At 72.1% G+C, this 57,671-nt stretch carries 32 protein-coding genes and 2 riboswitches (1 of these 34 running past the window's edge); of the genes, 17 read left to right on the top strand and 15 right to left on the bottom strand.

The window, feature by feature from the left end; translation table 11 throughout:
- The 5 genes from BMZ82_RS31385 to BMZ82_RS31365 all read right to left on the bottom strand — a co-directional run.
- On the bottom strand, positions 1-531 hold the start of the coding sequence (locus BMZ82_RS31385; protein ID WP_093780793.1) for a lanthionine synthetase LanC family protein. Its footprint begins 795 nt before the window's first position; 531 of the gene's 1,326 nt are visible here — the first part of the coding sequence; it begins with the start codon at positions 529-531; its stop codon lies beyond the left edge, outside the window.
- Positions 532-568: 37 nt separating this feature from the next.
- A complete protein-coding gene (locus tag BMZ82_RS31380) occupies positions 569-1,009 on the bottom strand; it encodes an SRPBCC family protein (protein ID WP_093780804.1) in 441 nt (146 codons plus the stop codon).
- Positions 1,010-1,066: 57 nt separating this feature from the next.
- Entirely contained in the window at positions 1,067-1,879 is an 813-nt protein-coding gene (locus BMZ82_RS31375) for a polysaccharide deacetylase family protein (protein ID WP_093780792.1), read from the bottom strand.
- Between the two features lie 65 nt (positions 1,880-1,944).
- Positions 1,945-3,393 carry a family 43 glycosylhydrolase gene (locus BMZ82_RS31370; RefSeq protein WP_093780791.1) on the bottom strand — a complete coding sequence of 483 codons (1,449 nt, stop codon included), beginning with the start codon at positions 3,391-3,393 and terminating at the stop codon, positions 1,945-1,947.
- Positions 3,394-3,466: 73 nt separating this feature from the next.
- Entirely contained in the window at positions 3,467-4,957 is a 1,491-nt protein-coding gene (locus tag BMZ82_RS31365) for a family 43 glycosylhydrolase (protein ID WP_093780790.1), read from the bottom strand.
- Positions 4,958-5,488: 531 nt separating this feature from the next.
- On the opposite strand from BMZ82_RS31365, the gene BMZ82_RS31360 reads away from it, so the two are divergent.
- The 9 genes from BMZ82_RS31360 (at position 5,489) to BMZ82_RS31325 (ending at position 37,249) form a co-directional block, all read left to right on the top strand.
- Positions 5,489-5,863 (top strand): DUF5132 domain-containing protein, encoded by a 375-nt coding sequence (locus tag BMZ82_RS31360; RefSeq protein ID WP_093780789.1) that lies wholly within the window; start codon positions 5,489-5,491, stop codon positions 5,861-5,863.
- A gap of 161 nt (positions 5,864-6,024) precedes the next feature.
- Positions 6,025-8,325 carry an ABC transporter ATP-binding protein gene (locus BMZ82_RS31355; protein WP_256252215.1) on the top strand — a complete coding sequence of 767 codons (2,301 nt, stop codon included), beginning with the start codon at positions 6,025-6,027 and terminating at the stop codon, positions 8,323-8,325.
- Positions 8,326-8,614: 289 nt separating this feature from the next.
- Positions 8,615-32,698 (top strand): non-ribosomal peptide synthetase, encoded by a 24,084-nt coding sequence (locus BMZ82_RS31350; RefSeq protein ID WP_093780787.1) that lies wholly within the window; start codon positions 8,615-8,617, stop codon positions 32,696-32,698.
- Complete coding sequence (locus BMZ82_RS31345; protein WP_093780786.1) at positions 32,695-32,922, top strand: MbtH family protein; 228 nt, start codon at positions 32,695-32,697, stop codon at positions 32,920-32,922. The genes BMZ82_RS31350 and BMZ82_RS31345 overlap by 4 nt, the downstream gene beginning before the upstream one ends.
- Complete coding sequence (locus tag BMZ82_RS31340) at positions 32,919-34,172, top strand: cytochrome P450 family protein (protein WP_256252214.1); 1,254 nt, start codon at positions 32,919-32,921, stop codon at positions 34,170-34,172. Before BMZ82_RS31345 ends, BMZ82_RS31340 begins: the two co-directional genes overlap by 4 nt.
- A 5-nt stretch (positions 34,173-34,177) precedes the next feature.
- The gene (locus tag BMZ82_RS31335; protein ID WP_093780785.1) at positions 34,178-34,918 is read left to right on the top strand and encodes an SRPBCC family protein; all 741 of its coding nucleotides are present in this window, start codon (positions 34,178-34,180) and stop codon (positions 34,916-34,918) included.
- Entirely contained in the window at positions 34,918-35,094 is a 177-nt protein-coding gene (locus tag BMZ82_RS40995) for a hypothetical protein (RefSeq protein ID WP_177244747.1), read from the top strand. The genes BMZ82_RS31335 and BMZ82_RS40995 overlap by 1 nt, the downstream gene beginning before the upstream one ends.
- 21 nt (positions 35,095-35,115) lie before the next feature.
- Positions 35,116-35,910, top strand: a complete 795-nt coding sequence (locus BMZ82_RS31330) for a thioesterase II family protein (RefSeq protein ID WP_093780784.1) — start codon at positions 35,116-35,118, stop codon at positions 35,908-35,910.
- Between the two features lie 64 nt (positions 35,911-35,974).
- On the top strand, positions 35,975-37,249 hold the full coding sequence (locus BMZ82_RS31325) for a cytochrome P450 family protein (RefSeq protein ID WP_256252213.1): 1,275 nt from the start codon (positions 35,975-35,977) through the stop codon (positions 37,247-37,249).
- A gap of 113 nt (positions 37,250-37,362) precedes the next feature.
- On the opposite strand, the gene katG is transcribed toward BMZ82_RS31325, so the two are convergent.
- The 3 genes from katG to BMZ82_RS31310 form a co-directional block, all read right to left on the bottom strand.
- Entirely contained in the window at positions 37,363-39,573 is a 2,211-nt protein-coding gene (katG, locus tag BMZ82_RS31320; protein WP_093780783.1) for a catalase/peroxidase HPI, read from the bottom strand.
- Between the two features lie 118 nt (positions 39,574-39,691).
- Positions 39,692-40,129, bottom strand: a complete 438-nt coding sequence (locus tag BMZ82_RS31315; RefSeq protein ID WP_093780782.1) for a Fur family transcriptional regulator — start codon at positions 40,127-40,129, stop codon at positions 39,692-39,694.
- A gap of 86 nt (positions 40,130-40,215) precedes the next feature.
- Positions 40,216-41,439: a cysteine desulfurase-like protein gene (locus tag BMZ82_RS31310; RefSeq protein WP_093780781.1), complete on the bottom strand. Its 1,224-nt coding sequence runs from the start codon at positions 41,437-41,439 to the stop codon at positions 40,216-40,218.
- Between the two features lie 144 nt (positions 41,440-41,583).
- Between BMZ82_RS31310 and BMZ82_RS31305 the strand changes: the two genes are divergently transcribed.
- From BMZ82_RS31305 to BMZ82_RS31285, 5 genes are all read left to right on the top strand, one after another.
- The gene (locus BMZ82_RS31305; protein ID WP_093780780.1) at positions 41,584-43,284 is read left to right on the top strand and encodes a bifunctional 3-(3-hydroxy-phenyl)propionate/3-hydroxycinnamic acid hydroxylase; all 1,701 of its coding nucleotides are present in this window, start codon (positions 41,584-41,586) and stop codon (positions 43,282-43,284) included.
- Between the two features lie 81 nt (positions 43,285-43,365).
- Positions 43,366-44,211, top strand: coding sequence for a VOC family protein (locus BMZ82_RS31300; RefSeq protein WP_093780779.1), 846 nt, complete (start codon positions 43,366-43,368; stop codon positions 44,209-44,211).
- A gap of 175 nt (positions 44,212-44,386) precedes the next feature.
- Complete coding sequence (locus tag BMZ82_RS31295; RefSeq protein ID WP_093780778.1) at positions 44,387-46,021, top strand: MFS transporter; 1,635 nt, start codon at positions 44,387-44,389, stop codon at positions 46,019-46,021.
- Positions 46,022-46,149: 128 nt separating this feature from the next.
- Positions 46,150-46,229: riboswitch (cobalamin riboswitch) on the top strand.
- Between the two features lie 61 nt (positions 46,230-46,290).
- Positions 46,291-46,512, top strand: a complete 222-nt coding sequence (locus tag BMZ82_RS31290) for a CbtB domain-containing protein (RefSeq protein ID WP_093780777.1) — start codon at positions 46,291-46,293, stop codon at positions 46,510-46,512.
- Between the two features lie 22 nt (positions 46,513-46,534).
- Entirely contained in the window at positions 46,535-47,293 is a 759-nt protein-coding gene (locus tag BMZ82_RS31285; protein WP_093780776.1) for a CbtA family protein, read from the top strand.
- A gap of 117 nt (positions 47,294-47,410) precedes the next feature.
- Here BMZ82_RS31285 and BMZ82_RS31280 read toward each other — a convergent pair whose 3' ends face one another.
- From BMZ82_RS31280 to BMZ82_RS31265, 4 genes are read right to left on the bottom strand one after another with little or no spacing between them, the layout of a single operon-like run.
- Positions 47,411-48,013 carry a histidine phosphatase family protein gene (locus tag BMZ82_RS31280; RefSeq protein ID WP_093780775.1) on the bottom strand — a complete coding sequence of 201 codons (603 nt, stop codon included), beginning with the start codon at positions 48,011-48,013 and terminating at the stop codon, positions 47,411-47,413.
- Between the two features lie 33 nt (positions 48,014-48,046).
- Entirely contained in the window at positions 48,047-48,853 is an 807-nt protein-coding gene (locus BMZ82_RS31275; RefSeq protein WP_093780774.1) for an ABC transporter ATP-binding protein, read from the bottom strand.
- The gene (locus BMZ82_RS31270) at positions 48,850-49,917 is read right to left on the bottom strand and encodes a FecCD family ABC transporter permease (protein WP_093780773.1); all 1,068 of its coding nucleotides are present in this window, start codon (positions 49,915-49,917) and stop codon (positions 48,850-48,852) included. Before BMZ82_RS31270 ends, BMZ82_RS31275 begins: the two co-directional genes overlap by 4 nt.
- On the bottom strand, positions 49,914-51,011 hold the full coding sequence (locus BMZ82_RS31265; protein WP_093780772.1) for an ABC transporter substrate-binding protein: 1,098 nt from the start codon (positions 51,009-51,011) through the stop codon (positions 49,914-49,916). Before BMZ82_RS31265 ends, BMZ82_RS31270 begins: the two co-directional genes overlap by 4 nt.
- Positions 51,012-51,079: 68 nt before the next feature.
- A riboswitch (cobalamin riboswitch) is annotated at positions 51,080-51,269 on the bottom strand.
- Between the two features lie 146 nt (positions 51,270-51,415).
- Here BMZ82_RS31265 and BMZ82_RS31260 point away from each other — a divergent pair.
- Positions 51,416-51,652 carry a hypothetical protein gene (locus BMZ82_RS31260; RefSeq protein WP_093780771.1) on the top strand — a complete coding sequence of 79 codons (237 nt, stop codon included), beginning with the start codon at positions 51,416-51,418 and terminating at the stop codon, positions 51,650-51,652.
- Between the two features lie 110 nt (positions 51,653-51,762).
- Here BMZ82_RS31260 and BMZ82_RS31255 read toward each other — a convergent pair whose 3' ends face one another.
- Positions 51,763-52,956 carry an LLM class flavin-dependent oxidoreductase gene (locus tag BMZ82_RS31255; RefSeq protein ID WP_093780770.1) on the bottom strand — a complete coding sequence of 398 codons (1,194 nt, stop codon included), beginning with the start codon at positions 52,954-52,956 and terminating at the stop codon, positions 51,763-51,765.
- A 300-nt stretch (positions 52,957-53,256) separates the two neighbouring features.
- Here BMZ82_RS31255 and BMZ82_RS31250 point away from each other — a divergent pair, with 300 nt between their 5' ends.
- Both BMZ82_RS31250 and BMZ82_RS31245 read left to right on the top strand, forming a co-directional pair.
- Positions 53,257-54,435 (top strand): N(5)-(carboxyethyl)ornithine synthase, encoded by a 1,179-nt coding sequence (locus tag BMZ82_RS31250; RefSeq protein ID WP_093780769.1) that lies wholly within the window; start codon positions 53,257-53,259, stop codon positions 54,433-54,435.
- A 253-nt stretch (positions 54,436-54,688) separates the two neighbouring features.
- Positions 54,689-55,123, top strand: coding sequence for a hypothetical protein (locus tag BMZ82_RS31245; RefSeq protein ID WP_093780768.1), 435 nt, complete (start codon positions 54,689-54,691; stop codon positions 55,121-55,123).
- 108 nt (positions 55,124-55,231) lie between these two features.
- Here BMZ82_RS31245 and BMZ82_RS31240 read toward each other — a convergent pair whose 3' ends face one another.
- Together BMZ82_RS31240 and BMZ82_RS31235 are read right to left on the bottom strand one after the other, a co-directional pair.
- Positions 55,232-55,438, bottom strand: a complete 207-nt coding sequence (locus BMZ82_RS31240; protein ID WP_093780767.1) for a hypothetical protein — start codon at positions 55,436-55,438, stop codon at positions 55,232-55,234.
- 70 nt (positions 55,439-55,508) lie between these two features.
- Positions 55,509-57,671, bottom strand: a 2,163-nt coding sequence (locus tag BMZ82_RS31235; RefSeq protein ID WP_093780766.1) for a helix-turn-helix transcriptional regulator, incomplete at its 5' end; no start/stop codon positions are given.

The raw sequence follows: 57,671 nt of genomic DNA, 5'->3' as shown, positions 1-57,671 counted from the left end.
CGCGGTCGGCTCGGCCGTCCGCACGTACGGCTCCAGCGCGGCGAGCGCCGACTCGGTGTCGCCGCACCGCAACATCCCCAGCCCGATGCCCGCGTTGCCGCCCATCAGCTCGAACAGGTCGCCCCAGCGCGTCCCGTCGAACCGGGACCGCACCCGTGCCAGGGCCCGGTCCGCGGCGGCGTCGGCCGCGCTGTCACCGAGCTCGCGGTGGACGGCGCGCAGCACGAGGGCGATGCCGGTGAGGCCGAAATACAGGGAGTCGTCGGGGTGTTCGTCGGCGGCGTCCGCGAGACTGCGGGCGGCGCGCAGCGCGGTGTCGGCGTACGCGTCGTCCCCGAAGTGCCGCCAGGCCTCCAGGAGTACGGGGACGATCCCGGCCGTCCCGTTGTAGAGCATCGGGTCGACATCGTCGTCCGACGGCCGGACCGGCCAGCCGAGCCCACCGCCCCCGGTGTCCCGCGCCGCGCCCCGCAGCCACCGCAGCCCGTCCACCGCCAGCGCCTCGACCTCGTCCACTCCCGTTCCCCTCACGCACTCACCCTGACATGCGGCGGAGTTCCTCGAACACTCAGGGCCTGCGCAGCAGTTGGTTGACGGTCCGCCCGAACACCCGGCGGGCGGTGGCCCCGAGGAGCGGATCGAAGAGCGACGGCAGGAAACGCAGTCGCAGTTCCTCCCGCCAGATCACCCGGGTCCGCCCGCCAGGACCCGGCCACACCTCGATCTCGGCCCAGCCCAGGACGACCCGGCCGCGCTTCTCCAGCCGGCACCGGCCCGGCTCGTCGAGGGCCGGCGGCCGCCAGACGGTCACCTCCATCCGGTCGTCGAAGGCGAACGGGCCGAGACCCGAACGCGCGACGATGACCGTGCCGTCACCGGTCGGCGGGGGAGTGAGCACGGCGACCCGGGTGAGCGGCACCGCGTCGCCGTGCCGGGACCACTCCGTCAGCCGACGCCAGGCGTCGGCCAGGGAGAGCGGTGCCGTGCGTTCGAGCTGGAAGATGACCACGCAGCGATCGTAGAGCCGCGGCGCGGTGCGCTGCGGCACGCCATGCGAGGGCCGGGTTCAGCGGTAGACCCGCCCCGGCTGGGCCGCTCCCGGCGCCAGTAACTGAGGAACCGTCACGAAGACGTAGCCGCGCGCTTTCAACGCGTCGATGATCCCGGGCACCGCCGGCACGGTCCCGTCGTAGATGTCGTGCAGCAGGATGATGCCGTCCCGGTCGGCCTGCGCGAGGACCCGGCGCCGGATCAGCGCGGAGTCGGTCGTCTCGTAGTCCTTGGCGGTCACCGTCCACAGCACCTCGGCGAGGCCCAGCTCGCGGGATATCTCGTGCACGGTCTCGTTCGTACGGCCCTGCGGTGGGCGCATCAGGGTGGGGCGACGGCCGGTGAGGCGCTCTATCTCGGCGTTGGGGCGCCGGAGTTCCTCGCGTATCTCGTCCGGCGCGATCCGCGTGAGGATCCTGTGGTCCCAGGTGTGGCTGGCGACCTCGTGCCCCTCGGCGGCCATCCGTCTGACCAGCTCCGGGTACTTCTCGATGTGCCGCGCACCCAGCAGGAAGAAGGTCGCCGGGACCTGTTTCTCCTTGAGGATGTCCAGCAGCCGGGCGGAGTTCTCGCTCGGCCCCGCGTCGAAGGTGAGGGCGATGCACTTCACCTCCCGGCAGTCGACGGTGCCGAAGCGGGCGGCTGGGGCGGCCCGGGTGGTGGACGTGGTCGCCGGGTGCGCGCGGGCGGCGCTCGGCTGTGTGGTGTCGGCGCCGCCGCAACCGGTCAGCGTGACCGCGAGGCAGGCGGCCGCCGCGGCGAGGGCGACGGCGCGCAACCCGGCCCCCGTGTTCTTCGTCTTCCTGTTCGGACTGCTCGAAGAAGGCATGCCGCGACTATACATAGCGTGTATACACTCTATGTATAGTCGCGGCGTCATGCTCTCTCACGCCCTCACTGGGCGTAGAACGTCGCGTCCCCCTTGTCCGTCGCCGTGTTCGGCGTCTGCACGTACAGCAGGAAGTCGTAGTGGCGGAGGTAGCGGCCGGCGAAGTTGTACGACTCGTACGAGATCCCCGCCGAGTCGGCGAGTCCGGCGCGCTGGTAGAAGCTCGCGTCGGACGCGAACGTCGACGTGCCGTCGTTCTTCTCCACCCACGCCTCGAAGTTCTTGTGCCGCAGGTAGTAGCCGGGGAAGTCCGCCGACTCCAGCGAGACCGTGCCGCTGCCGGCCAGTCCGGTCACCACGCGGAACTGCGAGTCCGCGAGCGGGCTGACGTTCGCCTCGATACGGGCCCGGAACTCCCAGTGCCGGATGAAACGGTCCGGGTAGTTGTACGAGGAGAACCGCTGCGGGGTGACGCCGTCGGCCACCGGGATGCCGAAGTCGGGCGTGCCGTCGGCCTTCCAGTACACCTTCTGCACACGGGTACGGCGGTTGGGGTCGTTCAGCGGATCGCCGGTGATGTCCTTGTAGCTGCGGTCGTGGTAGACGAGGATGTCGGACTTGCCGTCCTCGGAGACCGTGAACGAGTTGTGGCCCGGCCCGTACTGCGAGGTCGAGGCGTTCGACGTGAAGACGGGCTGCGTCCCCTTCGTCCAGACCGCCGCGTCGGTCAGGTCGGCCGTCGCGGACGCGGTCAGCATGCCGAGGCAGTAGTTGGAGTCGGTCGCGCTCGCCGAGTAGGTCAGGAAGACCTTGCCGCCGTGCTGGATCAGCGCGGGCCCTTCATTGACCTTGTAGCCGATCGTCTCCCAGGACAGCGTCGGCTGCGAGATCTCCGTCGGAGTGCCCTGGATCGTCCAGGGGTTGGCCAGCTTCGCGATGAACAGGCTGGTGTTGTTGTTCTCGGCCGGGTTGCGCTGCGCCCACGCGAGATAGCGGACCCCGTTGACGACGAACGTCGTGGAGTCCAGCGAGAAGCTCTCCCACGTCGTCTTGATCTGGCCCTTCTCGGCCCAGGTCGCGGTCAGCGGATTGGCGCCGGTGCCTTCGAGGACGTACATCCGGATCGCCCACACGTCGGACGTGGACCCGGCCGCGAAGTACACGTACCACTTGCCGTCGATGAAGTGGATCTCCGGCGCCCAGATGTGGGCGCCCATGACCCCGCTGCTGTGCTTGGTCCAGATGGTGACCTCCTGGGCCGTCGACAGGCCCTGGATGGTCGTCGCCCGGCGCAGCACGATGCGGTCGTACTCGGGGACGGTGGCGGTGAAGTAGTAGAAGCCGTCCGTGTGTTTGAAGATCTGCGGGTCGGCGCGCTTCTCGGCGATCGGGTTGGTGTACGTCACGGCGGGGGAGTCTGGCACGGCGGCCTGGGCTGGGGCGCCCAGGCCGGTGAAGGCGGCCGCGAGGGCGACGAGGACGGCCAAAAACAGCCGAACGGCGTTGCGACTCAAGGGAGTTCTCCTGATGAGAGGGGAGAGGAGCGGAGAAGGTGCAGAGGGAGTTGGGGGGGGGAGAGCGGGTGGCTCAGGTGGTCGGTACCAGGCGCCACTGCTGGCAGTTGTTGTTCAGCCAGGTCCACTGCCGTACGTCGGCGCCGTTCGCGGTGCCGCAGTTCGCGACGTCGGCGACCTTGCCGCTGTTCTCGCCCACCAGCCGGACGTAGTCGCCGGTCGCGGTGAACACCAGCCGGAAACGCTGGCACTTGTTGTTCAGCCACGACCACTGGCGCAGATCGGCGCCGTCGGCGCTGGAGCAGTCGGCGGTGTCGAGCACCCCGCCGGTGGCCACGTTCACCAGGCGGCTGGTGTCGTCGGCCTGGTCCTCGATCCGCCACTTCTGGTTGGCCCCGCCGGTGCAGGCCCACTGGAAGACGTTCGTGCCGTTGGCTGTCGAACCGCCTTCCACATCAAGGCACTTGCCGCTGTTGCGGTTCACGAGGGTGTACGACGTCGGGGTCGCCGCCGTCTCGCCGGACGGGCCGGGGAGCGTCGTACCGAGCGCGACCGGGGTGCCGAAGTTCGGCGTGCCGTCGGCGTTCCAGGTGAACTTCTGGGCGCGGGTCGTCCGGCCGTTGCCGCAGCCGCCGTTCGCGGCGGAGTTGGCGTGGTAGACGATCCAGTTCTCGGTGCCGTCGGGCGAGGTGAAGAAGCCGTTGTGGCCCGGACCGTAGACGCCGTTCGCGTCACTGCGCTGGAAGACGGGCGTCTGCTTCTTGGTCCAGGACGCCGGGCTCAGCGGGTCGCTGCCGGTCAGCTCGAGCTGGCCCAGCTTGTAGTCGGCGGTCTGGCAGGAGCTCGCCGAGTAGGTGAGGAAGGTGCGGCCGTCGTGGTACAGCGGCTCGGGCCCCTCGTTCACGGGTGACCCGGAGGTCTCCCAGCTCAGCGTCGGGCTGGAGATCACCGTGAAGGTGTTGCTGGCGAGCGTGTACGGGTTGCTCAGCGGCGCGATGACCAGGCTCTGGGTGCTGCCGTTCACGAAGCCGCTGCCGACGAGGTACAGGTTCCCGTTCGCCTGGAGGACGCTGGCGTCGATCAGCCAGCCGCCCGGCGTGAGGTTGGAGCCGGTGAGGGAGCCCTTGTAGGTATAGGGGCCCAGCGGGTCGGTGCCGGCGCTCTCCAGGACGTGCGTGCGCTGGGAGTCGCAGCAGGCGGTGCCGCCCTGGCCCGCCGAGTAGTACAGGTACCAGTGGCCGTTGAACTGGTGGATCTCCGGCGCCCAGATGTTGTTGTTGCGGGTCGACGTGGTGTCCGACCACACCTGCACGGAGGGCGCGGTGGCGAGCCCCGCCAGGGTCGGCGCCTTGCGCATGGCGAGGACGCCGGTGAACGTCGTGGTGACCAGGTAGTAGTTGCCGTCGTAGAACTCCAGCCAGGGGTCGGCGCCCTTGGCCGACTTGAGCGGGTTGGTGTACGGGCGACCGTCGGCGGCGGCCACCGGCTGGGTCGCCGCCACCAGGGCGACGAGGAGTGCCATCACGCAGACGAGCAGAGATCTGCTGCGGTACATCCGAGGCATGCAGGACCGTCCCTTGTCCGTAAAAGCTGCCCTGTTCGTTATTTCGAACATGGTTCGTAACTTCGGGCAGAAGATATGGGGCACTCATGTCCGCGTCAATGGTTTGGACAGACTGAAGGTGTGGCATGGGGCGACCCGGGCCGCCGGACCGCATCTGCATTTACTGGCCACCTTTCTTCCGCACGCTCCGTGAAATTAATGGGGAAAGGTGGGTGGCTCGCCCCTTGATTCGGCCATTACCGCTTGGCCGGGGCCCTGCTGGATCCAGCCCGGATCCAGCCCGGATCCAGCCCGGATCCAGCCCGGATCCAGCCCGGATCTCTCTCTGATCCGGCTCGAATCTGGCCTGGATCCAGCCTGGATCGAGCCCGGGTCTGGCTGGAACCGGTCGGTTTTCGAGGCCCGCATTACTCTTCCGGGTGACGGGGCAGGTCTCGGCTTGGTTTCTGCCCGCTGGGCTCCATAGGCTGATGCAGGTTCGCAAATGCCGGGGGCAATCAGTTCGGTCCCCGAAAAGAAGGGGTACGACTCATGCCGCCCGTAGTTCCCCCGTTTCTGATCGGTCTCCTCGCCGCGCCGCTGGCCAAGCGGGTCGTCAAACCGCTGATGCGTGGACTGGTGAAAACGTCGGTGGGCCTGGTGCTCGAAGTGAAACGCGCGGCGCAGGAGGCCGGCGAAGGACTGCAGGATCTCGCCGCCGAGGTCACCGCCGAAGTCGTCGCGGCGCAGATGGCGGGCGGTGGCCAGTTGGAACCGCAGCCGTCGACGCACCCGCAGTCGCAGCCGCAATCGAAGCCGCAGTCACAGGAGCGCCCGGCGGATCGGGAAACACCCGTTGTCGACGCCCAGCCCAAGGCACCCGCCAAGGGGCGCACGCCCGCAGTCGGCACCGGCAAGGCGCACTGACCGCTCACGCTCCAAAGAGAAAACAGCTCGGGGATCTGCTGAACATGACATTGCTGGTGGGGGCTGCGGCCGTACAGGGGCCTGCCCGGGAGAACACGGAAACGTACTCACTGAGAATGTGCTCGGCGATTCCCGGACGGCAACGCTGGAAGATCCCCGAAATGGCGGGCAGAAAGCGTTTCGCGGAAGTCCTGGAAATCGTTCTGGGGAAATCTCCCGGCGTACGCGCGGCGCGGGTGAGCGGTGTTACGGGAAGTATTCTCGTCCTCCACGATCCACGCCTGGAAACCGTCGAGATCGGCGGAATCATCCGGGCTTCCCTGGCGGCCGTCTTCCGCGCCGGGGAAGCCCGGCCCGCCTCGCCGCCGAGCCGACGCGGCCCCGGCACCGCCCAGGCGCCCGCCTCCGCCACCGCCTCGGCCGCCCCTCGCACCCCGGTCGCAGCCCCCGCCCCCGCCCTGGTGCTCGCCGGCGGTGCGACGGTCGCCGCGCTCGCCCTCGGCCCCGGCAAGCTCCTGCGCAAACCGCTCGCGGTGCTCGGCGCCGTCGTCACCGCCACCGTCGTCGTCGTACGCCGAGCCGTGCGCGCGGCAGCCGACGGCGGCACGCACACCGCACCACCCGGCACCGCCCCCGGCTCTGCCGCCGGTTCCACTGCCGGTTCCACTGCCGACGAGGCGTCACCACCCCGCCCGACATCCTCCCTGCGCGCCCTGCTCGACATCGTCGGCCCGCACAGACCCCGGCTCTGTCTCGCCGCCGGGCTCTCCGCCGCATGCCAGTTGACCGAGGTGGCGCTCGGCCTGTTCCTCGGCTGGATCGCGCTCGTCCTCATCAAGGGCGAGGCCGCACCCCTCCTCACCCTCGGACTGACCAGCGCCTCGGCCCAGTTGTGGTTCCTCGCCGGAGCAGCCGCCGTGGCCTGCGCCGCCGTCGCCGGCCTCTCCTACGCGGCGAGCGTGGAGTGGCGCGGCCTCGGCCAGGCCGTCGAGCACGACTGGCGCAACGCCACCTACGCCCAGGTGCAGAAGCTCGAACTGCGCCATCTGGAGGGCGAGCGCACCACGCGTATCGCCGGCGTCCTCACCGACGAGGTCTCCCAACTCGGCGCGTTCTTCGCGACGGCGGCCGGTGACGTCGTCCAACTCGCCTCCAGCTTCCTGGTGTTGGTACCCGCCTTCCTCCTGCTGGCCCCCGAGATCGCGTGGATCGCCTTCCTGCCGATGCCGATCGTGGCCTGGCTGTCCTTCCACTACCACGACCGGGTCGCCGCCGACTACGCCGTCTCCAGCGAGCACAAGGCCCAACTGCACAGCCAGTTGGTCAACAGCCTGGAGGCCGGCGCCACCGTCAAGAGCTTCTGTACCGAGGAGTACGAGGCCGCCCGCGTCGACGACCTCAGCGAGGTCTGCCGCGACAGCACCCACCGCACGGACCGCTCCACCGTCCGGCACGCCGAGACGATCCGCGCCGTCACCACCGCCTCCATGACCGGCACCCTCCTGCTCGGCGGCCGCTCCGTCCTCAACGGAACCCTGCCGTTCGAGGTGTTCAGCCCCCTCATCGGCCTGCCCCAGCAGGTCCTGCTGCGGCTCACCCGGCTCGGCTCCATCGTCGACCAGTACCAGCGCACCCTCGCCGCCCACGACCGCGTCCTGCACCTGCACGCCCTGCCCACCGAACCCGTCGGCCCCGAACACCGGGTGGACGCCGACGACGTCAAGGGCGCGGTCACCCTGGACCGGGTCACCTTCGCCTACCCGGGCCGCCCGCCCGTCCTCAAGGATCTCTCCCTGCGTATCGCGCCGGGCCGGGTCACCGGCATCGTCGGCCCCACCGGCTCCGGGAAGACCACCATCGCCAAACTGCTCATGCGGTTCCAGGACACCGACTCCGGCCGGGTCCTGCTCGACGGCCGGGACGTGCGCGACCTGTCCCGGCAGGGGCTGCGCGGCGCCGTCGGATTCGTCGCCCAGGACCCCTTCCTCTTCGACGGCACCATCGCCGACAACATCCGCTACGGCAGCTTCGACGCCCCCGACGAACTCCTGCTCGCCGCCGCCCGCATGGCCGAGGCCCACCCCTTCATCGAGGCCCTGCCGAGCGGCTACGACACGATGATCGGGGAGCGCGGCGCGGCCCTGTCCGGCGGCCAGCGACAACGCCTCGCCCTCGCCCGCGCCATCCTCAAGGACCCACCCGTCGTCGTCCTCGACGAGGCCACCTCCGCCGTCGACAACGAGACCGAGGCCGCCATCCAGCGCACCCTGCGCACCTTCGCCGAGAACCGCACCCTGATCATCATCGCCCACCGCCTCTCGACGATCCGCAACGCCGACTGGATCCACGTCCTCGACAAGGGCGGCCTCGTCGCCGAACAGGGCACCCACACCGAACTCCTCGCCCGCGACGGCCTCTACGCCTCGCTGTGGCACCTCCAGGCAGGCGAACAGGCGGCGTGAGCCGCCACCGCCCGGTACCGGGGGCCACCGCCCGACCAGGGTGACCCCGGCACCGCCCGCCCGACCCCTGACTGCTCCCCGCCCGCCCCCCGACTGCCCGCTCGCCCGGTCGTCCCTCCCCCTCGACGACTTCTTCCGCAGCCTGCGCCCGTCCGCGCGTCTGCACCCGCGTCTGCACCCGCGCCTGCGCCCGCGCCCGCGTCCCCGGGCGGCCAGGTGGCCGTCTTCCCGTCCCCGCGACTCGCTCCCGGCGGCCCCGGCTCCACACAGCACCTCTGGAGGTACCCCCATGTCTGCTCGCGATGACGTCGCCCTGCCCCTGACGGCGGCTCAGCGCGAACTCTGGCTCGCCGAACAGCGCACGGACGGGGTGATCCCCACCTACCGCATCGGTGAGTACGTGGACCTCCCCGGCCCCGTCGACACCGACCTGTTCACCACCGCACTGCGCCAGGTCGTCGCCGAGAACGAGGCCCTGCACGTCACCTTCACCCATGGTGCCGGCGACGACGACGGACCACGGCAGATCATGCGGGGCGAGCCCGGGGACTGGAGCCCCCGCCACCTCGACCTGAGCACGCACGACGACCCGCGCGCCGCCGCCCTGGAATGGATGGCCGCCGACCGCCTGCGCCCCCTCGACCTCACCCGCGACCGCCTCTTCAGCCAGGCCCTGATCAAGCTGTCGGACGACCACCACCTCTGGTACCACAGCTACCACCACCTCCTCTCCGACGGCCTCGGATACGCCCTGATCGCCCGCCGGGTCGCGGCCGTCCACACCGCGCTCGCCGAGGGACGTACGCCGGAGCCGACCCCGTTCCCGCCGCTGCGCGCCGTCGTGGACAGCGACGCCGGCTACCGTGCCTCCGACCGCTTCACCGCCGACCGCGCGTACTGGGACGAGCGCCTCACCGCGCTCCCCGAGCCCGTCCGCATCGGCCGCTCCGCAGGCCGCCTCACCGCAGGCCCGAGGCACACCCCGCTGCCCGACGGGCCCGTCCGCCACGCCCTGAACACGCTGGCCGCGCGCGCCGGAGTGCGCTGGTCGCGCGTCCTGATCGCGGCCACCGCCCTGTACGTGCACCGCCGCACCGGCGCGTACGACGTCCTCCTCGGCCTCCCCGTCACCGGCCGCGACCACGGCGACCCGGTCCTCGGGGCGACCCCGGGCGTGGTGTCCAACATGGTGCCGCTGCGGCTGACCGTACGGCCCGGCATGTCCTGGTCCGCGCTGCTCGGGCAGGTCGACGCCGAGGTCCGGGCCGCGGTACGGCACCAGCGCTACCGCGGCGAGGACATGCACCGCGACCTGGGCCTGCCCGGCGACCCGGGCTCGGCCTACGCCGCGGTCGTCAACATCATGTCCTTCGACAGCGACCTCAGCTTCGCGGGCCTGACGGCGACCGCGCACAGCCTCGCCGAGGGCCCCGCCACCGAACTCGCCGTATGGGCGCTGGACCGCCACGACGGCACCGGCCCGCACCTCAAACTCCAGGCCGCCGCCGACGCCTGGGACGACGACGAACGCCGCGCCCACCAACACGGCCTGACCAGCCTCCTGGTAAGCCTCGCCGACACGACCGACGACGAACGCCCCGTCGGTCGCCTCCAGTTGCCGATGCCAGCGTCGGCACCGTCGTCCAACCCGGCGGCACCCGCCCACCTCGCCGACCTCTTCGAGCAGCAGGTCGGCCGGACGCCGGACGCCGTCGCCGTCGTGGCCTCCGACGCGACCCTCACCTACGCCGAACTCGACGCCCGCGCCAACCGGTTGGCCCACCTCCTCACCGCGCACGGCGCCGGTCCGGAGCGCCTGGTCGCGCTCGCGCTGCCCCGCTCCGCCGAGCTGGTCGCGGCCGTCCTGGCGGTCCTGAAGACCGGCGCGGCCTACGTCCCCCTCGACCCGGACCATCCCGCCGCCCGCCTCGCCGACCTCCTCGACGACACCCGCCCGACCGTCCTGGTGACCGACGGCGACACCCGGCCGCGGCTGCCGCACCACGCGACCGCCGACGTCGTCGTCCTGGACGCCCCCGACACGGCCGCGCGCCTCACCGCCGCACCGCGCACCGCCCCGCACGGTGCCCGCGACCCGCGTCACCCCGCCTACGTCATCCACACCTCGGGCTCCACCGGACGCCCCAAGGGCGTCATGGCCACCCACGCGGCGGTGACCAACCTGGTACTCCACCAACTCGGCGCGCTGTACCCGTTCTTGGACGATTCCTCGGACGGCTTCGTGGCCGACCGGATGCGGGTGGCGCTGACCACCTCCCTCTCCTTCGACGCCTCCTGGGACCAGCTCGGCTGCCTGTTCGCCGGGCACGAACTGCACGTCCTCGACCGCGACACCTGGGCCGACCCGCAGGCCTTCCTCGCCCAACTCACCCGCCACCGCCTCGACTTCGTCAACGCCACCCCGTCGTACCTACGGGTCCTTCTCGACCACGGCCTCCTGGACGGGGAGCGGGAAGGCGGGGCGCGGTGGCGGCCGTCCGTGATCGTCGCCGGCGGCGAGGCCGTACCGGACAGCCTCTGGCAGGAGTTGCGCGCCGCCGACGGCGTCCGCGTCCACAACTTCTACGGCCCCACCGAATGCACCGTCGACGCCGTCACCGCGTCCCTCGACACCACCGCCCGGCCCGCGATCGGAACCCCGGTGACCGGTTGCCGCGCCCACGTCCTCGACAGCGCCCTGCAACCCGTCCCCGACGGAGCGTCCGGCGAGCTGTACATCGCGGGCGCCGGCCTGGCCCGGGGCTACCTGAACCGGCCCGGACTCACCGGCGAGCGTTTCGTCCCCGACCCCTACGGCCCGCCCGGCACCCGCATGTACCGCACCGGCGACCTCGTCCGGCGCACCTCGCAGGGCGTGCTCGAATATCTGGGCCGCGCCGACGACCAGGTCAAGGTCCGCGGCTTCCGCGTCGAACCCGCCGAGATCGAGGCGCAGTTGAGCGCCCACCCGGCCGTGGCCCACACGTCGGTCGTGGCCCGCCAGGACGGTGACACCTCTCGGCTGGTCGCGTACGTCGTCGGCGAGCCCGGCAGTACCCCGCCGCACCCGGACGAACTCCGCGCCCACCTGCGCGAACGCCTCCCCGACCACATGGTCCCGGCCGCGTTCGTCACGCTCGACGCGCTGCCGCTGACCCCCACCGGAAAGCTCGACCGGCAGGCCCTGCCCGCCCCCGCCGCCCCGGACACCCGGGAGAGCCGCGCCCCGCGCACCGCCCGCGAGGAACTGCTGTGCGGACTGTTCGCCGACGTCCTCGGCGTCCCGCACGTCGGCGTCGACGACGACTTCTTCGCCCTCGGCGGCCACTCGCTGCTCGCCATGCGCCTGTTGGCGCGGATCCGCACCGCCCTCGACACCGATCTGCGGCTCGGCGACCTCTTCGACGCCCCGACCCCCGCGTCCCTCGACTCCGTCCTGGACACCAGGGACAGCACGGCCACCACCGGTCCCACCCGCCCCGCGCTGCGCCCCTACGAGCGGCCGGACGCCGTGCCGCTGTCCTCCGCGCAGCGCCGCCTGTGGTTCCTCCAGCGCATCGAAGGCACCGGCGTCACCTACCACATCCCGCTCGCCCTGCGCCTGTCCGGCAGTCTCGACCGGGCCGCCCTCGCAGCGGCCCTGCGCGATGTCGTCGCCCGGCACGAGAGCCTGCGCACCGTCTTCCCCGACGAACGCGGGGTGCCCTGCCAGCGCGTCCTGGACGTCGACCGGGCCGCGCCCCGCCCGACCGTCACCCCCGTCACCGAGGCCGACCTCCCCGACCTGCTCACCGCCGCCGCGCGCCGCCCCTTCGACCTGGCGTCCGAACCGCCCGTCCACACCGAGCTGTTCGCGCTCGCACCCGACGAGCATGTGCTCCTCCTCGTCGTCCACCACATCGTCGGCGACGGCTGGTCCCTGTCCGCCCTGGCCGACGACGTCACCCGCGCCTACGCGGCCCGCTGCCGGGGCGAGCAGCCCGACTGGGCTCCGCTGCCCGTGCAGTACGCCGACTACACCCTCTGGCAGCGCGACCTCCTCGGCGACGCCACCGACCCCGACAGCCTCTCGGCCCGCCAACTCGCTTTCTGGTCCGCCAACTTGGCCGACCTGCCCGAGCGGCTAGAGCTGCCCTTCGACCGGCCCCGCCCGGCCGCGACGACCTACCGTGGCGAGCAACTGCCCCTGAGCCTGGACGCCGAACTCCACCGCAGGCTCCGGGAACTCGCCGGCGCCCACGGCGCGACCCTGTTCATGGTCCTCCAGGCAGGCCTTTCCGCTCTGCTCGGCAAGCTCGGTGCGGGCACCGACATTCCGCTCGGCGCGCCCGTCGCCGGCCGCACCGACGAGGCCGCCGACGACCTGGTCGGCTTCTTCGTCAACACGCTCGTCCTGCGCACCGACCTCTCCGGCGACCCCACCTTCACCGAGCTCCTCGACCGGGTCCGCCGCAATGCCCTGGCCGCCTACGCCCACCAGGACCTGCCGTTCGAGCACCTGGTGGAGGAGCTCAACCCGACGCGTTCCCTGGCCCACCACCCGCTGTTCCAGACGATGCTGGCCCTGCAGAACGGTCCGCTCGGCGAGTTCGACCTGCCCGGCCTGCACGTGCGGACGAGCCTGGTCTCCACCCGCACCGCCAAGTGCGACCTCACCTTCAACCTGGCCGAACGCACCCACCCCGACGGCACCCCGGCCGGCCTCGTCGGCACAGTGGAGTACAGCACCGACCTGTTCGACCGGGAGACAGTCGAGACGATCACCGCCCGCTGGGCACACCTGCTGAACACGCTGACCGCCCAACCGGCCCAACGCCTCAGCCGGTTCGACGTCCTGACGGACGCGGAACGCGAACTGCTGCTGCCCGCGCCCAGCAGCATCGAAGCGCCGTCCGTCGTGGACGGCGGTGGCAGCCTGGTGGGGTTGTTCGAGGCGCGGGTGCGGGAGACACCGGACGCGGTGGCGGTCGTCGCCCCGGGCGAAGTGTCCCTCTCCTATGGGGAGTTGAACCAGCGGGCCAACAGGGTCGCTCATGCGCTGATCGGGCGTGGGGTCAGCGTCGAGGACGTCGTCGCTCTGGCGTTGCCGCGTTCGGCGGAGTTGGTGGTCGCGGTTCTGGGTGTGCTGAAGGCAGGGGCCGCCTATCTGCCGGTGGATCCGGACTATCCGGCGGCGCGGCGCGAGTTCATGCTTGAGGACGCCCAACCAGTGCTGGTCCTGGACGACTTGGCGGCAATGGAGTCGGAGGGCTTGCCGGACACCGACCCCGTCGTGGCGCTGGACTCCCAGGACCCGGCCTACGTGATCTATACGTCGGGTTCGACGGGGCGTCCGAAGGGTGTGGTGGTTCCGCACGGGAATGTGGCGCGGTTGTTCGCGGCGACGCGGGAGTGGTTCGAGTTCGGCCCGGACGACGTGTGGACGCTCTTCCACTCCTATGCGTTCGACTTCTCGGTGTGGGAGTTGTGGGGTCCGCTGCTGCACGGCGGTCGGTTGGTGGTGGTGCCGTTCGAGACGTCGCGGTCGCCGGAGGCGTTCCTGCGGCTGCTGGCGGAGGAGCGGGTGACGGTTCTGAACCAGACGCCGTCGGCCTTCTATCAGTTGATGCAGGCCGACCGGGAGAACCCGGGTACTGAACTCGCCTTGCGCACGGTCGTGTTCGGCGGTGAGGCACTGGAACCGGCCCGGCTGTCCGACTGGTACGCCCGGCACGCGGACGATGCTCCCGTACTGGTCAACATGTACGGCATCACCGAGACCACCGTCCATGTCACCCACACCGCCCTCACCCGGGACAGTGCCGTCGCAGGCACCGCGAGTGTGATCGGGGCGGCGATCCCCGACCTGCTCGTCCACGTGCTCGACGACCACCTGCGTCCCGTACCGCCGGGCGTGGCAGGGGAGTTGTACGTCGCCGGGGCAGGGCTCGCCCGTGGGTATCTCAACCGGCCCGCGCTGTCCGCCTCCCGCTTCGTCGCCGACCCCTACGGACCTGCCGGCACGCGGATGTACCGCTCCGGTGACGTCGTGCGCCGCACCGCCCGTGGCGTGCTGGAGTTCGTCGGACGCGCCGACGACCAGGTCAAGGTGCGCGGCTTCCGCATCGAACTCGGCGAGATCGAGGCCGCGTTGGCGGCCCATCCCGAGGTGGGCGACGTGACCGTCGTGGCCCGCCAGGACCGTGCCGACGACACCCGGCTCGTCGCCTACGTCGTCCCCGCACCCGGCGGCACGGCGCACCCCGCCACGCTCCGCGAGCACCTCCGTGAACGCCTCCCGGAGTACATGATCCCGGCCGCGTTCGTCGCGCTGGAGGCGCTGCCGCTCACCGTCAACGGCAAACTGGACCGGCGGGCACTGCCCGAACCGCAGTTCGGCGGCGGTCTGGGCGCGGGCCGGGCACCGCGCACCCCGCAGGAGCAGATCCTGTGCGAGCTGTTCGCCGAGATCCTCGGAGTCGCCGAGACCGGTGTGGACGACGGCTTCTTCGACCTTGGCGGTCACTCCCTGCTCGCCACCCGGCTGGTCGCCCGCGTCCGGGCCACCCTGGGCGTGGAGTTGGAGCTGCGCACCCTGTTCGAGGCCCCGACGCCGGCCGGGCTGGCCGCGAGCCTGGCGGGTGCCGGACAGGCCCGGCTCGCCCTCACCCCGTACGCGGAGCGGCCCGAACTGGTCCCGCTGTCGTTCGCCCAGCGCCGCCTGTGGTTCCTGCACCAGTTGGAGGGCGCGACCGCCAACTACAACATTCCGCTCGCCTGGCGGCTCACCGGTTCGCTCGACCGGCCCGCCCTGGAACAGGCACTCGCCGACGTCCTGGGCCGCCACGAGAGCCTGCGCACGCTGTACCCGCAGATCGACGGCACCCCGTATCAGAGGATCCTCACGCAGTCCGCGGCGCAGGACCGGCTGCGGCTGACGGAGCTGGAGACCACCGAGGCGGACCTCGACGCCGTGCTGGCGGAGGCACTGCGCCGCCCCTTCGACCTGGCCGTCGATCTGTCCCTGTACGCCGAGCTGTTCGCGCTCGGCCCGGACGAGCACGTGCTGCTGCTGGTCATCCACCACATCGCGGGCGACGGCTGGTCCCTCGGACCGCTGGCGCACAACCTCGCCGACGCCTACGCCGCCCGCTGCCGGGGCGCGGAGCCCGACTGGTCGCCGCTGCCCGTGCAGTACGCCGACTACACCCTCTGGCAGCACCAACTGCTGGGCGACGCCACCGATCCCGACAGCCTGTTCGCCCGCCAGGCCGCCCACTGGACGAGCACGCTGCGCGGACTTCCCGAGCAGATCCAACTCCCCACCGACCGGCCCCGCCCGGCCGTCGCCTCCCACGAGGGAGGCTTCGTCCGGGTCCGGCTGGACGCCGAACTGCACGAGAACCTGCGGGAGTTGGCCCGCGAGCAGGGCACCAGTCTGTTCATGGTGCTCCAGGCCGGACTCGCCGCGCTGCTGAACAAGCTCGGGGCCGGGGACGACATCCCGGTCGGCAGCCTCATCGCCGGCCGCACCGACCAGGCCCTCGACGACCTGATCGGCTACTTCGTCAACACCCTCGTCTTCCGCAGCGACACCTCGGGCGACCCGACCTTCACCGAACTCCTCGGCCGCGTACGGGACGTGGCCCTGGCCGCCTACGCCCACCAGGACCTGCCCTTCGAGTACCTCGTCGAGGCCCTCAACCCGGCGCGCTCTCTGGCCCATCACCCGCTCTTCCAGGTGATGCTCGTCCTACAGAACGCCCCCGGCGTCGACTTCGCCCCGCCCGGCCTGTCCACCAGCAGCGTCCAGCTCACCACCACCACGTCCAAGCTCGACCTGATCTTCTCCATGTCCGAACGGCACACGGACGACGGAGCCCCGCAGGGCATCGACGGCTTCGTCGAGTACGCGGGTGACCTGTACGACGCCGACACGGTCCAGGCCATGTGCGACCGCTGGGTACGTCTGCTGCGCACGGCGGTCACCGAACCGGGCCGTCGGCTCAGCCGGTTCGACGTCCTGACGGAGGCAGAACGGCGACGGTCGCTGCCCACCGCCGAGTCGTTCGCCGCGGAAGACAGCCTGGTGGGGTTGTTCGAGGCGCGGGTGCGGGAGACGCCGGACGCGGTGGCGGTCGTCGCGCCGGGTGAAGTGGCCTTGTCGTATAGGGAGTTGAACCGGCGGGCCAACAGGGTCGCGCATGCGTTGATCCGGCGCGGGGTAAGTGCCGAGGACATTGTCGCCTTGGCGCTGCCGCGCTCGGCGGAGTTGGTCGTAGCGGTTCTGGGCGTGCTGAAGGCGGGGGCCGCCTATCTGCCTCTCGACCCCGACTACCCGTCCGCCCGACGAGAGTTGATGCTTGAGGACGCCCGTCCGGTGCTGGTCATCGACGACCTGAGCGGGGTGGAGACGGAAGACCTCCCCGACAACGACACCGACACCGACACTGACACCGATCCTGACGTGTCGGTGCGTTCGCAGCACCCGGCCTACGTGATCTATACGTCGGGTTCGACGGGGCGTCCGAAGGGTGTGGTGGTTCCGCACGGGAATGTGGTGCGGTTGTTCGCGGCGACGCGGGCGTGGTTCGAGTTCGGGCCGGAGGACGTGTGGACGCTCTTCCACTCTTACGCGTTCGACTTCTCGGTGTGGGAGTTGTGGGGCCCGCTGCTGCACGGCGGTCGGTTGGTGGTGGTGCCGTTCGAGACGTCGCGGTCGCCGGAGGCGTTCCTGCGGTTGTTGGCGGCGGAGCGGGTGACGGTCCTGAGCCAGACGCCGTCGGCTTTCTACCAGTTGATGCAGGCCGACCGGGAGAACCCGGGTACTGAACTCGCCCTGCGCACGGTCGTGTTCGGCGGTGAGGCACTGGAACCGGCCCGGCTGTCCGACTGGTACGCCCGGCACGCGGACGATGCTCCCGTGCTGGTGAACATGTACGGCATCACCGAGACCACCGTCCACGTCACCCACACCGCCCTCGACGCCCGGTCGGCCAACGGCGACGGCTCCAGCGTGATCGGCTCGCGCATCCCGGACCTGCGGACGTATGTGCTCGACCGATGGCTGTGCCCCGTACCGGCAGGTGTGGTGGGGGAGTTGTACGTCGCCGGGGCCGGGCTCGCCCGTGGGTATCTCAACCGGCCCGCGCTGACCGCCGAGCGCTTCGTCGCCGACCCCTACGGACCGGCCGGCACCCGTATGTACCGCACGGGTGACCTGGTGCGCCTGCGGGCCGACGGCACGCTGGAGTACGCTGGACGCGCCGACGACCAGGTCAAGGTGCGCGGCTTCCGCATCGAACTCGGCGAGATCGAGGCCGCGTTGGCGACCCATCCTGGCGTCGGTGACGTGGCCGTGGTGGCGCGGCAGGACCGTGCTGACGACACCCGGCTCGTCGCGTACGTCGTCCCGGTCGGCGCGGGGGACGTCGAACCGGACGTCCTGCGGGGGTATCTGCGGGACCGGCTGCCGGAGTTCATGGTCCCGGCGACGTTCGTCGCGATGGAGGCGCTGCCGCTGACCGTCAACGGCAAGCTGGACCGGAAGGCCCTGCCCGAACCGGAGTTCACGCCCGACGCGGCCGGACGCGCGCCGCGTACTCCGCAGGAGCAGGTGCTCGCCGAACTGTTCGCGGAAGTGCTCGGAGTCGAACGCGTCGGCGTGGACGACGACTTCTTCGGCCTGGGCGGTCACTCCCTGCTCGCCACCCGGCTCGTCGCCCGCGTCCGCGCCGCCCTGGGGGCCGAACTCGAACTGCGCGCCCTCTTCGAGACGCCGACCGTGGCCGGTCTCGCGGAAGGGCTGGGCGGTGCCGGTGAGGCGCGGCCCGCGCTGGTGCCGGTTTCGCGGCCGGAGCGGATGCCGCTGTCGTCCGCGCAGCACCGCCTGTGGTTCCTGCACCAACTCGACGGGAACAGCGCCGCCTACCACATCCCGCTCGCCTGGCGGCTGAACGGCCCCCTCGACCGTCAGGCCCTCGGCCAGGCCCTCGCCGACGTGGTGGCCCGGCACGAGATCCTGCGCACCCTCTACCCGACGGCCGCCGACGGAGTGCCCTACCAGCTCGTCCTGAACGCCGATGCCGAACAGGCCCGCCCGGACCTGCCCCTCACCGAGATCGATGCGACCGGCGAGGCCGACGAGGCCGAGCTGCTCGCGCTGCTCGACCGTGCCGTACGGCGGACCTTCGACCTCGCCGCCGAACCGCCCCTGCGCGCCGAGCTGTTCACCACCGGGGCAAACCGGCACGTCCTACTCGTCGTCGTGCACCACATCGCGGGCGACGGCTGGTCGCTGGGCCCGCTGTCCAGGGACCTGGCGACCGCGTACGCGGCGCGCAGCGCGGGACAGCGGCCCAACTGGGCTCCGCTGCCGGTGCAGTACGCCGACTACACCCTCTGGCAGCGTGCGCTGCTCGGCGAACCGGCCGACCCCGGCAGCCTGTTCACCCGGCAGGCCGCCCACTGGACGAGCACGCTGAGCGGGCTTCCCGAGCAGATCCAGTTGCCCACCGACCGGCCGCGCCCGGCGACGCCGTCCTTCCAGGGCCGGCATCTGCCCGTCACCCTCGACGCCGAACTGCACGCCGGACTCCTCGGTCTGGCCCGGCAGCACGGTGCCAGCCTGTTCATGGTGCTCCAAGCCGCACTCGCCGCGCTGCTGAAGAAACTGGGCGCGGGAGACGACATCCCCGTCGGCAGCCTCATCGCCGGGCGTACCGACGAGGCTCTGGACGACCTCGTCGGGTTCTTCGTCAACACGCTCGTGCTGCGCACGGACACCTCGGGAGACCCGAGCTTCTCCGAACTCCTGGGCCGCGTACGCGAGTCGGCCCTCGGGGCCTACGCCCACCAGGAACTGCCCTTCGACCACCTGGTCGAGGCGCTCAACCCGGCCCGGTCGCTGTCCCGCCAGCCGCTGTTCCAAGTACTTCTCGCGCTGCAGAACGTGCCGCGCGGCACCTTCGACCTGCCGGGCCTGCACGCCGAGATCCTGCCCGTGCACCACGCCACGGCCATGTTCGACCTGTCCTTCCACCTGCTGGAGCGCGGCACCGGGGAAGCGGCCGGCCTGCACGGCTACGTCGAGTACGCCACCGACCTGTTCGACGACGCCACGGTCGAGCGGCTCCTCGCCCGCTGGACGCGCCTGCTGCACGAGGCGGTCGCCCACCCGGACCGGCCCATCGGCCGCTTCGACGTCCTCCTCGACGACGAACACGACCGGCTCCTCGGGGGGACGCCGGACGGGGCGACGGCAGACGGGTGGGTGGCAGAGGGGGCGGCACCGGCTGCCGTAAGCCTGCCCGAGCTGTTCCAGGCCCAGGTGCGGGCCACCCCGGACACCCCCGCGGTCGTCACCGAGGCCACCGTCCTCACGTATGCGCAGCTCAACGCCCGTGCGAACCGGCTGGCGCACGCGCTCATCGGGCGGGGCGTCGGACCGGAGACGGTCGTCGCGCTCGTCCTGCCCCGCTCGGCCGAACTGGTCGTCGCGATCCTGGCGGTCCTCAAGACCGGCGCCGCCTACCTGCCCGTGGACCCGGAGTATCCGGCCTCGCGCCGCACGTTCATGCTGGACGACGCCCGTCCGATCCTCGTCCTGGACGACCCGGCCACCGTGGACGCACACGTCGGTCACCCCGACACCGACCCTGACGTCGCGATCGACGGCCGTCATCCGGCGTACGTCATCTACACCTCGGGTTCCACCGGACGGCCCAAGGCCGTCGTGATGCCGTCGGCCGCGCTCGCCAACCTGCTGCACTGGCACCACCGCGGTGTCGGCGGCGGCACCGGCACCCGGACCGCGCAGTTCACCGCGGTGAGCTTCGACGTGTCGGTGCAGGAGACCCTGTCCGCGCTGCTGTACGGCAAGACGCTCGTGATCCCCACCGAGGAGCAACGGCGCAGCGCCGAACTCCTCGCCGGGTGGCTGGAGTCGCACCGCGTCGAGGAGCTGTTCGCGCCGGCCCTGGTGCTGGAGGCGCTCGCGGAGGCCGCCGAGGAACACGGCCGGGACCTGCCGCACCTGCGGACCATCGCCCAGGCCGGCGAGGCGATGCGGCTCGGTGACGCGCTGCGCCGCTTCCACGCCCGCCGCCCGGACCGACGCCTGCACAACCACTACGGCCCGGCGGAGACCCACGTCGTGACCGGGTACACCCTCCCCGCCGACCTAGGCGACTGCCCGCTGCCGGTGCCCATCGGCCGCCCCGTCGACCACACCCGCGCGTACGTCCTCGACGCCGCGCTGCGCCCCGTACCGACCGGCGTGCCCGGCGAGCTGTACATCGCCGGGGCCTGCCTGGCCCGGGGGTACCAGAACCGGCCCGCCCTGACCGCCGAACGCTTCGTCGCCGACCCCTACGGGCCGGCCGGGGCCCGCATGTACCGCACCGGCGACCTCGCACGCTGGCGTACGGACGGCGAGCTGGAGTTCCTCGGCCGTGCCGACCACCAGGTGAAGGTACGCGGCTTCCGCGTCGAACCCGGCGAGGTCGAGGCCGCGCTCACCGCCCACCCGACGCTCGCGCGGGCCGTCGTCGTCCCCCGCGAGGACCGGCTCGTCGCCTACGTCGTCCCGGCCGCCGGGGCGAGCGTCGTACCCGTCGTACTGCTGGACCACCTGCGCGACCGCCTCCCCGACTACATGGTTCCGTCGCACGTGGTCGCCCTGGACGCCATCCCGCTCACCCCGAACGGCAAACTCGACCGGGCCGCCCTGCCCGACCCCGCCCCGGACACCCGCAGCAGCCGGGCACCGCGCACCCCGCAGGAGCAGATCCTGTGCGACCTGTTCGCCGAGGTGCTGGGTCTCGAACGCGCCGGTCTCGACGACGACTTCTTCGACCTGGGCGGCCACTCCCTGCTGGCCACCCGGCTGGTGTCCCGCATCCGCGCCACCCTCGGTGTCGAACTGCCCCTGCGCCACCTCTTCGAGGCCCCCACCCCGGCCGGACTCGCCACCCGCCTCGACGAAGCCGCCGTGGCCCGCCCGGTCCTCACCCCCGCCCCGCGCACCGGGCAACTGCCGCCGCTGCCACTGTCGTTCGCCCAGCGCCGCCTGTGGTTCCTGCACCGGCTGGAAGGCGCGAACGCCGGCTACCACATGCCGCTCGCGCTACGGCTGCGCGGACCGCTCGACCGGGCCGCCCTCGCCGAGGCCCTCACCGACGTCGTCGGCCGGCACGAAACGCTGCGCACGGTGTTTCCGCACACGGACGGCGTACCGCACCAGCGGATCCTGCCCGCCGCCGAGGCCCGCATCCCCCTCAGGGTCACCGAGGCCGACGAGTCCGACCTCCCCGCACTCCTGACCGCGGCTGCCCGCCACGACTTCGACCTCGCCATCGAACTCCCCCTGCGCGCCCACCTGTTCACGCTCGCCGCAGACGAACACGTCCTCCTCCTCGCCCTGCACCACATCGCCGCCGACGGCTGGTCCCTGCGCCCCCTGTCGACGGACCTGGCGACCGCCTACGCGGCCCGCCGCGCCGGACAGCAGCCCGACTGGGCCCAACTCCCCGTGCAGTACGCCGACTACACCCTCTGGCAACGCGACCTCCTCGGCGACGAGTCCGACGCGAACAGCACCTACGCACGCCAACTCGCCCACTGGACAGACACCCTGACGGGCCTGCCCGACCTCCTCCACCTGCCCACCGACCGGCCGCGCCCCGCCGACTCCACCCACCGGGGCGGCCTGTTCACCACGTCCGTCGACGCCGAACTCCACGGCGCGCTGGCCGCCCTCGCCCGCCGCACCGGCACCAGCCTGTTCATGGTGCTCCAAGCCGGTCTCGCCGCCCTCTACACCCGTCTCGGCGCGGGCACCGACATCCCCGTCGGCAGCCCCTTCGCCGGTCGTACCGACCAGGCCCTCGACGATCTCGTCGGGTTCTTCGTCAACACGCTCGTGCTGCGCACGGACACCTCCGGCGACCCGACCTTCACCGAACTCCTCGGCCGGGTACGGGAGTCCGCCCTCGCCGCCTACGCCCACCAGGACGTCCCCTTCGAGCACCTCGTCGAGGCCCTGAACCCGGCCCGCTCGCTCTCCCACCACCCGCTGTTCCAGACGCTGCTCGCCGTCCAGAACGCCCCCGACGGCGACTTCGCCCTAGACGGCCTGGAGACCTCCCCGCAGCCCGTGCGCACCGGCACCGCCCGCCTCGACCTGGCCTTCGCCCTCACCGAACGGCGTCGCCCGGACGGCACGCCCGACGGCCTCGACGCCATCGTCGAGTACAGCGCCGACCTGTTCGACGAGGACACCGTCCGCACCCTCTTCGCCCGGTGGACGCGCCTGCTGACCGCCGCCGTCACGGCACCCGACCGCCCGATCGGCCGCCTCGACATCCTCACCGCCGACGAACGGCACACACTCCTGCCCGTCGCCGACGCCGTCGAGGTTCCGGACGCCACGTTCCCCGAGTTGTTCCGGCAGCAGGCGGCCCGCCGCCCGGACGCGGTCGCCGTCGTGTCCGGCGACACCGAGCTGACGTATGCCGAACTCGACGCGCGCGCCAACCAGTTCGCGCATGCCGTCATGAGTGGTGGTGTGGGTGCGGAGGATGTCGTCGCTCTCGTTCTGCCGCGTTCGGTCGAGCTGGTCGTGGCGATCCTGGGGACGATGAAGGCGGGAGCCGCCTATCTGCCCGTAGACCCCGGTTACCCCGAGGCGCGTATCGCGCACATGCTGGCGGACGCTCAACCGGCCCTGTTCATCGATGACTTGGACTTCATCGCCGACCACCCGGCAACCGATCCCGCAGTCTCCGTGGACGGACGGCATCCCGCCTACGTCATCTACACCTCCGGTTCGACCGGGCGGCCCAAGGGCGTCGTCGTCACCCACGGTGGCGTGCCCAGCCTGGTCGCGGCGCAGGTGGCTCGGCTCGGCCTCGACGACTCCAGCCGGGTGCTCCAGCTCAGTTCACCGAGCTTCGACGCCTCGTTCTGGGACCTGTGCGCCGCGCTGCTCACCGGAGCGTGCCTGGTCCTGGCCCCGGCCGATGCTCCTCTGGCGGGCCTGACGTCGGACATCTCTCATGTGACGTTGCCGCCGTCGGTGTTGGCGGCGGTGGAGGAGTTGTCGGTGTCGACGTTGGTGGTGGCGGGGGAGGCGTGTGCGCCGGAGTTGGTGGCGCGGTGGGCTTCTGGGCGGCGGATGATCAATGCGTATGGTCCGACGGAGACGACGGTGTGCGCGACGATGAGTGCGCCGTTGTCGGCGGTGTCGGGTGGGGTTCCGTCGATCGGGCGGGCGATCGTCAACGCGCGTGTGTATGTGCTGGATTCGGTGTTGCAGCCTGTGCCGCCCGGTGTGCCGGGTGAGTTGTATGTGTCGGGTGCGGGTCTTGCGCGTGGGTATCTGCGGCAGCCTGGCCTGACCGCAGGCCGGTTCGTCGCCGATCCTTTCGGTGCGGCCCCTGGTGGGCGGATGTATCGCACAGGGGACGTGGTGCGGTGGCGGGTGGACGGTGAGTTGGAGTTCGTCGGTCGTGCTGACGAGCAGGTGAAGGTGCGGGGGTTCCGGGTCGAGCCCGGTGAGATCGAGACCGTGCTCGCCGCGCATCCCGCCGTGGCGCATGCTGTGGTCGCCGTGCGGCAGGAGCGGCTCGTCGGCTATGCCGTGGCCGAGCGGGACGCCGAACCGCAGCCGGCCGTGCTGCTCGGCTTCCTGCGGGACCGGCTCCCCGAACACCTGGTGCCGAGCGCGGTCGTCCTGCTGGACGCCCTGCCGCTGACCCCCAACGGCAAGCTCGACAAGGCCGCTCTGTCCACCCCGGACTTCGCGTCCGAGACCGCCGCCGGGCGTGCGCCGCGCACCCCGAGGGAACAGTTGCTGGCCGGGCTGTTCGCCGAGGTGCTGGGCGTCGAACGGGTCGGCCTCGACGACAGTTTCTTCGACCTGGGCGGCCACTCCCTGCTCGCCACCCGGTTCGTCTCCCGCGTCCGCGCCGTGCTGGGGGCCGAACTCGCCCTGCGCACCCTGTTCGAGACGCCGACCGTGGCCGGACTCGCCGCAGCGCTCGACGGTGCCGACCGGGCCAGGCCCGCCCTGACGGCGGCCGACCGGCCCGAGCGGACACCCCTGTCGTTCGCGCAGCGCCGGCTGTGGTTCCTCCAGCAGATGGACGGCCCCGGTGCCAGCTACAACATCCCCCTCGCCCTGCGCCTGTCCGGGCGGCTCGACGAGCGGGCGCTGACCGAGGCCCTCGCGGACGTCGTCACCCGGCACGAGACCCTCCGCACGGTCTTCCCCGAGGCCCACGGCACCCCGTACCAGAACGTGCTGGACCCCGACACCGCCCGCCCGCGCCTGCGCGCCACGCACACCGACGAGTCCCGGTTGGCACAGGAACTCGCCGAAGCCGCCCGCCATCCCTTCGACCTGTCCACCGAAGTCCCCCTGCGCGCCCATCTGTTCGCGCTCTCGGGCGATGAGCACGTCCTGCTGCTCGTCATGCACCACATCGCCGGCGACGGATGGTCCACCGGACCCCTCTCCCGCGACCTCGCCGAGGCGTACGCCGCCCGCAGCGCGGGCCACAAGCCCGAATGGGTGCCGCTGGCAGCCCAGTACGCCGACTACACCCTCTGGCAGCGCGAACTGCTCGGCGACCCGACCGCCCCAGACAGCGTCTTCGCCGCCCAACTCGGTTACTGGAAGGAGCGGTTGGCGGACCTGCCGGACCAACTCCGGCTGCCCGTCGACCGGCCACGCCCGGCCGTCGCCTCCTACCGGGGCGAGCACCTGCTCGTCGAGCTGGACACCGAGCTGCACGCCGGACTGGCCCGGCTCGCACGCCGCTCGGGCGCGAGCCTGTTCATGGTGCTGCGTGCCGCCCTCGCCGCCCTGTTCACCCGTCTCGGCGCGGGCACCGACATCCCCGTCGGCAGCCCCATCGCCGGCCGCACCGACCAGGCGCTCGACGACCTCGTCGGGTTCTTCGTCAACTCGCTCGTGCTGCGCACCGACACCTCCGGCGACCCCTCGTTCGAGGAGCTGGTGCGCCGGGTGCGGGAGAACGCGCTGGGTGCCTACGCCCACCAGGACCTGCCGTTCGAGAACCTCGTGGAGGAGCTGAACCCGGCCCGCTCGCTTTCCCAACACCCCTTGTTCCAGGTGATGTTCGCGCTTCAGAACGCGCCGATGGGCGAGTTCGACCTGCCCGGCCTGCGGGTGGCGCCGGTGACCGTGCCCACCGGCACCGCCAAGTTCGACCTCGGCTTCAACCTGTACGAGCGGCACGCCGGCGACGGCTCCCCGGCGGGCATCGCGGGCGCGGTCGAGTACGCCACCGACCTGTACGACCGGGCCACGGTCGCCGACCTCGTCGACCGCTGGACCCGGCTGCTGCACGCCGTCGTCGCCGACCCCGCCCGCCCTGTCGCCCGCATCGACCTCCTCTCCGCCGACGAACGCCACCGCCTGCTCCACGACGCCCATGACGCCGACGGCACCGCCGTACCCGTCGACCCGGTTCCGCTGCCGACCGCCTTCGCACGGCAGGTACGGGCCACGCCCGACGCGGTGGCCCTGGTGGTGTCAGGCGACGACGACACCGAGCTGACGTACGCCGAACTCGACGCGCGTGCCAATCAGTTCGCGCACGCCGTCATGGGCAGTGGTGGGGTCGGGGCTGAGGACGTCGTCGCCCTTGTCCTGCCGCGCTCGGTGGACCTGGTCGTGGCGATCCTGGGGACGATGAAGGCCGGGGCCGCCTACCTGCCCGTCGACCCCGGTTACCCCGAGGCGCGTATCGCGTTCATGCTGGACGACGCCCAACCGGCGGTGGTGGTCCGTGACTTGGACTTTGTCGCCGACCACCCGGTGACCGATCCCGCGGTCTCCGTGGACGTACGGCATCCCGCCTATGTCATCTACACCTCCGGTTCGACCGGGCGGCCCAAGGGTGTCGTCGTCAGTCACGCGGGCATCGCGCATCTGGTGGCCGCGCAGGTCGAGCGGTTCGCCATCGACGCGACGAGCCGGGTGCTCCAGTTCGCCTCGCCCAGCTTCGACGCGTCCGTGTCCGAGCTGTACACGGCCCTGCTCACCGGGGCGACTCTCGTCCTCCCGCCGCCGAACAACCCCTTGGCGGGCCTCACTTCGGACATCTCCCATGTGACGTTGCCGCCGTCGGTGTTGGCGGCGGTGGAGGAGTTGTCGGTGTCGACGTTGGTGGTGGCGGGGGAGGCGTGTGCGCCGGAGTTGGTGGCGCGGTGGGCTTCTGGGCGGCGGATGATCAATGCGTATGGTCCGACGGAGACGACGGTGTGCGCGACGATGAGTGCGCCGTTGTCGGCGTCCTCGGGTGGGGTTCCGTCGATCGGGCGGGCGATCGTCAACGCGCGTGTGTATGTGCTGGATTCGGCGTTGCAGCCTGTGTCGCCCGGTGTTCCCGGTGAGTTGTATGTGTCGGGTGCGGGTCTTGCGCGTGGTTATCTGCGGCAGCCCGGTCTGACCGCCGGCCGGTTCGTCGCCGATCCGTTCGGCGCGGCTCCTGGTGGGCGGATGTATCGCACGGGTGATGTGGTGCGGTGGCGGGTGGACGGTGAGTTGGAGTTCGTCGGTCGTGCCGATGAGCAGGTGAAGGTGCGGGGGTTCCGGGTCGAGCCCGGTGAGATCGAGACCGTGCTCACCGCTCATCCGGCTGTCGGGCGGGCCGTCGTGGCCGTACGCGATGAGCGGCTCGTCGGCTATGTCGTCCCCGCCGCCGACACCGCGGTGGCATCCAGTCCGGAGCGCGAGCAGGACCACATCGCCGGCTGGCGGGAGATCTACGACGCCCTGCCGGTCAGGGCCGCGCAGGCCGCCCTCGGTGAGAACTTCACCGGCTGGAACAGCAGTTACGACGGCCGTCCCATCCCCGAGGCGGAGATGCGGGAGTGGCGGGACGCCACCGTGGCCCGCATCCGGGCGCTGAAGCCGCGCCGGGTCCTGGAGGTCGGCGTCGGCACGGGGCTGCTGCTGGCCCGGGTCGCGCCGGACTGCGAGACGTACTGGGCCACCGACTTCTCGGCAACGGCCATCGACGCCGTCCGTGAACAGGTCGGCCGGGAACCGGAGTTGGCGGCGCGGGTCGTGCTGCGCACCCAACCCGCGCACGACGTATCCGAGTTGCCCGGCGGGTTCGACACCATCGTGATCAACTCGGTCGTCCAGTACTTCCCCAGCGCCGAGTATTTGCTCGACGTCGTCCGGAAGCTGACCTCGCTCCTCGCGCCCGGCGGCGCGCTGTTCATCGGCGATGTGCGCAACCTGCGGTCGCAGCGGGCGCTGGCCACCGCCGTCCAGTTGCACCGCGGCAACGACGACACCGAACCCGATTCCATGGAGGTTCGCCGGGCCGTCGAGCGGGCGTTGCGCACCGAGGAGGAACTCCTCGTCGATCCCGACTTCTTCGCCGCGCTGCGGGGCCAGGTCGACGCGGTCGGCGCGGTCGTCGTCGAGGTCAAGCGCGGTCGGCACCACAACGAACTCACCCGCCACCGCTACGACGTCACCCTGCACACCCGGCCCACCGGGCAGTGGAACGGTTTCACGGAGGTCTCCTGGGGCCGTGCCGTGGCCACGCCGGACGACGTACACGACCTCGTGGCCGCGGAGGACCCCCCGGTCCTGCGGATCACGGGCGTGCCCAACGCCCGGCTGACCGGCGAGGTCGCCGCCGACCGGGCCGTGCACGGGGACGACGCCACCACCGCGCCCGGAACCGTCGACCCCGATGCCGACCCCGGTGTCGACCCCGAGGTCTGGCACGCGCTGGGCGCTTCCACGGGGCGTCGGACGTACGTCACCTGGTCGCCGGACGCCCCCGACACCGTCGACGTCGTGCTCGTCGACCCGGCGCGGGCGGACGACCCGGACGCTCCCGTCGAGGCGTACTGGCCGGCCCGCCACACCGGGACGTTCACCAACACACCGGCCGCCGACCGGACTTCGGGCTCGCTCGTCCGTGACCTGCGGGACTACGTGCGCGTACGGCTCCCCGAGCACCTCGTGCCGTCCCTGTTCGTCGTGCTCGACGAGCTTCCGCTCACCGCCAACGGCAAGCTGGACCGGGCCGCCCTGCCCGCCCCCGCCGACATGGCGAGCCGGGGCAGCCGGGAGCCGCGCACCCCGCAGGAGGAACTGCTCGTGCACCTCTTCGCCGAGGTGCTCGGTGTGGGCCGGGTCGGCGTCGACGACAGCTTCTTCGACCTGGGCGGACACTCGCTGCTCGCCACCCGGCTGGTCTCCCGCGTCCGGGCCGCCCTGGGCGCCGAACTCGACGTCCGCGCCCTGTTCGAGGCACCCACACCGGCCCTGCTCGCCGTCCGGCTCGACGAGGCCGGGGAGGCGCGGACGCCGCTGACCGCCCGCGCGGAGCGTCCGGAGCGGGTGCCGCTGTCGTACGCCCAGCGGCGGCTGTGGTTCCTGCACCGGATGGAGGGGCCGAGCGCCGCCACGTACGTCATGCCGCTGGCGCTGCGGCTGACCGGTGCCCTCGACCGGACGGCGCTGCGGCTGGCGCTCGGTGACGTCGTCGCCCGGCACGAGAGTCTGCGGACGGTGTTCCCGGAGGCCGACGGCGTACCCCACCAACTCGTCCTGGACGTACGTCCGGAGATGCCGGTGACCGAGGCGGACGAGGCGCGGCTGCCGGAACTGCTCGCCGGGGCCGTACGGCGCGGCTTCGACCTCGCCGTCGAACCACCCCTGCGCGCCGAGCTGTTCGCGCTCACGCCCGACGATCACGTGCTGTTGATCGCCGTCCACCACATCGCCGGGGACGGCTGGTCGATGGGTCCGCTGTCCCGGGACCTGGCGAGCGCCTACGCAGCCCGGCGCGAGGGCGAGACGCCCGACTGGGCAGCCCTGCCCGTGCAGTACGTCGACTACGCCCTCTGGCAACGGGAGTTGCTCGGCGACGCGTCCGACGTGGACAGTCGGCTCGCCGCCCAACTCGCCTACTGGACACAGACCTTGGCGGAACTGCCCGCGCAGATCGCGGTGCCGGCCGACCGGCCGCGGCCGGCCGTCGCCTCGCAGCGCGGCAGCACGCTGCCGATCCACCTCGACGCCCGACTCCACCGCTCCTTGCGGGACTTGACGGCCGAGCACGGTGCCAGCATGTTCATGGCCCTGCAAGCCGGTCTCGCCGCGCTGCTGAGCCGCCTCGGCGCGGGCACCGACATCCCCGTCGGCAGCCCGGTGGCAGGGCGCACCGACCAGGCGCTGGACGATCTCGTCGGGTTCTTCGTCAACACGCTCGTGCTGCGCACGGACACCTCGGGCGACCCGACCTTCACCGAACTCCTCGGCCGGGTAAGGGAGAACGCCCTGGCCGCCTACGCGCACCAGGACGTGCCGTTCGAGCACCTCGTGGAGGTTCTCAACCCGGCCCGCTCGCTCTCCCACCACCCCCTCTTCCAGGTGATGCTGGCCCTGCAGAACGCCCCCGGCGCAGGCTCCGGCGGTGGCTTCGGGCTGGCCGGGCTCACGGTCGAGCCGGTGGGCGTGCCGACCGGCACCGCCCGCTGCGACCTCACCCTCAGCCTCACCGAGCGGTACGCCGACGACGGCACCCCCGAGGGCCTCACCGGCGCGGTCGAGTACGCCACCGACCTGTTCGACGCGCCCACCGTGGCCACCCTCGTCGCCCGCTGGACCCGCCTGCTGGAGGCGGTCGCGGCCCGGCCCGGGGAGCCCGTCGGCGGCATCGACCTGCTGGCGGACGACGAACGCCACCGGCTGCTGGTCGGCCACAACGACACCGGGGCCGTACTACCCGCCGCCGCCCGCCGCTCCCTGCCGGAACTGTTCGCCGAGCGGGTCCGGGCCACCCCCGACGCGGTGGCCGTGGCGACCGGCGACGACACACTCACGTACGCCGAACTCGACGCCCGCGCCAACCGCCTCGCCCACGCGCTCGTCGGCCAGGGGGTGCGGGCCGAGACACCGGTGGCCGTGCTCATGGAACGCTCGGCCGATCTGGTCGTCGCCATCCTCGGCGTCGTCAAGGCGGGCGGTGGATACGTGCCGCTCGACCCCGGGTTCCCGCCCGCCCGCATCGACCTCGTCGTCCGGGAGACCGGCGCCGCCCTCGTCCTCACCGAGGACGTGCTCACCGCCCTGCTGGCCGCCGAACCGCGCACCGACGCACCCCAAGTCGACTGCCGTCCGGACCAGTTGGCGTACGTGATGTACACCTCCGGCTCCACCGGCCGCCCCAAGGGCATCGCCGTCACCCACGCCGACGTGGCCGGACTCGCCCTCGCCCCCTGCTGGGGCACCGACGACGCCCACACCCGGGTGCTGCTGCACGCGCCGGCCGCGTTCGATGCGTCCACCTACGAGCTGTGGGTGCCGCTGCTGGGCGGCGGCAGTGTCGTCGTCGCACCGCAAGGGCGTCTCGACGTACGGGAGTTGTGTGCCACGGTCGCCGAACAGCGGGTGACCGGGCTGTGGTTGACGGCCGGGCTGTTCAGGGTCGTGGCCGAGGAGGAGCCCGCCGGGCTCGCCGGGGTGCGCGAGGTGTGGACCGGCGGTGATGTCGTGTCCGCGACGGCCGTCGCCCGCGTCATGGACGCCTGCCCGGGCCTGCGGGTCGTCAACGGCTACGGCCCGACGGAGACCACCACCTTCGCCGCCCACCACCGCATGGACACCCCGCCCGACCCCACCCGTTCCGTACCCCTCGGACGGCCCATGGCCGGCATGCGGCTGTACGTCCTCGACGAGCGGCTGCGGCCCGCCCCGACCGGTGTGGTGGGCGAGCTGTACATCGCCGGGACGGGTGTCGCCCGCGGCTACGCCGACCGCCCCGCCGCCACCGCCGAACGCTTCACCGCCGACCCCTACGGGCCGCCCGGCACCCGCATGTACCGCTCCGGCGACCTCGCCCGGTGGCTCGACGACGGCACCCTGGAATTCGCCGGCCGCGCCGACGACCAGGTCAAGCTGCGGGGCTTCCGCGTCGAACCCGGCGAGGTCGAGGCCGCCCTCGCCCGCTGCCCCGGCGTCGCCCAGGCGGCCGTCGTCGCCCGCGAGGACCGCCCCGGCGACCAACGCCTCGTCGCCTACGTGGTCCCCGCCGCCGACGCCAACACCCCTGCCGGAACTGGTCACTTCGACCCGCACGCCGTCGCCGAGCTGCTCCGGCGCGACCTGCCCGCCTACCTCCTCCCCGCCGCCTTCGTCACCCTCGACGCGCTTCCGCTGACCGCCAACGGCAAGCTCGACCGGGCCGCCCTGCCCGCCCCCGAGTACGGCCCCGGCAGCGACGGCACCGGACGCGGCCCGCGCACCCCGCACGAGCAGGTGCTGTGCGATCTGTTCGCCGAGGTGCTCGGCCGGGACCGGGTCGGCATCGACGACGGGTTCTTCGACCTCGGCGGTCACTCCCTGCTCGCCGCCCGCCTCGTCGCCCGGATCCGCGACACCCTGGGCGCCGAACTCGGACTGCGCACCCTCTTCCAGACCCCGACCGTCGCCGGACTCGCCGAACGGCTCGCGCTGCGCGACACCGACGACTCCCTGGACGTCCTGCTGCCGCTGCGCCCGGAGGGCTCGGGCACCCCGCTGTTCTGCGTCCACCCGGGCGGCGGCATCAGTTGGTGCTACAGCGGACTGCTCAACCACCTCGCCCCCGAACACCCCGTGTACGCGATCCAGGCCCGCAGCCTCGGCCGCGACGAACCCCGCCCCACCTCCTACGAGGAGATGGCCGCCGACTACGCCGAACAGATCCGCAAGGTCCAGCCGGAGGGCCCCTATTTGCTCCTCGGCTGGTCGGCCGGCGGGCTCATCGCACACGCCGTCGCCACCGAACTCCAGCGGCAGGGGCAGCGCACCGAGCTCCTCGCGATCCTCGACGCCTACCCGGTCGCCGACCTCACCTTCGACGAACCGCCCGTGCCCAGCGAACGCGACGTCCTGGTCGGCATGCTCGACTGCGACCCCGCCGAAGTGGGCCCGGAACCGCTCAGCCACGAGCAGGTCGTGGAGGTGCTGCGGCGGCGCGGCAGCGCCCTGGCCGGGCTCACCGAACGGCACATCGAGGCCGTCGTCGCCATCATGATCAACAACGCGAGCCTGGCGCTGACGTTCCGACCCGCCCTGTTCCAAGGGGACATGCTCCTGTTCAACTCCACCATCGACCGCGAACAGGACTCCCCGGGCGCCGACGTCTGGCGCCCCTACGTCACCGGGTCCATCGACTCGTACGACATCACCGCCCGCCACGACCGCATGACCCAGCCGGGCTCCCTCGCGCAGCTCGGCCCGCTCCTCGCCGCCCGCATCACCGAGATCCAGCGGCAACTGTCCGACCGTCATCTGTCCGACCGTCAGCCATCCGACAGCAACCCGACCACGCAGGAGAACCAGTCGTGAACAACCCCTTCGAGGACCAGGACGCCACCTACCTCGTACTCGTCAACGACGAGGCGCAGTACTCCCTTTGGCCCGCCTTCGCCGACGTCCCCGACGGCTGGACCGTCGCCCACCCCGAGGACACCCGCGCGGCCTGCCTGGAGTACATCGAGGCCAACTGGACCGACATGCGGCCCAAGAGCCTCGTCGACGCGATGGCGGCGGCGACGGACCCCACGTCGTGAGTACCGTCACCACCGGCGTGGCGGACTTCGCGGCGGCGCTTCAGTCGGACGCGTTCCGCCGCGACCCGTACCCGACGTATGCCCGGATGCGCGCCGAGTGTCCGGTGTACCCGGCGCCGCAGGGCGTCTGGTACGTCACCCGGCACGCCGACGTCGAACAGGCCCTCGGCGACCTGCGGTTGTCGAACGACCGGGAGCGGATGACCGGGGCGCTGGTCGCCCGCGACGGCCGGATGCGCGACCTGAGCCGGCTCACCGCGCGGCTCGGGCGGGTCATGAGCAACACCGACCCGCCGGACCACGCGCGGCTGCGGGGGCTCGTCAACAAGGCGTTCACCGCCCGCCGGGTCGAGCAGTTGCGGGAGCGGATCCAGCAGGTCGTGGACCGGCTCGTCGACGACGCCCTCACCGCGGGGCCGCCGACCGACGTGCTCACCGCCGTCGCCGCGCCGCTGCCGCACACCGTGGTCTGCGAACTGTTCGGGATCCCCGAGGCCGACCGGGACCGCGTCAAGGAGTGGTTCCGCGGGCTCGGCCGGATCCACGAGGACATCGAGCGCGCCGAGAAGGTCGTCGACGAGTTCGAGGCCTACCTGACCGCGCTCGCCGCGCGGCGGCGCGCCGAACCCGGCGACGACCTGATCAGCGCCCTCGTCACGGCGCAGGCGCGCGGCGACCGGCTCACCGACCACGAGCTGCTGTCGACGTGCTTCCTGCTGATCACCGCGGGCGACGAGACGACGACCAACCTCATCGGCAACGGCGTCCTCGCGCTCCTGCGCCACCCGGACCAACTGGCCCGGCTGCGCGCCGAACCGGCGCTGATCCGCACGGCCGTCGACGAGATCGTCCGCTACGACAGTCCCAGCCAGGCCATCGTCCGGGTGGCCGCCGAGGACGTACCGCTGGGCGGGCGCACCGTGCCCGCCGGTGACCTCGTGTATCTGTTCCTCTCCGCGGCGGGCCGCGACCCCGACCGGCACGAGGAGCCCGACCGGCTCGACCTGACCCGCCCCGCCCACCGCCACCTCGGCTTCGGCCACGGGCCGCACTTCTGCCTCGGCGCGCCCCTGGCCCGCCTGGAGACCGAGCTGGCCATCGGCACCCTCGTCCGCCGGCTGCCCGAGCTGCGGCTCGCCGTCGAACCGGCGGAACTCGAGTGGCGGCCCAACCCGCTCCAACGCCGGCTGACGGCACTGCCGGTCACGTACACCACCGTCACCATCCCCACCGTCCGAGAGAGGAAGTGACCTGTATGGTCCGCGAGTTCAGGGTGCGCCGGGAGCAGGTGCTGCCCGCGACAGCCGAGCAGGTGTGGCACGCGGTCGCGACCGGCGAGGGCAACCTCGGCTGGCTGTACCCGATGGACGTCGAGCCGTGCGTCGGCGGCGCGGTGTCGCGGGGGCAGGCCACCGTCGTCGAGTGGGAGCCGCCCGCCAGGTTCGCCTGCCGCAGCGCCGACCAGGGCGGCTTCACCAACACCCTCGACTACACCGTCGTAGCGCACGGCGACGGAGCCGCCCGGCTGTCGATGGGCGTCCACTGGGTGCACCGGGGTGTCATCGACGACGGCTGGGAGACCCGGGCCGACGCCGCCGAGAAGCACATCGACTTCTATCAGCACAGCCTCGCCGAGTACCTGCGGCACTTCGCGGGCCGCCGCGCCGGCTACGTCAAGGCCACCCGCCCCGACCCGGCGGTCGCCGGCAGCCTCACCGCCGTCCGCGACCGGCTCGGGCTGCCCGCGGCGGCCGGCGCGGGCGACACCGTGAAGGTGATGCTGCCGGACCGGCCCGGCGCCCCCGTCGAAGCGGTCGTCGACTTCCTCGACGCCGACTTCCTCGGTCTGCGCACCGCCGACGCCCTGTACCGCTTCTACGACGGCAGCGCCTGGAACTGGCCGCTCTGGCTCGGCCACCACCTCTTCGCACCGGATGCCGACGCCGACACGTCCACCGGCGCGTGGGACGCGTGGCTGGCGGAGGTGGCCCCCTGATGGAGACCCCTCTCTACGCGGCCGAACTCGTCGAGGAGGACGGCGTGTTCAAGCTCGTCGTCACCGATCTGCGCCGGGACACCGTGCAGACCGCCCACCTCCCCAAACGGGCCGTGGACAAGCTCCCTTACTTCCTCTCGCTCCTCAACTCCCGCCAGTTCAGCGCATTTCGTTAACCTCAGGAGGACCGTCCGACCATGGCACCGACTTCCCTCACGACCACCGCCGCCGCGCTGCCCGCGCCCCGGCGGGCCCCGGCGGACCGGTGGTTCCGGGTGCACCGGTGCCGTGCGCCCCGGGCCGCCCGCCGGCTGCTGTGCTTTCCGCACGCCGGCGGCACCGCCCACCTCTTCCACGGCTGGTCCGCGCACCTGCCCGACGACGTCGAACTCCTCGCCGTGCGCTACCCCGGCCGACAGGACCGGCTCGCCGAGTCCTGCGTCGAGGACATGGCGGAACTGGCCGACGCCGTCACCGAGGCCCTCGCCCCGTACACGGACCTGCCGCTCACCCTGTTCGGCCACAGCATGGGCTCCGCCGTCGCCTACGAGGTGGCGCTGCGGCTGGAGGCGCGCGGCCTGCGCCCCGCGCACCTGCTGGTCTCCGGCCGCGCCGCCCCGCACCGGGCCCGCCCGGCGGGCGTCCACGACGGAGACGACGAGGCGCTGCTCGCCACGGTGCGCGGCCTCGGCGACTACCAGGCGGAGGTCTACGAGATCCCCGAGCTGCGGGAACTCCTGATGCCCGCCCTGCGCGCCGACTACCGCCTCATCGAGGCCTACCGCCCCGAGCGTCCCGCACCGCTGCGCACCCCCGTGACCGCCTACACGGGCCGTGACGACGGCAGTTGCCCGCCGCGGTCCGTCGGCGCGTGGTCGGAACTCACCGAACCGGGCCGCTTCGCCCTGCGCTCGTTCCCCGGCGACCACTTCTATCTCGTCCCGCACGAGGCGGAGTTGGTCGCGGACATCGCCGCCGTCCTCTCCAACTGACCCGCCTGCTCGGCCAATCAACCTTGCTCGACCGAACCCCCCTGCCCCACAAGGGAGTTGACCCGTGCCCAACCCGACCGCCCCCCTCCTCTCCCGCCCGCCCGGCGAGCTGTACCTCCTCGACGACGACCTGAAGGCCTACCCCGCCGCCGGTTACGGCAAGGTCCGCGAACAGGGTCCCGTGGTGCGCGGCTGGCTGACCGAGACCCAGCCGGTGTGGCTGGTCACCCGCTACGACGACGTCCGCGACGGCCTGCGCGACCCGCGCTTCGTCAGCAGCCCCACCGCGATCGAGGGATACACCGGGGAGGACCCGCGCCGCACCCTGGTCGACATGCTGAACCTGCCGGCGGAGGTCCAGAAGTACTTCCTCGTCTCGGCCCTGGACACCGACCCGCCGGACCACACCCGGGTGCGCGGAGCCGTCGGCCGGGCCTTCAGCGCCCGCCGCACGCAGACCCTGCGCCCCCGGGTGGCGCAACTCGCCGCGGAGATCCTCGACGACCTCCACCGCCGCTCGGCCGACGGCGTCCTGGAACTCGTCGACGGCTTCGCCTACCCGCTCGCCATCACCGTCGTCTGCGAACTGGCGGGCGTCCCCGAGGCGGACCGGGCCGTCTTCCGGCGCTGGGGCGACGACATCCTCATCATGGAGCCCGAACGGCTGCGGGAGTCCTCCCTCGCCGTCGTCGACACCGTGCTGCGCCTGCTCGACCAGCGCCGCCGGGAACCCGCCGACGACGTACTGAGCGCCCTCGCCGCCGCCCGCGACGACGACCGGTACAAGCTGACGGAGGAGGAGGCCGTCGCGATGGTCCTCAACGTCGTCATGGCCGGCTACGACAACACCGCCCAGCTCGTCGTCAACAGCCTCGCCGCCCTCCTCACCCACCCCGACCAGCTCAAGCTGCTCCAGGCCGACCCCGGTCTGATGCCCAGCGCCGTCAACGAGTTCATCCGCTGGTGCGGGCCCGACATCATGGTGCGCATGCGGCTGGCCGCCGAGGACGTCGACTTCCGCGGCACCACCATCCGCAAGGGCGACTGCGTGCAGTTCGTGCTGGTCTCCGCGAACCGCGATCCGCGCGTCTACGACGACCCCGACCGCCTCGACATCACCCGCCGCCCGCACGACGGCTCCGAGGGACACATCGGCTTCGGCCACGGCATCCACTACTGCCTCGGCGCGCTCCTCTCCCGCCTCCAGTGCGAGATCGCCCTGACGACCCTGCTGGACCGCCACCCCGGCCTGTGCCTCGCCGAGGGCCCGGAGAGCCTCCAGCGCCTGGTCATCCCGGGGACGGCACCACGGCTGCCGCGACTGGCCGTACGCGTCTGAGGCCTGCGTCCCGTAGGCGTCTGGAACGCGCCAGGGCGCCCGGCCCGACCCGTGTGGGCCGGGCCGGACGCCCTGGTTTCTGGCTTCTTCAGTTGTTTTGGTTCTGGTCGGGATCAGACCAGGTCGAACCGGTCGAGGTCGGAGACCTTGGCCCACGCGGCGACGAAGTCGGTCACGAACTTCGCCTTCGCGTCGTCGCTCGCGTAGACCTCGGCGAGCGCGCGCAGCTCGGAGTTCGAGCCGAAGACCAGGTCGGCACGGGTGCCGGTCCACTTGATCTCGCCCGAGGCGTCGCGGCCCTCGAACGTGGTCTGGTCCGAGGACGTCGACGACCACGTCGTACCCAGGTCGAGCAGGTTGACGAAGAAGTCGTTCGTCAGCTTGCCCGGGGCGTCGGTGAGGACGCCGTGCGCGGACTCGCCGTGGTTGGCGCCCAGCACGCGCAGGCCGCCGACGAGGACCGTCAGCTCGGGCGCGCTCAGGCCCAGCAGGTTCGCCTTGTCGAGCAGCAGGTACTCGGCCGGCAGGCGGTTGCCCTTGCCCTGGTAGTTGCGGAACCCGTCGGCGGCCGGCTCGAGCGCGGCGAACGACTCGACGTCCGTCTGCTCCTGCGTCGCGTCGACACGGCCCGGCGTGAAGGGGACCTCCACGTCGTGACCGGCGTCCTTGGCGGCCTTCTCGACGGCGGCGGCGCCACCGAGGACGATCAGGTCGGCCAGGGAGACCTTCTTCGCGCCGGAGTTGAACTCGGCCTGCACGCCCTCCAGGACGCGCAGCACCTGCGCCAGCCCGTCCGGGTTGTTGACCTCCCAGCCGCGCTGCGGCTCGAGGCGGATCCGGGCGCCGTTCGCGCCGCCGCGCTTGTCGCTGCCGCGGAAGGAGGACGCCGACGCCCACGCCGTGGACACGAGCTGCGAGACGGTCAGGCCCGAGGCGAGGAGCTTGGCCTTGAGGGCCGCGATGTCCGCGGCGCCGATGACCTCGCCCTCGGCGGCCGGCAGCGGGTCCTGCCACAGCAGGGTCTCCGCCGGGACCTCCGCGCCGAGGTACAGGGACTTCGGGCCCAGGTCACGGTGGGTCAGCTTGTACCAGGCGCGGGCGAAGGCGTCCGCGAACTCGGCCGGGTTCTCGTGGAAGCGCTTCGAGATCTCGCCGTAGATCGGGTCGAAGCGCAGCGAGAGGTCGGTGGTGAGCATCATGGGCAGCTTCTTGGCGCCGCTGTGCGCGTCCGGGATGATCGCCTGAGCGTCCTTCGCCACCCACTGGTTGGCGCCGGCCGGGGACTGGGTGAGCTCCCACTCGTAGCCGAAGAGGATGTCGAAGAAGTCGTTGCTCCACTGGGTGGGCTTGGTGGTCCAGGTGACCTCGAGACCGGAGGTGATGGCGTCGCCGCCCTTGCCGGTGCCGTAGGTGGACTTCCAGCCCAGGCCCTGCGCGTCCATGGCGGCGGCCTCGGGGTCGGCGCCGACGGACTCGGCCGGGCCGGCGCCGTGGGTCTTGCCGAAGGTGTGGCCACCGGCGATGAGGGCGACGGTCTCCTCGTCGTTCATCGCCATGCGGCGGAACGTCTCGCGGATGTCGCGGGCCGCGGCCAGCGGGTCCGGGTTGCCGTTGGGGCCCTCCGGGTTGACGTAGATGAGGCCCATCTGCACGGCGCCGAGCGGGTTCTCCAGCTCGCGGTCGCCGGTGTAGCGCTGGTCGTCGAGCCAGGTGGTCTCGGGACCCCAGTACACGTCCTCGTCGGCCTCCCAGACGTCGGCGCGGCCGCCGCCGAAGCCGAAGGTCTCGAAGCCCATCTGCTCAAGGGCGACGTTACCCGTGAGGATCATGAGGTCGGCCCAGGAGATGGACTGGCCGTACTTCTTCTTGACGGGCCACAGCAGGCGGCGGGCCTTGTCGAGGTTGCCGTTGTCCGGCCAACTGTTCAGCGGCGCGAAGCGCTGCTGGCCGCGACCGCCACCGCCGCGGCCGTCGCTGATGCGGTAGGTGCCGGCGCTGTGCCAGGCCATCCGGACCATCAGCGGGCCGTAGTTGCCGAAGTCGGCCGGCCACCAGTCCTGCGAGGTGGTCAGCACCTCGGCGATGTCCTGTTTCACGGCGGCGAGGTCGAGGTTCTTGAAGGCCTCGGCGTAGTCGAAGTCCGCACCGAGCGGGTTCGCCACGACGGGGTCCTTGGCGAGGATCTTCAGGTTGAGCCGCTCCGGCCACCACTGGCGGTTTCCGCCGCCCTGGGTCGGGTGCGCGGCGCGACCGTGCGCGACGGGGCAGCCACCTGCCTCCGCCGCCTTCGGGTCGGTCACGATCGCATCATGGTTCTCGGTCATGGGGGAATCCTTCTGGGTGGTCGGATCACATGCTCACGTACCGCGGTTCTCGGGGCCCGCGGTACTTGGGTCCTGCTTGTCCTACTGGTCCTACGACTACTACGGGTACGGCGGGTGCTCAGTTACGGGCGGCGGTGGAACAGGCGGGGCACAGGCCCCAGTAGATGACCTCGGCCTCGTCTATGGAGAAGCCGCGGTCATCTGCGGCGGTCAGGCAGGGGGCGTGGCCGACCGCGCAGTCGACGTCGGCGACGACGCCGCACGAGCGGCACACGAGATGGTGGTGGTTGTCTCCGACGCGCCCCTCGAACCGGGCCGGGCTGCCCGGCGGTTCGATACGGCGCACCAGGCCCGCCGTGGTCAGCGCGTGCAGCGCTTCGTACACGGCTTGCACGGAGATGTGGCCCACGCGGTCGCGCACGCCGGTGGCGATCGCCTCGACACCGAGGTGGTCGCCACCGCGCACGGTCTCCAGCAGCGCGACACGGGCGGCCGTCACCCGCAGGCCGACACCGCGCAGCTCCTCGGCGGTGGTCGGTGTACGGGGCGCTGTCATGTGACCGAACCTACTCCATAAACACGAACGGTTCAAGAAAACGAACGGTACAGGTCTGGGAAACGGGGAAAGTCGGTATGCGCACGTCAGAGGAACGCGGCGAGGCCGTCGAGGAGCCGGTCGACGTCCTCGGTGTCGGTGTAGGGCGCGAGTCCGACCCGCAGGGCGGGGTCGTGGAGCTTCAGCGCGGTGAAGGGCTCGTGGGCGTAGAAGGACCCGGCCGGGGCCACGACCCCGCGCGCGGCCAGATGCGCCTGCGCCTCGCGGGCGTCCCGGCCCTCGAGCGTCATCAGGACGGTCGGGGTGCGGTCCGCCGCCTTCGAGTGGACGGTGACGGCGTCGCCCAGCGCGCGCAGCCCGTCCTCCACACGGGCGCGCAGCGCGTTCTCGTGCTCGTGCAGCGACCACAGCGACCGCGTCAGCCGCTCCCTGCGCGACCCGCCCGCCGCACCCGCCGTATCCGCCGCATCCGCCGTGTCCATCGACGCCAGGAAGTCGACGGCGGCGGTGGCGCCGGCCAGGATCTCGTAGGGCAGGGTGCCGAACTCGAAGCGCTCGGGGACCTCGTTCGTGGACGGCAGCAGCTTGTCCGGTTGCAGGGCTTCGAGCAGGTCGGGGGCTCCGGCGAGCACACCGCAGTGCGGTCCGAGGAACTTGTACGGCGAGCAGACGAACAGGTCCGCCCCCAGCGCGGGCACGTCCACCAGGTGGTGCGCGGCGTAGTGCACGCCGTCCACGTACACCAGGGCGCCTGCCTCGTGGGCGCGGTCGGCGATGCGGCGCAGCGGCGGCTTGGTGCCGAGCACGTTCGACGCCGCCGTCAGCGCGACCAGCCGGGTGCGGGGCGACAGCGCCCGCTCGTAGGAGTCGAGGTCGAGTTCCGTGGTCGCGGCGTCGATCTCGATCCAGCGGACGGTGACCCCGGTGTGCTCGGCCGCCTGTATCCAGGGCCGTACGTTGGCGTCGTGGTCCAGGCGGCTGAGGACGATCTCGTCGCCGACCCGCCAGTCCTTGGCCAGGTGCCGTGAGAAGTCGTACGTGAGCTGGGTGGCGCTGCGCCCGTGCACGACGCTCCTCGCGGGCACGCCGAGCAGGTCGGCGTAGGCCGCCCGGAAGTCGGCGACGGCCTGTTCGGCGTTGCGCTCGGACGGGCTGACGAGCCCCCGGTTGGACAGGGGGCCGGTGAGCGTTCTGGTGATGGCCTCGGCGACGGGGGTGGGGGTCTGGGTCCCGCCCGGTCCGTCGAAGAAGGCGAGGCCGTGGGTGAGGGAGGGGAAGTGGGTCCGCAGGGCGGCGACATCGATGGGCATGGCCCAGACTCTGACACCCGGGGCCGGGGCCCACCAGCCGTTGGACCCGGTTCGTCCGGATCGCGTCGCGCCGCACGATATTGTCAGACCCTTGACAGTCTTGGGTTTGACGAGTTCATTCCGCCGGGTCGGAAGGGGCCACAGGTGACCGAGAGCGCCGACAACACCGACAGCACCGACAACGACAGCACCGCGAACGCCGGGAGCGATACGCGCGGCGGGAGCGCCGCGGAGTTCGACGCGGGCTTCGACGCGGACGTGGTGGTCGTGGGGCTGGGGCCGGTCGGGGCCACGGCCGCGAACCTCGCGCACGACCTGGGGCTGCGGGTCGTGGCCTTCGACCGGGCCGCCGAGGTCGAGCCGCGGCCCCGGGCCGCCGGGTTCGACCACGAGGCGATGCGCGTCTTCGCCGGCCTCGGGCTGGCCGACGCGATCGCCGGCCACACCATGCCGTACCGGCCCTCCGAGTACCGCAACGCCGACGGGCAGGTCATCAAGCGCATCGACGCCGCGCCGCCGCCGCACCTCCTCGGCTGGGCGCCCAACTACGTCTTCGACCAGCCCCACCTGGAGACCACCCTGCGCCGCCGGCTCGACGGGGCGGCCGGCGTCGACGTGCACCTCGCCACCGAGGTGACGGACGTACGCCTCGACGACGACGGCGCCACCGTGCACGCCGTCGACCCGGCGGGCCGCCCCCGCACGGTGCGCGCGCGGTACGTGCTGGCCTGCGACGGCGGCGGCAGCCCGGCGCGCAAGCGGCTGGGGCTCAGGATGGACGACCTGGACTTCGACGAGCCGTGGCTGGTGGTGGACGTACGGCTGCGTCCCGGCGCGGGGGCCGGGCTGCCGCGGACGAACGTCCAGTACTGCGAGCCGGACCGGCCCAGCACCTTCGTCGTGGGGCCGGGGAACCACCGCCGCTGGGAGTTCATGATCAACCCCGGCGAGCGGCCCGAGGACATGACCGACCCGGACTTCATCGGCGGCCTGCTGGCGCGCTGGCTCCCGCCGGGGGAGTACGACCTGTGGCGGGCGTCCACCTACCGCTTCCACGCCCTGGTCCTGAAGCAGTGGCGGGTGCGGCGGCTGTTCTTCCTCGGCGACGCGGCGCACATGACCCCGCCGTTCCTCGCGCAGGGCATGTGCCAGGGCATCCGCGACGCGTCCAACCTGATGTGGAAACTCGCCCTGCGGCTGCGCGCCGGCGCGGACGAGTCGCTGCTCGACACCTACCAACGCGAGCGCGACCCGCACGTACGTCACGTCACGCTCACGGCGAAGGAGTTCGGGCACGTCATCTGCGAACGGGACGCCGCCACGGCCGCCAAACGGGACGTGGACCTGCTGGCGGAGCTGGCCGAGCGGCCCGAGGGGACGGTCCGGCAGTCCCTGATCCCCGGACTGCTCGCGGGCTTCCTCGCGCCGGAGGGGTTCCCCGCGCGCGGCGACCTGCTGCCGCAGCCGAGGGTGACCGACGCCCGGTCCGCCACCGGACTGCTTGACGAGTTCACCGGGAGCACCTTCCGCCTGGTCCTGCGGCCCGACACGGACCCGGAGGCGGTCGCATCCGCCCTGCGCGCCCACGCGTCGGCGGACGGCTTCCCGATCACCCTGGTCCGGCTGGTCCGGCCGATGGAGGACACCACGATCGAGGGCCCGGACGAGTACCGCGAGGAGCAGCCCGTCCTGGACGGCTGGCTGGGCCGGCAGTCGTGCGTCGCGGTGCTGGCCCGCCCCGACCACTACGTCTTCGGCGGCGTCCACACGGCGGACGACCTCGACGCCCTGCTCGCCGCCGCCCGCCGGCAACTGCGCGGAGCGGCAGGTCCACGGAGGCCCTGACGGGGGTGGGAGCGGCGTCGACGCGCGATTGTCAGTGCCCGGTGTCAGGCTGAAATCACCGGATCTGCGAAGGGAATCGCCGTGATCACCACTGACCCCACTCCCGGCACCCCCTGTTGGCTCGACCTGGGCGCCCCCGACGTCAAGGCCACCGCCGCTTTCTACGGCGCGGTGCTGGGCTGGAAGTACGAGCCCATGGAGGGCGAGGGCGAGGGCGCAGGCGACAGCGAGGAGATGGAAGGGGGAATGTTCCAGAAGGACGGCAAGACCGTCGCCGGGCTCGGCAAGCTCACCGAGGAGGGCGCGCGCTCGGCCTGGATGATCTATTTCACCGTCGACGACGCGGACGCCGTGAGTCGGGCCGTGGAGCGCGCGGGCGGCACGGTCCGGGTGCCGACGCGAGACCTCGGCGACTGGGGTCGGATGGCGCAGTTCGACGACCCGCAGGGCGGCCAGTTCGCCGTCTGGCAGCCGGGGAAGAACGCGGGCTTCGAGCTGGCGGACAAGCCGGGCTCGCTGTCCTGGACCGAGCTGTACACGAGCGACGCGGCGGCGGCCAAGGAGTTCTACGGCGGCGTCCTCGACTGGCGGTTCGGCGACATGGAGATGCCGAGCGGCGAGGGGACGTACACCATCATCACGCCCGCCGGGCAGCCCGACGAGCGGATGCAGGGCGGCCTCATGGAGCTCGCCAAGGAGGATCTCTCCCTCGCGGGCGGACGGCCGTACTGGCACCCGGTGTTCGCCGTCACCGACTGTGACACCGCGGTCGCGGCGGTCGCCAAGAACGGCGGCAGCGTACAGATGGGCCCGGCGGACATGGAGGGCGTCGGCCGCCTGGCCGTCTGCCTCGACCCGTCGAACGCCGACTTCGTCGTGCTCGCCCCGGCCGAGCCCGCCACGCCGGCCGCTCCGGCCAAGGGCTGACCGCACCACTGACCACACCACTCACCCGCACCACTGACCGCGCCGGGGGCTCCGGGGGCGGCTCTCCGGGGGTGGCTCCGAGGGGATAATTGCACATCGGTGAGCAATGAATTAGCCTGCACATCGTTGGGCAAATAACTGCTCGCAGTGCCGCGCCACCCTCAGGAGCCCCCCGATGCCGCTCGTTGTCCGCACGCCCGCCGAGAAGATGACCGAGCCGTATCCACGGCGCTGGTGGGCGCTGCTGGTGCTGTGTCTGAGCCTGCTGATCGTGGTCATGGCGAACACGTCGCTGATCGTGGCGGCACCGGACATGACGACGGACCTGGGGCTCTCCAGCAGCGACCTGCAATGGGTCATCGACGGCTACACCGTCCCGTACGCGGCACTGATGCTCGTGCTGGGCTCGATCGGCGACAAGTACAGCCGGCGCGGCGCGCTGGTCCTGGGGCTGCTGATCTTCGCGGCCGGCTCGGTGACGGGCGGGCTGGTGCACGGCACCGACCTGGTCATCGTGGCCCGCGCGATCATGGGCGTCGGCGCGGCCGTCGTCATGCCGGCCACCCTGTCCCTGCTCGTGGCGATCTTCCCGAGGGCGGAACGCGCGAAGGCCATCACGGCCTGGAGCGCCACCTCGGGACTCGCCGTCGCCGCCGGTCCGCTGGCCGCCGGCTGGCTACTGCAGAGCCACGCGTGGGGCTCGACCTTCCTGATGAACGTCCCCGTCGCGCTCCTCGGCGTCGTCGGCGCGCTGTTCCTGGTCCCGCCGTCGAAGGCGGCGAAGGCGGGCGGCATCGACTACGTCGGCGGTCTGCTGTCGATCGTCACCGTCGGCAGCCTGGTCTACGCGACCATCGAGGGCCCGCACTTCGGCTGGGGCACCGGCCCGATCGCCGCCGCCGTGCTCGCCGCCGTCGGCCTGCCGGCCTTCGTCGCCTGGGAGTTGCGCCACCCCCACCCCATGCTGGACGTGCGCAAGTTCCGCGAGCGCCCCTTCACCGGCTCCATGCTCGCGGTGCTGTTCTTCTTCTTCGGCACCTTCGGCTCGATCTACTACTCCACCCAGTTCCTGCAGTTCGTCCTCGGCTACAACGCGCTGGAGACCGGCGTACGGCTGCTGCCGCTGGCCGGCGCCGTCTTCGTCGGGGCGGCGGTCACCGGGCGGCTGGCGCCCAGGCTGGGCGTCAAGCTCGTCGTCGGCACCGGCATGGCGATCGGCACGGCCGGCGTCCTGCTGCTCACCCGCATCGAGGCGGGCTCCACGTACACCGACTTCCTCGCGCCGCTGCTGCTCCTCGGCTTCGCGATCGGCCTGAGCCTGTCACCGGCCACCGACACCGTCATGGGCTCCTTCCCCGAGTCGGAGCTCGGCGTCGGCGGCGGCGCCAACGACACCGCGCTGGAACTCGGCGCGTCGCTCGGCATCGCCATCCTCGGCTCGCTGCTCGCCACGTCGTACAAGGACCGGCTGACCGAGCTGGTCGGCGGGCATCTCCCGGCCGCCGCGATGGACATCGCCAAGGACTCGGTGGGCGGCGGCGTCGCGGTCGCCGAGCAGGTCGCGAAGAGCCCCCAAGGCGGCCTCCAGCAGGCCCAGACCCTGGTCGCCGCGGTCCACGAGTCCTTCGCCCACGCCATCGCCCACACCAGCCTCGTCGGCGGCGTCATCATGGCCGCCGGAACCGTACTCGTCCTGCTGGTCCTGCCCGGCCGCCACCGGACCACCGGCGGCCAGGACCAGCAGGCGGACCGGGACGCGGAGCCCGCGACGCACGCCGAAGCCGCGGAGTACGCCGACTCCGCGCACTGAACCGGGCACCGTAGGGGACGGTGACGCGGGCCACCTGGCGGGGGAGAGCGGGATCACGCCAGGTGGCGCGCTATTGGCCATGAACGCGACACACGGTACCGTCGGTCTGTTATCGACGACGGCATCACGGAAGCCGGTGAGAATCCGGCACGGTCGCGCCACTGTGGTCGGTCCGCCCCGCTGGACGGGGGCGAACCGCTAGTCAGACCCGGGAGCGCCGTCCTCTGCACCACCGAGATGGGACGCGAACTCCCAGAGGAGGCCCTGCCATGGCTCAGCACGTCGCCCAGCCGACCGTCAACACCCCTGTCATCCCCGCGAAGCTGCCGTTGAGGGACATCGCCCCCTGGGCGGTCTTCTTCGGCATCCTGATGCTGGTCCTGCTGTACTTCGTCGGCGCCGAGCAGGGCGCGACGTCCGTCGTCTCCGGCGAGGACGTCCACGAGTGGGTGCACGACGCCCGTCACCTCCTCGGCTTCCCCTGCCACTGACCGAGGGGAAACCAGCACACCCGTGAACTCCGCAACGGTAAGAAACCTGCTCGTGCGGGGCATGCTCGCCGGCCTCGGCGCCGGCGTGCTCGCCCTGATCGTCGCCTACCTCCTCGGCGAACCGACCGTCGACAGCGCCATCGGCTTCGAGGAATCCCACGCCCCGGCCCACGGACACGAGGTCGAACTCGTCTCCCGCAGCCTGCAGTCCACCGCCGGACTCGCCACCGGCGTTCTGATCTACGGCGTCGCCTTCGGCGGCATCGCCGCCCTCGCCTACTGCTTCGCGCTCGGCCGCGTCGGCCGCTTCGGCCCCCGGGCCACCGCGCTGCTGCTGTCGGGCACCGCGCTGCTCGCCGTGTACGTCGTGCCGTTCCTCAAGTACCCGGCCAACCCGCCGTCCGTGGGCGACCCGGACACCATCGGCGAGCGCACCACCCTCTACTTCCTGATGATGGTGCTCAGCGTGCTCCTCGCGGTCGCCGCGGTGATCGCCGGCAAGCGGCTCGCGCCGAGGCTGGGCAACTGGCACGCCACCGTCGTCGCCGTCCTCGGCTTCGTCCTCGCCATCGGGCTGGCCTACGAGTTCCTGCCCGTCGTCAACGAGGTGCCGGGGGACTTCCCGGCCACCCTGCTGTGGCGGTTCCGGCTCTCCGCCCTCGCGATGCAGCTCACGCTGTGGGGAGGCTTCGGCCTGGTCTTCGGCGAACTGGCCGAGAGGCTGCTGCACCCGAAGCCCGCCACGCTGTCCGCGGGCACGGCGGTGGCCGCCCCGCACTGACCTGACCGGACCCGATCTGACCTGACTTGATCTGACCTGGCTTGATCGGACCGACGCCACGACAGGGCCCACGGAACCATCCGGGGGCCCTCTCGCGTTCTGCGGGCCACGACGGACTCAGCGAGGTTCGGCAACGTCCAGCGGATCCCCGAGTCGCAGGTTCCAGCGGCCGTTTCGCCCGCTGATCGTGGTGGCCGTCAGCGGCGGCACGTCGACCCGCCAGAACGCCGCCGAGGGCGCGCCCAGCACGTGGACCACCACGGCCCGTACGACCTCCGGCTCGACGACGGCGAGCGTACGGCCGCCCCCGCCCCCGCCCGTGTCCTGCAACGTCTCCAGCCAGCGGGTCACCCGCCCGCACAAGTCCTCGACGGACTCCCCGCCGTGGGGCGCGGATGCGGGATCGGCGAGCCAACGGGCCACCGCCTTCGGCTCATCCGCGCCGACCTCGCCCAGGGTCAGCCCCCGCCACCGCCCCACGTCCAGCCCCGCCAACTCCCTTGTCCCCGTTGCCTCCACCGCGTCGAGACCGAGCGCCGCCGCCGTCTCCCGGCAGCGCACACTGGGCGACGTCACGACGCTCACGGCCGCGGGCAGGCTCGCGGCCAGGGCACGGGCCCGTACCGCCCCGCCCGCGTCGATCGAGCCCCCGTCGTCGAAACGGGCCTGACGCAGCGACGCGTTCATCGCGGGCGAGACGAAGGTGACACGACTGGTCACGGGGTGACTCCTCCAGGCGAGGTCATGGCGAGTTCATGGCGTGGGCACGGCTCCCAGGAACCGTATGTGCGGGCGGTCGTCGGGGTCGGCGTGGGTGACGGCGGCGCGGACACCGTAGACGTCGGCGATGAGGGTCTCGGTGAGGACGTCCCGCGGGCTGCCGCAGGCCACCACCCCGCCCTGCCGCAGGACGACGAGCCGGTCGCAGTACATCGCGGCCAGGTTCAGATCGTGCAACGCGACGACGCTGGTCAGACGCAGTTCGGTGATCAGCGTCAGCAGGCCGAGCTGGTGCTGGATGTCGAGGTGGTTGGTGGGCTCGTCCAGCAGCAGTTCGCGCGGCTGCTGGGCGAGGGCGCGGGCGATCTGGACCCGCTGGCGTTCGCCGCCGGACAGGGTGTGCCAGCGGCGGTCGGCCTTGTCGGTCAGACCGGTGCGGGCCAGCGCGGAGCGCACGGCCGCCTCGTCCTCGGCCGAGGCGGGACTCCAGGCCCGGCGGTGCGGGACCCGGCCGAGGCGTACGACGTCCAGGACGCTCAACGCGACCTGGGTGTCGGCCTGTTGCTCGACTACGGCGACCCGCTGGGCGACCGCGCGCCGCCCCACCCGGTCCAGCGGGCGGCCGTCGAGCGTGACGGCCCCGGAGGCCGGGGCGAGGACACCGGCGAGCAGCCGCAGCAGCGTGGACTTGCCGGAGCCGTTCGGACCGAGCAGCCCGGTGACGGTTCCGGGGCGCGGGGTGATGTCGACCCCGTCGAGGATCAGCGTGCCGCCGACCGAGTAGGAGACGCGCTCGGCGCGCAGCCCGGCACCCTCGTACGACAAGTCGGCGTCGGTCATCGCGTACTCCTGGTCCGGTACAGCACGAGGACGAACGCCGGGACGCCGATCAGCGAGGTCACCACGCCCACCGGCACCTCCTGCGGGTCCAGGACGGTTCGGGCGAGGGTGTCCACCCAGACCAGGAACACCGCCCCGGCCAGCGCGGTGGCCGGCAGCAGCCGGGTGTGCCCGGGGCCGGTCAGCGCACGGGTGGCGTGCGGCAGGACGAGGCCGACGAAGCCGATCGCCCCGGCCGAGCTGACCAGGGTGGCCGTCAGCAGGGCGGTCGCGCACAGCAGGATCAGCCGGGTGCGTGCCACGTGCACGCCCAGCGAGGCGGCCGCGTCCTGCCCGAACGCGAAGGCGTCCAGTGTCGTCGCGTGGCCGACGCACACCAGCAGCGTCGCCACCAGGACCGCGAGGCCCACGCCCACTTCGCTCCAGTCGGCCCCGCTGAGCGAGCCGAGCAGCCAGAACAGCACCCCGCGCGTGGTCTCCGCGTCGGCTGCCGTCAGGATCACGAACGAGGTGAGCGCGGAGAACAGTTGCATGGCCGCCACCCCGGCGAGCACCACCTGGTCCGTGGTGCCGCCGAGGGTGTGGCTGAGCAGCAGCACCAGCGCGAAGGAGAGCGCAGCGCCCAGGAACGCGCCCCCGGACACCGACAGGACACCGCCGCCCACACCGAGGACGACGACCAGGACCGCGCCGGTCGAGGCCCCGGAGGAGACGCCGAGGACGAACGGGTCGGCGAGCGGGTTGCGCAGCAGCGACTGCATCACCGCGCCGCACACGGCGAGCCCGGCCCCGCACACGGCGGCCAGCAGCGTGCGCGGCAGCCGCAGATTCCATACGATCCCGTCCCGGATCGGCGTCAACTCCGCGTGCCCCCAGCCGAGATGGGCGGCCACCGTCGCCCACACGTCACCGACGGCGATGTCGGCCGGGCCGATGGTGATCGCCACGGCGACGGACAGCGACAGCAGCGCGAGCCCCGTCGCCCACAGCAGCGCGCCCCGCAGCCCGCGCACCGCCGCCGAGGGCGCGGCCGGGGTCGCGGTCGGCAAGGCGTCGTCGGTCATCCCCCGAGGCCGTACTCGCGCAGCGCCGCCGCCACCTTCTCCACGCCCTCGACGGTCCGGATCGTCGGGTTCATGGCCTGCCCGGACAGCAGCACGTACCGCTTCTTCTTCACCGCCGTCATGTTCTTCGTGACCGGGTCGGACTCCAGGAAATCGATCTTCTTCGCGGCGGTCTCGGCCGTCTCCTGCTTACGGCTAAGGTCGCCGATGACCAGGACGTCGGGGTCGCGGTCGGCGACCGTCTCCCAGTTGACCTGGGGCCACTCGTCGTGGTTGTCCTCGAAGGCGTTCTTCGCGCCGAGTTCGCGGGTGATGATGCCGGGCGCGCCGCAGCAGCCCGCCAGATACGGGGACTGGGAGTTGGCGAACCAGTACATGAGGGTGACGTCCTTGGCGTCGAGCCCAGAGACGGCCTTGGCCACCCGGGCCTTGAGACCGGCGACGAGCTTCGTGCCGCGTTCCTCGACGCCGAAGATCCTGGCCAGGTCGGTGACTTCGCCGTAGACCGCGTCCATGGTGAGCGGCTCGGCGCGCGAGCCGTCGCCGTCGCCGGTGTTGTCCTTGCCGACGCAGTCGGAGGGGGAGAGGTAGGTGGGCACGCCGAGCTTCTCGAACTGCTCGCGGGTGGCGACGCCGCCCTTGCCGAGGGTGGAGGCGAAGGAGGAGGCGACGAAGTCGGGCTCGGCGTCCAGGACCTTCTCGAAGGAGGGGGCCAGGTCGGCCAGCCGCTTCACCTTCGCGTTGGCCTTCTCCAGCCCCTTCGCCACCGGGTCGGTCCAGGTGGCGGTGCCCGCCATCCGGTCGGCCAGCCCGAGGGACAGCATGATCTCGGTCGTGCCCTGGTTGAGGGAGACCGCCCGCTTCGGCGGCCCGTCGACGCGGACCTTCCGCCCACAGTTGTCGAGCGTGACCGGATAACCGCCGGATCCCGAGCCCTTGGCCGACGAGCCGGACGAGCCGGACGAGCCGGACGAGCCGGACGAGCCGGTGGTGGCGGTCGAACCCCCGCAGCCGGTCAGCAGCAGCGCCCCGGCCAGGAACAGCACGGCAGGACGGACCGGACGGGCAGGGGGGACGGGGCGTGCGAGCGGCACGGAACTTCCTTCGGCGTCGAGGGCCCTTGCGCGAAGCCCGGTCGTACGGTGCTCCCCCGGCCGTCTTCCGACGTCGGAGGCCGCCAGCAGGTCTTCGGACTCGGGGTCAACCGGACGAGACGCCTTCCCGGACCGCGCTCGCGCTCCAGTGGCCAGTGCCCCGCCCGTCGCCCTCACCGCTGCGCGTCAGCTCCGGATTCACACCGGATTCCCTGACCCGTGCACGTACAAATACGCACATGGGTACGACTGGCTTCGGCAAGCTACCACAGGCGCACCGGGGGCCTGGACCGGCCGTTTCGGCTGCGGTCCGCTCCGTCGGCCCAGCCCGGGGAGTAGGCTCGAAGCAACCCCCGGTTGATGGCCACCGCGCCGCCGTACCAGCCGACGGGAAGGTGAGGACGATGGTGACGTTCGTGACCGTGATCGTGATCCTGGCGATGATCGCGCTCGGGGTGCTCCTCATCCACATGCTCAACACGCAGCGCGGCGCGCGCGTCGTCGCCTTCCACTACGGCCGCTCCGGGACACCGGTCCTGGGACCGCCGGCCCCGACGGATCCCCACAGCGCGCGCTCACGCAGACGGCTCCACCTCCGACGCGCCTCCACAAGGGAACGGCGCGAGTCCGTTGCTCCGTGAGTCCGTCGCTCACCGTGCGCCGAGTTCGACGCGCAACCCCAGGACCAGCGGCCCCGGCCGATGTGATGGACCGGGGCCGCTCGCCGACCCGACAGCGCTGGACGTGTTCGTCAGCCGAGAGGCGTGACGGCAGGCGTGACGGCGGGTTCGCTGTCGAACTCCGGGATCAGGTCCCCGATCAGCCGCATGCTGCGCAGGACGCTCTCGTGGGGCAGGGCGCCCACCTGCTGGAAGCACATGAGGCGGTCGATGCCCAGGTCGGCGTAGGCGCGGAGCTTCTTGCGGCAGGTCTCGGGGCTGCCGACGATCAGGGAGTCCTGTTCGCTGAGGGCCTCGAAGAGCTCGTCGTCGGGGACGGTCTCGCCCTGGAGGATGCGGCCGATGGCCAGTTGGGCGCGGTTCGGGCCGCCGTACGCCGCGGACTCGGCGCGCAGGAAGGCGCCGGCCAGACCGCCACCGTCCGGGGCGTCGACGAGCGCCTGCTCGCGGGCCATGTTCTCGACGAACGCCTCGGCGGCCTCGAAGAAGACCAGCGCCCGGGCCGTGTACCAGGCGGCCGCGGCTGCCGCGCCGTCGCGCATGGCCTGTTCGTCGGTCTCGGCGCAGTGCACGAAGGTGAAGAAGGCGACCTGGTCGTTGACGAACGCGCCGACCGGTTCCCGGCAGTCGGCGGCGGCCGTCCGGTACAGCTCGACCAGCCGCCGCACCCGGTCGAGCGGCTCCCACAGCGTGGTGCCGAGCACCCCGACCCCGCGCCGCCCGGCCTCCTCGAACGAGGCGGGGGTGGAGGCCGCCTGCCACAGCGGCGGGTGCGGGCGCTGGTAGGGCGCGGGCAGCACCGGGACACCGCCGGTGACGGTGGTGTCGCCGGCCCACATCCGGGGCACCTGGCGAAACGTGTCGGCGACCTGGTCGCGGACCCCCGCCGGGTCGATGCCGAACAGCCGCCACTCGGGCGCCGTCGACCGGGTCAGGCCCATTTCCACCCGGCCGTTGCTCAGGTGGTCGAGCATGGCGGCCCGTTCGGCGATGCGGATGGGGTGGTTGATGGCGGTGGGGGCGAGGACGGCGGCGTGGCCGAGCCGTATCCGCCGGGTCTGCTGGGAGAGGGCGGCGAGGAAGAGCTCGGGCGCCGAGGAGAGGCTGTGCTCCTCGGCGCCGTGGTGCTCGACCTGCCACCAGCAGCCGTAGCCCAGCTCGTCGGCGAGCCTGGCCTGCTCCAGCGCCTCCGTGATGCGGGTGTGCTCGTGGTCCGGGGACCACGGTCGCGGGTCCTGGATCTCGCTGAACATGTCGAGTTTCATCGGCGCGGAGTCCTTCTGTCGTGGGGAGGGAAGGGGGGAGGGTCGGGCGGGCCGGGCATGTTCGACCACCCGAACGGTGTTCGGGTCGCGTTTACGCGTCAATTGTCAGGTATGGTCCCGAAGCCCTTCGCACCGGCCCACCAGGAACGCCGTCCAGGCCTCTGACCTCACCGGAGTCGCCGGGACGGGAGTACGGTGGCAGTACCGAGCGCACCTCGCACGCCGTCTCCGTTTCGGCGTCGCCCTCGGGGAACGGCAATGCCGGACGCATCGCGTCCGGTCGGAAATGAGCCGCCCCACATGAGTCTGATGAGTCTCGGAGTGCTTGCCTCCTCTCACAAGGAGAACGAGTTCCGTCTGCCGCTGCACCCCCGCCACCTCGACCGGATCGCCCCGGACGTCCGCGCGAGGATCTTCCTCGAGCAGGGCTACGGCCGACGCTTCGGCGTCGCCGACGACGCGCTGCGACCACTCGTGGCGGGCCTGCGCTCCCGCGAACGCCTCGTCGCCGAGTGCGACGTCCTGCTGCTGCCCAAGCCGATGCACGAGGACATCGCCGAGCTGCGCGAGGGCCAGGTGCTGTGGGGCTGGCCGCACTGCGTGCAGGACGAGAAGATGACGCAGATCGCCATCGACCGACGGCTGACCCTGATCGCCTGGGAGGCCATGAACCACTGGACCTCCACGGGCGCTTTCAGCGTCCATGTGTTCCACAAGAACAACGAACTCGCCGGCTACTGCTCGGTGCTGCACGCCCTCCAGCTCGGCGGGCTGACCGGCAGTTACGGGCGTCGGCTGCGCGCGGTGGTCATCAGCTTCGGCGCGACGGCGCGCGGAGCGGTCACGGGCCTGGGCGCCATGGGGGTCTCCGACGTCACGGTCCTCACCCAGCGCGCGGCGGCGGCGGTGGCCTCGCCGATGCCGTCGGTCGTGATGGGCCACTTCGAGGAGGAGGCGGACGATCCCTCGAAGCTGCGGGCCGTCACCGCGGCCGGTTCCGTGCCGCTGGCGGAGTACCTGGCCGGGTTCGACATCATCGTCAACTGCGTTCTCCAGGACACCGACGCGCCGCTCATGTTCGTCACCGACGAGGACCTCGCCCTCTTCCGGCCGGGCACCTTCTTCATCGACGTCGCCTGCGACGAGGGCATGGGCTTCGAGTGGGCCCGCCCGAGCGGCTTCGGCGACCCGATGTCCACGGTCGGCCCGGGGTGCCACTACTACGCGGTGGACCACAGCCCGTCCCACCTGTGGAACTCCGCCACCTGGGAGATCAGCGAGGCGCTGCTGCCCTACCTGCGCAAGGTCATGAGCGGCCCGGCGGCCTGGGACGCCGACGTCACGGTCAAGAAGGCCATCGAGATCCGCGACGGCAACATCCAGAACCCGAAGATCCTCTCCTTCCAACACCGCACAGCCGCCTACCCCCACACCCCTGAAACCCCGCCGACCAGGACGGGAACCAGTCCGGCGGCCTGAGGACGACGCAGAGACGGGCGTAGAGACCGGCGTAAGGGGGGGAGAGACGACCTGACCGGCGGCTTCGCTGGAGGGTCGAGAGTCTGATCGAGGGTCAACTTCCGGCCTCGGGTAATGTGATGGCCGCTGATGCCGTCTGCCCCGACCCGGTGGCACGCCTTGCGGGAGCCGCCCCACGCGTGGACGTGACGCGAACCTCCCTCCTGTGCCCGTTTCTTCGGGCCGTCTCGCCTGCCCTCACTTGGAGACTTTGATGACCCTTCACACAGCCACAGCATGGGCGCTGCTGGCCTCCGGACTCATCTTCCTGCTGGCACTGTTCCTCGGTGTCTGGAAGTGGTTCGCCATGACCGGCTCGCCGGACGGCCGTGCCCATCCCTACGTCGACGTCGCTCATCGCTCCGCGCTGCTGTACGCGTTCGCGACCCAACTCATCGCCGTCCTCGTCCAGTTCTCCGGCTGGTCGGCCACGGTCAACGGGACCGCGGCCACCGTGATCATCCTGCTGTTCGTGGGGACCATCGGAAACTACATCCGGCTCGCGGTGCAGGGCGGAACCGACAACCAGATGCACAACCCGCCGCGCGGCCATCTGTTCGTCCTGCTCACCCTGATACTCGGCGAGATAGGCGGCTTCGCCGTCCTGCTCGCCGGCTTCGCCAAGGCCCAAAGCAGCGTCCTCTTCTGATTCCGCCGCATCACACGCGTCGCAGACCCGCACACCCGCACGCACCGCAGCGCGGGCCGGGAGTGATCCCGGCCCGCGCTTTAGGTGGGTGCCCTTCGGCCGTTGAGGTCAGCCGAGCAGCTTCTTCGCGAGGGTCGCGGCGTTGTACGAGCCCCAGCCGGTGGTGAAGTCCCAGCCGGTGGCCGCGGAGTAGGCGCCGTTGCTGCCGCTGGTGATGTCGTGGAAGCCGGTGCCGTTCGCCGCGTAGAGGGCGGGGTTGGCGAAGCCGAGGTCGGCGGAGAGTGGGGTGGTGTCCCGGAAGGGGAACGGCTTCACCGTAGGAACACCGGCCCCACCCGCATAAGCGGGGGAACCCTTGCGTCACGTGTTAACGGCGCATGTCACGTCAACGGCGTTGTCGGGTACGGGAAGTTCGACCGGGATCGGGCTGACTCGTCATCACCGCCTGGGTCGGGGGCTTGACTTGGTCGTCGTCGGCGGAATCCACGGTCGCCGCCGCCCCGGCCGCGAGGACGGCGACCGTCATCGCGTGGGCGAGCGCGGTGCGCGAGCGGACCCCGAACTTGCGGTAGACCCGCGACAGCGCGCCCTCCACCGTCTTGACGCTGATGAACAACTCCGCGGCGACCTCCCGGTTGGTGGCCCCGCCGCCGACAAGCCCGGCGATCCTGGCCTCACTGGGGGTGAGTTCGGGCCCGCCCGCGCCCGCCTCACCGCCGCGCTCCCCGGCTTCCAGCCGCGCCCGTTCGTCCCTGGCGCGGGCCGCCAGCGGCGCCGCGCCGATCCGCGTCGCAGTCTCCAGGGCCTCGCCGAGGACGGCCCGCGCCGCGTTCCGGTGGCGCGCGCGGCGCTCGACCGCGCCGAGCGCGACCAGCGTGCGCACCAGCTCCACGGGCAGCGGAAGCCGCCGCAGCCGCTCCACGGCGGTACGCAGCAGCAGCGCCCCCTCCTTCGCCCGGCCGAGCCCCGCCTCCCGCAGCCCTTCCGCCCGCTCCAGAGCCGCCAGTACGCTCCCGGGCGCGTCGCCGGACGCCCGCGCGCGGGCCTCCCGGATCACCGCCCCGGCCGTGTCCGTGTCGCCGAGGACGACCAGGGCTTCGGCCAGGTCGCTGGACCAGTGCAGCAACGGCGGGTCGGCGGCCCCCATCGCCGCGCCGAGTTCCCTGACGCGCTCCAGTGCCTCGACCGCGGCCGCCGCCCCCCGCGGGTCGCCGGCGAGCAGCTCGGCCTGCCCGAGCACCGCCAGGGCGCGCAGCAGGAACAGCCGGTCGCCGTTGGCCTCACAGGCCCGTACCGCCTGCTCGGCGAGGTGGCGGGCCTCGTCGGCGCTGCCGCCCGCGGTCGCCGCGAGCGCCGCCGCGTACAGCGCGGGGGCCGCCTGTACGCCCGTCTCGGTCAGGGCGCGCGAGCAGCGGGCGGCGGTGCGCAGCGCCTCCCGGCAGTGCCCGGAGCGCACCTGGATACGGGTCAGCGCGACCAGGGTCGCCATGACCTCCTCGACCCCGGCGAACTCGCCGATCCTCGCGAGGAGCCGGGCGACCTGCTCCCCGGCCTCGGTGACCTTGTCGGAGTCCAGGGCGAGGATGGCCCGCATCCGGATCAGTCCCCAGCTCTCCGGGCCGGCGTCGGCGCCGCCGAGTAGGGCGAGCGCCTCCTCGAGCGCGGCGTCGGCGGCGACCGGCTCCCCGGCCAGGGAGCGCACCCGGGCGAGGGTGGCGAGCGCCCCGATCCGGGTGTCCGTGTCGCCGGCCACGGCCGCCTGCCGGGCGGCGCGCTGGGCATGCCGGGCCGCCTGCGCCAACTCCCCGCACAGCAGGCCGCGTACGGCCGCCCAGTGGTGCAGCCATGCTTCGGCCTCCGGGTCGCCGCCGGCGTCCCGCAGGCCTTCCTCGATCAGGTCGCGGGTGCCCTCCAGGGCCTGCCCGGCGTTGCGCAGCAGGATCAGCCGGGCCCGCACCCGCTGCCGTGCGGAGCCCGACTCGGCGAGGACGGTCCCGGCCGCCCGCTCCGCCTCCTCCAGTTGCCCGGCGTCGCACGCGTACTCGGCCGCGGCCAGCAGCCGGACGGCGCGATCCGCGAGGCGGTCGCCGGGAGTTCGCCGGGCGGCGAGTTCGGCCAGTTCGAAGGCGGCGTCGGGTGCGCCGTCGCGGCGTGCGGACTCCGCCGCGGACATGAGTGTGCGGGCGGTGGTCTCGTCCTCGTGCGGGTGGGCGAGCGCGAGGTGGCGGGCCTGCTCGACGGGCTCGGTGACCGTACGGGCCAGCAGGACGTGCGCCTGCCTGCGGCCGTACTCCGGAGCGTCGGCGTAGACGGCGGCGCGCAGCAGCGGATGCCGGAAACGTATGGCTCCGCAGGGGTCGGCCGTCGCGACACCGAGCCGTTCGGCCGCCGCGAGGTCGGCGGCGGGGTCGCGGAGCCCGGCGGCGCGCAGCAGGGTGAGGCTGGGGCGGGCGGCGGCGCTCGTGACGAGGAGCGTGTGCCGCACCGTCTCGGGCAGCGTACGCACCTGCTCCAGCAGCACGGCCCGCAGCCGTCCGGGCACGGGCAG

Source organism: Streptomyces sp. yr375, from assembly GCF_900110755.1.
Classification (GTDB): domain Bacteria; phylum Actinomycetota; class Actinomycetes; order Streptomycetales; family Streptomycetaceae; genus Streptomyces.
This window is presented reverse-complemented; position numbering and strand designations above follow the sequence as displayed.

What these genes read in the sequence shown, in the direction of transcription:
- BMZ82_RS31375 (WP_093780792.1), bottom strand. Translation starts at nt 1,879, where the DNA reads ATGCCTTCTTCGAGCAGTCCGAACAGGAAGACGAAGAACACGGGGGCC.
- BMZ82_RS31365 (WP_093780790.1), bottom strand. Translation starts at nt 4,957, where the DNA reads ATGCCTCGGATGTACCGCAGCAGATCTCTGCTCGTCTGCGTGATGGCA.
- BMZ82_RS31360 (WP_093780789.1), top strand. Translation starts at nt 5,489, where the DNA reads ATGCCGCCCGTAGTTCCCCCGTTTCTGATCGGTCTCCTCGCCGCGCCG.
- BMZ82_RS31355 (WP_256252215.1), top strand. Translation starts at nt 6,025, where the DNA reads ATGGCGGGCAGAAAGCGTTTCGCGGAAGTCCTGGAAATCGTTCTGGGG.
- BMZ82_RS31350 (WP_093780787.1), top strand. Translation starts at nt 8,615, where the DNA reads ATGTCTGCTCGCGATGACGTCGCCCTGCCCCTGACGGCGGCTCAGCGC.
- BMZ82_RS31335 (WP_093780785.1), top strand. Translation starts at nt 34,178, where the DNA reads ATGGTCCGCGAGTTCAGGGTGCGCCGGGAGCAGGTGCTGCCCGCGACA.
- BMZ82_RS40995 (WP_177244747.1), top strand. Translation starts at nt 34,918, where the DNA reads ATGGAGACCCCTCTCTACGCGGCCGAACTCGTCGAGGAGGACGGCGTG.
- BMZ82_RS31330 (WP_093780784.1), top strand. Translation starts at nt 35,116, where the DNA reads ATGGCACCGACTTCCCTCACGACCACCGCCGCCGCGCTGCCCGCGCCC.
- katG (WP_093780783.1), bottom strand. Translation starts at nt 39,573, where the DNA reads ATGACCGAGAACCATGATGCGATCGTGACCGACCCGAAGGCGGCGGAG.
- BMZ82_RS31315 (WP_093780782.1), bottom strand. Translation starts at nt 40,129, where the DNA reads ATGACAGCGCCCCGTACACCGACCACCGCCGAGGAGCTGCGCGGTGTC.
- BMZ82_RS31310 (WP_093780781.1), bottom strand. Translation starts at nt 41,439, where the DNA reads ATGCCCATCGATGTCGCCGCCCTGCGGACCCACTTCCCCTCCCTCACC.
- BMZ82_RS31295 (WP_093780778.1), top strand. Translation starts at nt 44,387, where the DNA reads ATGCCGCTCGTTGTCCGCACGCCCGCCGAGAAGATGACCGAGCCGTAT.
- BMZ82_RS31290 (WP_093780777.1), top strand. Translation starts at nt 46,291, where the DNA reads ATGGCTCAGCACGTCGCCCAGCCGACCGTCAACACCCCTGTCATCCCC.
- BMZ82_RS31275 (WP_093780774.1), bottom strand. Translation starts at nt 48,853, where the DNA reads ATGACCGACGCCGACTTGTCGTACGAGGGTGCCGGGCTGCGCGCCGAG.
- BMZ82_RS31270 (WP_093780773.1), bottom strand. Translation starts at nt 49,917, where the DNA reads ATGACCGACGACGCCTTGCCGACCGCGACCCCGGCCGCGCCCTCGGCG.
- BMZ82_RS31260 (WP_093780771.1), top strand. Translation starts at nt 51,416, where the DNA reads ATGGTGACGTTCGTGACCGTGATCGTGATCCTGGCGATGATCGCGCTC.
- BMZ82_RS31255 (WP_093780770.1), bottom strand. Translation starts at nt 52,956, where the DNA reads ATGAAACTCGACATGTTCAGCGAGATCCAGGACCCGCGACCGTGGTCC.
- BMZ82_RS31250 (WP_093780769.1), top strand. Translation starts at nt 53,257, where the DNA reads ATGAGTCTGATGAGTCTCGGAGTGCTTGCCTCCTCTCACAAGGAGAAC.
- BMZ82_RS31245 (WP_093780768.1), top strand. Translation starts at nt 54,689, where the DNA reads ATGACCCTTCACACAGCCACAGCATGGGCGCTGCTGGCCTCCGGACTC.